At 64.1% G+C, this 55891-nt stretch carries 54 protein-coding genes and 1 tRNA gene (2 of these 55 cut by a window edge); 29 read left to right on the forward strand and 26 right to left on the reverse strand.

Going from position 1 to position 55891, the window contains the following annotated elements; all coding sequences use genetic code 11:
* A protein-coding gene (locus K5X80_RS03230) for a helicase HerA-like domain-containing protein (protein WP_222559420.1) crosses the window boundary here: on the forward strand, nt 1–34 show its end. It extends 1565 nt beyond the left edge of the window; the window shows 34 of its 1599 coding nt (coding positions 1566–1599); the start codon falls outside the window, past its left edge; it ends in the stop codon at nt 32–34.
* Between the two features lie 34 nt (nt 35–68).
* Here K5X80_RS03230 and K5X80_RS03235 read toward each other — a convergent pair whose 3' ends face one another.
* From K5X80_RS03235 to K5X80_RS03255, 5 genes are all read right to left on the reverse strand, one after another.
* Nucleotides 69–1472, reverse strand: a complete 1404-nt coding sequence (locus tag K5X80_RS03235) for a sensor histidine kinase (RefSeq protein WP_222559421.1) — start codon at nt 1470–1472, stop codon at nt 69–71.
* Complete coding sequence (locus K5X80_RS03240; protein ID WP_222559422.1) at nt 1469–2269, reverse strand: response regulator; 801 nt, start codon at nt 2267–2269, stop codon at nt 1469–1471. Before K5X80_RS03240 ends, K5X80_RS03235 begins: the two co-directional genes overlap by 4 nt.
* 3 nt (nt 2270–2272) lie before the next feature.
* On the reverse strand, nt 2273–2851 hold the full coding sequence (locus K5X80_RS03245; RefSeq protein WP_222559423.1) for an EF-hand domain-containing protein: 579 nt from the start codon (nt 2849–2851) through the stop codon (nt 2273–2275).
* A gap of 170 nt (nt 2852–3021) precedes the next feature.
* Nucleotides 3022–3432, reverse strand: a complete 411-nt coding sequence (locus tag K5X80_RS03250; RefSeq protein WP_283249271.1) for a cupin domain-containing protein — start codon at nt 3430–3432, stop codon at nt 3022–3024.
* Nucleotides 3429–5234 carry an aminopeptidase P family protein gene (locus K5X80_RS03255; RefSeq protein WP_283249272.1) on the reverse strand — a complete coding sequence of 602 codons (1806 nt, stop codon included), beginning with the start codon at nt 5232–5234 and terminating at the stop codon, nt 3429–3431. Before K5X80_RS03255 ends, K5X80_RS03250 begins: the two co-directional genes overlap by 4 nt.
* A 163-nt stretch (nt 5235–5397) precedes the next feature.
* Between K5X80_RS03255 and K5X80_RS03260 the strand changes: the two genes are divergently transcribed.
* Both K5X80_RS03260 and K5X80_RS03265 read left to right on the forward strand, forming a co-directional pair.
* Nucleotides 5398–7470 (forward strand): S9 family peptidase, encoded by a 2073-nt coding sequence (locus tag K5X80_RS03260; RefSeq protein WP_222560362.1) that lies wholly within the window; start codon nt 5398–5400, stop codon nt 7468–7470.
* On the forward strand, nt 7467–7862 hold the full coding sequence (locus K5X80_RS03265; RefSeq protein ID WP_222559426.1) for an acyl-CoA thioesterase: 396 nt from the start codon (nt 7467–7469) through the stop codon (nt 7860–7862). Before K5X80_RS03260 ends, K5X80_RS03265 begins: the two co-directional genes overlap by 4 nt.
* A 21-nt stretch (nt 7863–7883) precedes the next feature.
* Here the strand turns inward: K5X80_RS03265 and ald are convergent, their stop codons facing one another.
* The 3 genes from ald to K5X80_RS03280 form a co-directional block, all read right to left on the reverse strand.
* Nucleotides 7884–8999 carry an alanine dehydrogenase gene (gene ald, locus K5X80_RS03270; protein WP_222559427.1) on the reverse strand — a complete coding sequence of 372 codons (1116 nt, stop codon included), beginning with the start codon at nt 8997–8999 and terminating at the stop codon, nt 7884–7886.
* A 79-nt stretch (nt 9000–9078) separates the two neighbouring features.
* A complete protein-coding gene (locus K5X80_RS03275) occupies nt 9079–11430 on the reverse strand; it encodes an FtsK/SpoIIIE family DNA translocase (protein WP_222559428.1) in 2352 nt (783 codons plus the stop codon).
* Nucleotides 11431–11528: 98 nt separating this feature from the next.
* The gene (locus tag K5X80_RS03280; RefSeq protein ID WP_222559429.1) at nt 11529–12143 is read right to left on the reverse strand and encodes a thiamine phosphate synthase; all 615 of its coding nucleotides are present in this window, start codon (nt 12141–12143) and stop codon (nt 11529–11531) included.
* On the opposite strand from K5X80_RS03280, the gene K5X80_RS03285 reads away from it, so the two are divergent.
* Nucleotides 12127–12804, forward strand: a complete 678-nt coding sequence (locus K5X80_RS03285; RefSeq protein WP_222559430.1) for a YggS family pyridoxal phosphate-dependent enzyme — start codon at nt 12127–12129, stop codon at nt 12802–12804. The two genes, K5X80_RS03280 and K5X80_RS03285, sit on opposite strands and share 17 nt — an antisense overlap.
* A 10-nt stretch (nt 12805–12814) precedes the next feature.
* On the opposite strand, the gene K5X80_RS03290 is transcribed toward K5X80_RS03285, so the two are convergent.
* Entirely contained in the window at nt 12815–15595 is a 2781-nt protein-coding gene (locus K5X80_RS03290; RefSeq protein ID WP_222559431.1) for a [protein-PII] uridylyltransferase, read from the reverse strand.
* A gap of 207 nt (nt 15596–15802) precedes the next feature.
* On the opposite strand from K5X80_RS03290, the gene lgt reads away from it, so the two are divergent.
* Nucleotides 15803–16633, forward strand: a complete 831-nt coding sequence (gene lgt, locus K5X80_RS03295; RefSeq protein ID WP_222560363.1) for a prolipoprotein diacylglyceryl transferase — start codon at nt 15803–15805, stop codon at nt 16631–16633.
* Nucleotides 16630–17685, forward strand: coding sequence for a class I SAM-dependent methyltransferase (locus K5X80_RS03300; protein ID WP_222559432.1), 1056 nt, complete (start codon nt 16630–16632; stop codon nt 17683–17685). Before lgt ends, K5X80_RS03300 begins: the two co-directional genes overlap by 4 nt.
* Before the next feature lie 34 nt (nt 17686–17719).
* Here the strand turns inward: K5X80_RS03300 and K5X80_RS03305 are convergent, their stop codons facing one another.
* Nucleotides 17720–18166 (reverse strand): PaaI family thioesterase, encoded by a 447-nt coding sequence (locus K5X80_RS03305; RefSeq protein WP_222559433.1) that lies wholly within the window; start codon nt 18164–18166, stop codon nt 17720–17722.
* Nucleotides 18167–18358: 192 nt separating this feature from the next.
* Here K5X80_RS03305 and K5X80_RS03310 point away from each other — a divergent pair, with 192 nt between their 5' ends.
* Nucleotides 18359–18691 (forward strand): hypothetical protein, encoded by a 333-nt coding sequence (locus K5X80_RS03310; protein WP_222559434.1) that lies wholly within the window; start codon nt 18359–18361, stop codon nt 18689–18691.
* Between the two features lie 22 nt (nt 18692–18713).
* Here the strand turns inward: K5X80_RS03310 and gyrB are convergent, their stop codons facing one another.
* Nucleotides 18714–21242, reverse strand: coding sequence for a DNA topoisomerase (ATP-hydrolyzing) subunit B (gyrB, locus tag K5X80_RS03315; protein WP_222559435.1), 2529 nt, complete (start codon nt 21240–21242; stop codon nt 18714–18716).
* 703 nt (nt 21243–21945) lie between these two features.
* Between gyrB and K5X80_RS03320 the strand changes: the two genes are divergently transcribed.
* From K5X80_RS03320 to K5X80_RS03335, 4 genes are all read left to right on the forward strand, one after another.
* Nucleotides 21946–22386: a hypothetical protein gene (locus K5X80_RS03320; protein WP_222559436.1), complete on the forward strand. Its 441-nt coding sequence runs from the start codon at nt 21946–21948 to the stop codon at nt 22384–22386.
* A gap of 101 nt (nt 22387–22487) precedes the next feature.
* The gene (locus K5X80_RS03325; RefSeq protein ID WP_222559437.1) at nt 22488–22907 is read left to right on the forward strand and encodes a DUF4870 family protein; all 420 of its coding nucleotides are present in this window, start codon (nt 22488–22490) and stop codon (nt 22905–22907) included.
* A 184-nt stretch (nt 22908–23091) separates the two neighbouring features.
* The gene (locus tag K5X80_RS03330) at nt 23092–23319 is read left to right on the forward strand and encodes a hypothetical protein (RefSeq protein WP_222559438.1); all 228 of its coding nucleotides are present in this window, start codon (nt 23092–23094) and stop codon (nt 23317–23319) included.
* A gap of 227 nt (nt 23320–23546) precedes the next feature.
* Nucleotides 23547–24158, forward strand: coding sequence for a thermonuclease family protein (locus tag K5X80_RS03335; RefSeq protein ID WP_222559439.1), 612 nt, complete (start codon nt 23547–23549; stop codon nt 24156–24158).
* Between the two features lie 16 nt (nt 24159–24174).
* Here K5X80_RS03335 and K5X80_RS03340 read toward each other — a convergent pair whose 3' ends face one another.
* The 4 genes from K5X80_RS03340 to K5X80_RS03355 all read right to left on the reverse strand — a co-directional run bounded on the left by K5X80_RS03340 (nt 24175) and on the right by K5X80_RS03355 (nt 29122).
* Entirely contained in the window at nt 24175–24480 is a 306-nt protein-coding gene (locus K5X80_RS03340; RefSeq protein WP_222559440.1) for a DUF1294 domain-containing protein, read from the reverse strand.
* A 52-nt stretch (nt 24481–24532) separates the two neighbouring features.
* Nucleotides 24533–25597 (reverse strand): ribonucleotide-diphosphate reductase subunit beta, encoded by a 1065-nt coding sequence (locus K5X80_RS03345; RefSeq protein WP_222559441.1) that lies wholly within the window; start codon nt 25595–25597, stop codon nt 24533–24535.
* A gap of 435 nt (nt 25598–26032) precedes the next feature.
* The gene (locus K5X80_RS03350; protein WP_222559442.1) at nt 26033–26983 is read right to left on the reverse strand and encodes an alpha/beta hydrolase; all 951 of its coding nucleotides are present in this window, start codon (nt 26981–26983) and stop codon (nt 26033–26035) included.
* Between the two features lie 123 nt (nt 26984–27106).
* Nucleotides 27107–29122, reverse strand: a complete 2016-nt coding sequence (locus K5X80_RS03355) for a ribonucleoside-diphosphate reductase subunit alpha (RefSeq protein ID WP_261390615.1) — start codon at nt 29120–29122, stop codon at nt 27107–27109.
* Nucleotides 29123–29578: 456 nt separating this feature from the next.
* On the opposite strand from K5X80_RS03355, the gene K5X80_RS03360 reads away from it, so the two are divergent.
* Complete coding sequence (locus tag K5X80_RS03360) at nt 29579–29818, forward strand: GlsB/YeaQ/YmgE family stress response membrane protein (protein WP_222559443.1); 240 nt, start codon at nt 29579–29581, stop codon at nt 29816–29818.
* A 28-nt stretch (nt 29819–29846) separates the two neighbouring features.
* Here K5X80_RS03360 and nadB read toward each other — a convergent pair whose 3' ends face one another.
* Nucleotides 29847–31442, reverse strand: a complete 1596-nt coding sequence (gene nadB / locus K5X80_RS03365; protein WP_222559444.1) for an L-aspartate oxidase — start codon at nt 31440–31442, stop codon at nt 29847–29849.
* Between the two features lie 104 nt (nt 31443–31546).
* Nucleotides 31547–32503 (reverse strand): ABC transporter ATP-binding protein, encoded by a 957-nt coding sequence (locus K5X80_RS03370; protein WP_222559445.1) that lies wholly within the window; start codon nt 32501–32503, stop codon nt 31547–31549.
* 160 nt (nt 32504–32663) lie between these two features.
* On the opposite strand from K5X80_RS03370, the gene K5X80_RS03375 reads away from it, so the two are divergent.
* From K5X80_RS03375 to K5X80_RS03395, 5 genes are all read left to right on the forward strand, one after another.
* Complete coding sequence (locus tag K5X80_RS03375) at nt 32664–32918, forward strand: zinc-finger domain-containing protein (RefSeq protein WP_222559446.1); 255 nt, start codon at nt 32664–32666, stop codon at nt 32916–32918.
* A 78-nt stretch (nt 32919–32996) separates the two neighbouring features.
* On the forward strand, nt 32997–34421 hold the full coding sequence (gene tldD / locus K5X80_RS03380; RefSeq protein ID WP_222559447.1) for a metalloprotease TldD: 1425 nt from the start codon (nt 32997–32999) through the stop codon (nt 34419–34421).
* Between the two features lie 85 nt (nt 34422–34506).
* Nucleotides 34507–34917 (forward strand): hypothetical protein, encoded by a 411-nt coding sequence (locus tag K5X80_RS03385; protein ID WP_222559448.1) that lies wholly within the window; start codon nt 34507–34509, stop codon nt 34915–34917.
* A gap of 3 nt (nt 34918–34920) precedes the next feature.
* Nucleotides 34921–35475 carry a DUF924 family protein gene (locus tag K5X80_RS03390; protein WP_222559449.1) on the forward strand — a complete coding sequence of 185 codons (555 nt, stop codon included), beginning with the start codon at nt 34921–34923 and terminating at the stop codon, nt 35473–35475.
* A gap of 20 nt (nt 35476–35495) precedes the next feature.
* The gene (locus tag K5X80_RS03395) at nt 35496–36071 is read left to right on the forward strand and encodes a DNA-3-methyladenine glycosylase I (RefSeq protein WP_222559450.1); all 576 of its coding nucleotides are present in this window, start codon (nt 35496–35498) and stop codon (nt 36069–36071) included.
* 28 nt (nt 36072–36099) lie between these two features.
* Here the strand turns inward: K5X80_RS03395 and K5X80_RS03400 are convergent, their stop codons facing one another.
* From K5X80_RS03400 to guaA, 3 genes are read right to left on the reverse strand one after another with little or no spacing between them, the layout of a single operon-like run.
* Nucleotides 36100–36741, reverse strand: coding sequence for a glutathione S-transferase family protein (locus K5X80_RS03400; RefSeq protein ID WP_222559451.1), 642 nt, complete (start codon nt 36739–36741; stop codon nt 36100–36102).
* 21 nt (nt 36742–36762) lie between these two features.
* Complete coding sequence (locus K5X80_RS03405; protein ID WP_222559452.1) at nt 36763–37482, reverse strand: endonuclease III domain-containing protein; 720 nt, start codon at nt 37480–37482, stop codon at nt 36763–36765.
* Nucleotides 37483–37533: 51 nt separating this feature from the next.
* Nucleotides 37534–39096, reverse strand: coding sequence for a glutamine-hydrolyzing GMP synthase (gene guaA / locus K5X80_RS03410; protein WP_222559453.1), 1563 nt, complete (start codon nt 39094–39096; stop codon nt 37534–37536).
* Nucleotides 39097–39275: 179 nt separating this feature from the next.
* Here guaA and argB point away from each other — a divergent pair, with 179 nt between their 5' ends.
* The 5 genes from argB to K5X80_RS03435 all read left to right on the forward strand — a co-directional run bounded on the left by argB (nt 39276) and on the right by K5X80_RS03435 (nt 42849).
* The gene (gene argB, locus K5X80_RS03415; protein ID WP_222559454.1) at nt 39276–40187 is read left to right on the forward strand and encodes an acetylglutamate kinase; all 912 of its coding nucleotides are present in this window, start codon (nt 39276–39278) and stop codon (nt 40185–40187) included.
* A 58-nt stretch (nt 40188–40245) separates the two neighbouring features.
* Entirely contained in the window at nt 40246–40812 is a 567-nt protein-coding gene (locus K5X80_RS03420; RefSeq protein ID WP_222559455.1) for a hypothetical protein, read from the forward strand.
* Nucleotides 40813–40966: 154 nt separating this feature from the next.
* Nucleotides 40967–41257, forward strand: a complete 291-nt coding sequence (locus K5X80_RS03425; RefSeq protein ID WP_261390616.1) for a YggT family protein — start codon at nt 40967–40969, stop codon at nt 41255–41257.
* Nucleotides 41254–42150, forward strand: coding sequence for a bifunctional methylenetetrahydrofolate dehydrogenase/methenyltetrahydrofolate cyclohydrolase FolD (folD, locus tag K5X80_RS03430; protein WP_222559456.1), 897 nt, complete (start codon nt 41254–41256; stop codon nt 42148–42150). Before K5X80_RS03425 ends, folD begins: the two co-directional genes overlap by 4 nt.
* A 63-nt stretch (nt 42151–42213) precedes the next feature.
* Nucleotides 42214–42849, forward strand: coding sequence for a MarC family protein (locus tag K5X80_RS03435; RefSeq protein WP_222559457.1), 636 nt, complete (start codon nt 42214–42216; stop codon nt 42847–42849).
* A 39-nt stretch (nt 42850–42888) separates the two neighbouring features.
* Here K5X80_RS03435 and K5X80_RS03440 read toward each other — a convergent pair whose 3' ends face one another.
* Entirely contained in the window at nt 42889–43503 is a 615-nt protein-coding gene (locus K5X80_RS03440) for an LON peptidase substrate-binding domain-containing protein (protein ID WP_222559458.1), read from the reverse strand.
* Between the two features lie 4 nt (nt 43504–43507).
* Nucleotides 43508–44407, reverse strand: coding sequence for a tetratricopeptide repeat protein (locus K5X80_RS03445; RefSeq protein WP_261390682.1), 900 nt, complete (start codon nt 44405–44407; stop codon nt 43508–43510).
* Nucleotides 44408–44587: 180 nt separating this feature from the next.
* Here K5X80_RS03445 and K5X80_RS03450 point away from each other — a divergent pair.
* The 4 genes from K5X80_RS03450 to K5X80_RS03465 all read left to right on the forward strand — a co-directional run bounded on the left by K5X80_RS03450 (nt 44588) and on the right by K5X80_RS03465 (nt 46662).
* Nucleotides 44588–44662, forward strand: a tRNA-Gly gene (locus K5X80_RS03450).
* Nucleotides 44663–44949: 287 nt separating this feature from the next.
* On the forward strand, nt 44950–45516 hold the full coding sequence (locus K5X80_RS03455) for a TMEM165/GDT1 family protein (protein ID WP_222559460.1): 567 nt from the start codon (nt 44950–44952) through the stop codon (nt 45514–45516).
* 94 nt (nt 45517–45610) lie between these two features.
* On the forward strand, nt 45611–46072 hold the full coding sequence (locus K5X80_RS03460; protein WP_222559461.1) for a Dps family protein: 462 nt from the start codon (nt 45611–45613) through the stop codon (nt 46070–46072).
* Nucleotides 46073–46191: 119 nt separating this feature from the next.
* Entirely contained in the window at nt 46192–46662 is a 471-nt protein-coding gene (locus K5X80_RS03465; RefSeq protein ID WP_222559462.1) for an NUDIX domain-containing protein, read from the forward strand.
* A 23-nt stretch (nt 46663–46685) separates the two neighbouring features.
* On the opposite strand, the gene dinB is transcribed toward K5X80_RS03465, so the two are convergent.
* Nucleotides 46686–47828, reverse strand: coding sequence for a DNA polymerase IV (gene dinB / locus K5X80_RS03470; RefSeq protein ID WP_222559463.1), 1143 nt, complete (start codon nt 47826–47828; stop codon nt 46686–46688).
* 140 nt (nt 47829–47968) lie between these two features.
* On the opposite strand from dinB, the gene K5X80_RS03475 reads away from it, so the two are divergent.
* Nucleotides 47969–49216, forward strand: a complete 1248-nt coding sequence (locus K5X80_RS03475; protein ID WP_222559464.1) for a multidrug effflux MFS transporter — start codon at nt 47969–47971, stop codon at nt 49214–49216.
* Entirely contained in the window at nt 49213–50697 is a 1485-nt protein-coding gene (locus tag K5X80_RS03480; RefSeq protein WP_222559465.1) for a glycerol-3-phosphate dehydrogenase, read from the forward strand. Before K5X80_RS03475 ends, K5X80_RS03480 begins: the two co-directional genes overlap by 4 nt.
* Nucleotides 50698–50995: 298 nt before the next feature.
* On the opposite strand, the gene K5X80_RS03485 is transcribed toward K5X80_RS03480, so the two are convergent.
* A complete protein-coding gene (locus tag K5X80_RS03485) occupies nt 50996–52444 on the reverse strand; it encodes a glycosyltransferase (RefSeq protein ID WP_222559466.1) in 1449 nt (482 codons plus the stop codon).
* Nucleotides 52441–54300 (reverse strand): ATP-binding protein, encoded by a 1860-nt coding sequence (locus K5X80_RS03490; RefSeq protein WP_222559467.1) that lies wholly within the window; start codon nt 54298–54300, stop codon nt 52441–52443. Before K5X80_RS03490 ends, K5X80_RS03485 begins: the two co-directional genes overlap by 4 nt.
* Before the next feature lie 141 nt (nt 54301–54441).
* Here K5X80_RS03490 and K5X80_RS03495 point away from each other — a divergent pair, with 141 nt between their 5' ends.
* A complete protein-coding gene (locus K5X80_RS03495; protein ID WP_222559468.1) occupies nt 54442–55431 on the forward strand; it encodes a hypothetical protein in 990 nt (329 codons plus the stop codon).
* Nucleotides 55432–55567: 136 nt separating this feature from the next.
* Here K5X80_RS03495 and K5X80_RS03500 read toward each other — a convergent pair whose 3' ends face one another.
* On the reverse strand, nt 55568–55891 hold the 3' portion of the coding sequence (locus K5X80_RS03500; RefSeq protein WP_222559469.1) for an LOG family protein. The gene runs 270 nt beyond the window's last position; only the last 324 of its 594 coding nucleotides appear in the window; the start codon falls outside the window, past its right edge; the stop codon is at nt 55568–55570.

Genomic DNA, 55891 nt, shown 5'->3' on the forward strand with positions numbered 1-55891 from the left:
CGCCCGCAATCTGATCGGCGGGCTGATGCGCTGAGATCAGCGCCTCACGCCTGGCGCGAAGCCATACCCTAACCCAGCGGCAGGCGCAGTTCCGCCGCCAGCCCGCCTTCGGGCCGGTTGGCCAGCGTCAGCCGCCCGCCGTGCTGTTCGGCAATCGCGCGGGCCAGCGTCAGGCCGAGGCCGGCCCCACCGGTGGCGCGGTTGCGCGAGGGTTCGCCCCGGGCGAAGGGTTCGAACAGCCCGTCGATCTGGGCCGCGGGAATGCCCGCGCCGTTATCGGTGATGCGGATCACCGCCTCGTTGCCTTCGCGGTGCAGCGAAACCCAGGCATTGCCGCCATAGCGCAGCGCGTTGTCGATCAGATTGCGCACCGCGCGGCGCAGCCAGGTTTCGCGGATCGGCATCACGATCCGGTCTGTCTCGCCCAGTTCGGCGTTTTCGCCCAGATCCTCGTATCCTTCGACGATCGCGGCGATCAGCGCGGAAAGTTCCGTCTTCTGCAACGGATCGCTCGGCCGCCCGACACGCGCGAGCGAGAGGATATCGTCCAGCGTGCGGGTGATATCCTCCACCGTGGCGGCCATTTTGGCCCGTTCGGTTTCGCTTTCCACGCTTTCGATGCGGATGCGCAGGCCCGCCAGCGGGGTTTTCAGATCGTGCCCGATCGCGCCGAGCATGACATCCTTTTCCGCCAGCAGCGCGGCGATCCGGTCTTCCATCGCGTTGTGCGCGGCGATCAGTCGCCTGACGTCTTCCGGCCCGTGCGGCTGGAGCTGGCCAGCGGCTTCGCGGGTGCGGGCGAAATGTTCGACCCGGCCGGTCAACAGCGCCAGCGGGCGGGTGATCCGCCGCAGCAGGAAAGCGAGCAGGCCGACGAGGATGATATAGAGCAGCACCGTCTGCACCAGCAGCGACTGGAGCCCGCGCGGCGAACCTTCGGGCAGCGAAACGCGGGCAACGATCCAGTCCTTGCCCGGCGCTTCGCGCATTGCCGCCAGCAGCAGCTTGCGGTTGCGGATATCGCCGCCTTCGCGCGCGTTCTGCCACCGCCGGGCCCGTTCGAGCAGGAACGGGTCCTCCGCCAGCGGGCGTTCGACCACCACCAGATCGGACAGTTGTTCGCCCTGATCGGCCAGAATCGCGGCCAGCGCCTTTTCCCGCCCGGTCTGGCGGACTTCGTTCGCCCTGATCGGCAGAGTGGGGCTGCGTTCCAGTCGGATTCGCCGCGATCCGCCGCGATGGGCGCGCTCCGGCGGCTCGGCGCGGCGGGCATGGTCGTGTCCATGCGCGGTGTTCGCCCCGCTGCCGCCGATCACACGGAAAGCAATGGCATTGAGAATCGAGGTTTCGCGCCGCTGCTCCTCCGCGCGCCACAGCAGCACGGCGGAAATCCCCTGCGCGATCAGCAGCGCGCCGGCCACCGACAGCAGCATCTGCCCCAGCAGGCTACGCGGCCAGAGACGCACGGTCATGCCCTGTCCGGGCGGGAAGTGTCCGAACGGGAAGTGTCGGGGCGGGAACTGTCGGGCAGCACGCGGCGCACATCGGCGGCAAAGCGATAGCCGCCGCCCCACACCGTCTGGATCAGGCGCGGTTCGTCGCGCCCGGCTTCGATCTTGCGGCGCAGGCGGCTCACCTGGTTGTCCACCGCGCGGTCGAACAGATGGGCTTCGCGGCCCTGCACCATGTCGAGCAGCCGATCACGGTCGAGCACTTGGCGCGGATGATCGAGAAACGCTTTGAGCAACCGGAATTCCGCCGAGGAAATGGCGATGGCCGCACCTTCGGGATCGCTCAGCTGGTGCTTCAGCGGATCGAGCCGCCAGCCTTCGAATTCGTACCATGCGTCTTCTTCGGGCAGAGCGGCGGGCCGGGTGGCGCGGCGCAGCACGCTGCGGATGCGGGCGACCAGTTCGCGCGGTTCGAATGGCTTGGTCACGTAATCATCGGCGCCGATTTCCAGCCCGATGATGCGATCGGTCGCTTCGCCGCGCGCGGTCAGCAGAATCACCGGCAGGCTCTTGGTTTCGACCAGATGGCGGCACAGAGAAAGCCCGTCTTCCCCCGGCATCATGATGTCCAGCAGCACGATATCGGGCTTGTCCTGCAACAGCAGGCTGCGGGCATCGGCTGCGCTTTCGGCCTGCAGCACGGCAAACCCCTGGCCGGACAGATAGTCCGCCAGGGGTTCGCGCAGGCCCGGTTCGTCATCGACGATCAGGACGCGGGCGCCCGCATGTCCGGCATTGGCGGTAGGGGCGCCCGTCATCGTTTACTGGGCCTTCTGCTGCTGTTGGGTGGCGCGCTTGGCCTGCCATTCGGCGCGCATCTTTTCACGCTGCGCCTGGCGTTCCTGCGTTGTCAGCACGCCGTTCCTGTCGGTATCGGCGGCATCGAAGCGGGCGAGATGCGCCGCGACGAATTCGGCCCGGGTGACGGGGCCGGCGCCCTGCTTCATCATGCCCATGCCGCCGTGGCCGCCGCGATGCCAGCCGCCGTGATGGCGTCCGCCAAAGCGCCTGCCATCGGCCTTCTGGCCATCGGGCGCGGTGCGGGTGCGATCCCGGCGGGCGGCAAATTCCTCGCGGCTGATGCTGCCGTCCTTGTTGGTGTCGAGCCGGTCGAACCGGGCCTGCTGGCGCGCTTCGCGATCGGCCGCATCGAGCTTGCCATCCTTGTTGGCGTCCATGCGGTCGAACATCTTGCCGGCCCGTTCTTCGGCCTGCGCGCGGGTGATGTCGGGGCGGGCCTTGCCGGCACCGTCCTGGCCGGGGGCGGCATAGGCGATGCCTGCGGTGGCAACGCTGGCGGCCGCAGCCGTGCCCAGCAGAATTTTCGAGATCATACGCATTACCGTGGCTCCTTCGCAAATTCGGTTGAGTTGCGGAAGGCCGATCCAAGGGGAGGGGGATTGGGATGGCCCTCCGCAACTCTCGAAGCTGCTTTTACGTGCCGCTTGTCGCGCAACTTTGTCGCCAAACCGCAAAATTGTCGCAAATTGTCGCGGATCGGCGGGCCGGTTCATTCGGGCGCAAGACGCGGGCGATGTTCGGTGCCGAGCCCGGCGGTGATGAACAGCGCCTCCACCGGGCCCGTGGCATCGGCGGTGTGCCACACGCCGGGCGGATTGATCGCATATTCGCCGGGTTCCAGTCGGGTGGCGACATGGCCCTGTCCGGGAATGTCCTGAATCAGCGTGATTGAGCCCCGGGTGCAGACGACCACTTCGGCCCCGTGCGGGTGCATTTCCCATGAATCCCACGGGGCGGAAAAGGCGTGCAGGGCAACCAGCCGCCCCTCCGCCCCGTCGCCATCGGTCCGCGCGGCATAGTCGGCGTACCAGTCGATCCCGGTATAGGGCGGCTGCGCCTCAGCCGTCGCGCCGAGGCCGAGATGCACGAAGCGTTCGTGCAGATTCTTCGCCCCGGTCATGCGGGCAACGGCGCGCACGCCGCCTCCAGCCACCGGCGCGCTTCGCCATCGAGCTGCGGGCCGATCCGCTCCACGATTCCCGCGTGATAGGCATCGAGCCAGGCCCGTTCGCCCGCGTCGAGCAGCGCGGTGTCGATCAGCGCGCGGTCGATGGGGACATGCGTCAGCGTTTCGAAACCCAGCCATTCGCCTTCCGCGCCCGCGATCTCGCGGCGTTCCACCAGCACGAGATTTTCGATCCGGATGCCGTAAGCGCCGGTCTTGTAATAACCCGGCTCGTTCGAGACGATCATGCCGGGCAGCAGTTCCTGATTGCCGCCGGCCTTGCTGATCCGCTGTGGCCCTTCGTGGACGGAGAGGAAACTGCCCACGCCGTGCCCGGTGCCGTGGGCATAATCGAGCCCGGCCTGCCACAGGAACTGCCGCGCCAGCGTGTCGAGTTGCGAACCGTTGGTCCCTTTGGGAAAGACCGCCCGGGCAAGGGCGATATGCCCCTTGAGCACGCGGGTGAAGCGGTCTTTCACTTCGGCGGGCGCGGCATCGGGCCCGATCCACACGGTGCGGGTGATATCGGTGGTGCCGTCGGGATATTGCCCGCCCGAATCGACCAGATAGACGCTATTGGGCTCAAGCGGCCGGTTGGTTTCTGCGCTGACCCGATAATGGACGATGGCCCCGTTGGCCCCGCTGCCCGAAATCGTGTCGAACGACAGATCGCGCAGCGACCCCGTCTCCTCGCGGAAAGCCTGCAGGCGCGCGGCGGCGCTGAGTTCGTCCACCGCGCCTTGCGGCGCTGCGCGCGAAAGCCAGTGGAGGAAGCGGGAAACGGCCGCGCCGTCGCGCGCCTGCGCGGCGCGGTGCCCGGCCTGTTCGGCGGCATTCTTCACCGCCTTGGGCAGAATGCAGGGATCGGGCGCGGCGATCACGGCCGCGCCCGCGCTGTCCAGCGTGGTGAAAATCGCCGCCACCGCATGATCGGGATCGACCGCCACCCGCTTGCCCGTCAGCGCCTGCAAGGCGGGCACGAACTGGCTGACGGGGGCCGTGCGCACCGCATTGCCCAGATGTGCGGTCAGGTCCGCCGTCACTTTTTCAGGCGGGATGAACAGGTCCGCGGTGCCATCGGCATGGGCGATGACGAAACTCAGCGCCACCGGCGTGCGGTCCACGTCGGAACCCCGGATGTTGAGCAGCCAGGCGATGGAATCGAGCGCGGGGATCACCACCGCGTCGCAGTGTTCCTGCGCCAGCCATTGCGCCACCGCCGCCCGCTTTTCCGCGCTGGACTGGCCAGCCAGATCGTCCGCATGGGGCAGCGCGGGGGCGAGCGAGGGTGCGGGATGATCCTGCCACACCGCGTCCACCGGGTTGCTTTCCACCGCCACGGCCGCCGCGCCGCGTTTCGCCAGCGCGGTTTCCAGCGCATCGGCCCAGGCGCGCGAATGGAGCCAGGGATCGAACCCGATCCGCGCCCCTTCGGGCGCATGTTCGCCCAGCCATTTGACCGGGCTGGTTTCGGGGACGGAGGCATAGTCCCACTGTGCGCCATCCACCTGATCGCGCACTTGCAGTGTGTATCGGCCATCGACGAAAATCACCGCGCCTTTACCGGCGGTGCCGTTGGCCAGAACCACCGCGGTCCCCGCGGACCCGTTGAACCCGGTCAGCCATTGCAGCCGCTGGGCATAGGCGCCGACATATTCGCTCATATGCTCGTCGGAAATCGGGATGACGAAACCGTCCAGATCGCGCCGGGCGAGTTCCTTTCTCAGGGCATCCAACCGTGCTTCGTGACTGGACATCAGCATTGCGGCGTGCTCCTCCGGGTAATAGTGCTGCACCCCAACATAGGGCCGTGAACGTGTTTCGCCAGCCATGAGCCAGGATTTGCGAATGAGAAAAGCCATCGCCTTCGCAGCCCTTGCCCTTCTGGCAAGCGGCCAATCCCTATTCGCCAAGGACACTATGACCAAGACGCCCGCTTCCCCGCCCGTTACCGAACAGCGCCCGCACGAAGCCGCCTATCACGGAATAACGATCAGCGATCCTTATGCCTGGCTGCGCGATCCCGGCTATCCCGAAGTCAAGGACACAGCGATCCTGGCCCATCTGGAAGCGGAAAACGCCTGGTTCGAAACCCGCATGGCCGGGCAAAAGGCGCGGACCGATGCGCTGTTCAGGGAAATGCGCGCGCGGATCAAGGAAGCGGACAAGTCCGTGCCGCAGAAGGACGGCAATTTCCTCTACTGGATCGAATACGAAGAAGGCGCGGAATACAAGAAATGGTTCCGCCGCCCGGTGGGGGCCCCCACCGATGGCAGCGCGGATGAATTGATTCTCGACGAAGTGGCGCTGGCCAAGGGCAAGGAATACTTCCGCCTCGGCGCGCTGTCGGTCAGCAACGATGGCCGGCTGCTCGCCTATTCGGTGGACGACAACGGCTCGGAACGCTTCACCGCGCGGATCAAAAATCTCGCCACCGGCGAAGTGCTGCCCGATGAAATCCCCGGCACGCTGTCCAGCCTCGTCTGGGCGGCGGGGGACACGGCGCTGGTCTATTCGCTGGCGAATGAGAACTGGCGCACCGACAACGCCCGGCTGCACTGGCTGGGCAAGCCGCTCAGCGAGGATGTCGAGCTGTATCACGAGGATGACGAAGGTTTCCGCGTCGGCAGCGGGCTGTCTTCCAACGAAAAGTGGATCGTGATTTCATCCGGTGACCATGAAACCAGCGAAACGCGCCTGATCCCGGCGGACGATCCGCTGGCCACCCCCTTGCTGGTCAAGGCGCGGCGCAAGGGCGTGGAGTACGACGTGGATGAGCGTGACGGCATCCTCTACATCCACACCAATGACGAGCATGAGAATTTCCGCCTCGCCACCGCGCCGCTGGCCACGCCGGGCGAATGGACCACGCTGATCGCGGGATCGGACGATTTCTATCTGACGGGCGTCAGCCTGTTCCGCGATTTCTACGTCACCGAGGGGCGTCTGCGCGGCCTCGATCACATCGATGTCCGTTCCTATACCGATCCGGCCAGGGTGGAACCGATCGTGTTCCCCGAAGCAAGCTATACCGCGGGGCTGGATGACAATCCCGAATGGGCGGTCGATAGGCTGCGTTTGTCCTATGCCAGCATGATCAGCCCGAACACGGTGTACGATTACCATCTGGCGGACAAGCGGCTGGAAGTGCTGAAAGTTCAGGAGATCCCTTCGGGCTACGATGCGTCGCTCTATGCCACCGAACGGCTGGAAATCCCCGCGCGCGATGGCACAAAAGTGCCTGTCAGCGTGATGTACCGCAAGGACCGCCAGCCTGGCGGGCCGCTCTATCTCTATGGCTACGGCGCGTATGGCATCGCCATCGATCCGGGCTTTTCGACCACGCGCCTGTCGCTGGTGGACCGGGGCTTCGCTTTCGCCATCGCGCATATCCGGGGCGGGGACGATCTGGGCCGCGCCTGGTACAAGGCGGGCAAGCTGGAGCGGCGGACCAACACGTTCAACGATTTCGTCGATGTGGCGAAAGGACTGGTGGAGCGCGGCTATACCCAGGCCGGCAGAATTGCCATTTCGGGCGGTTCGGCGGGCGGCGAACTGATGGGCGCGGTGATCAATTCCGATCCGGAGCTGTGGGGCGCGGTGGTAGCGCATGTGCCGTTCGTCGATGTGCTCAACACCATGCTCGATGCCTCGCTGCCGCTGACTCCGGGCGAATGGCCCGAATGGGGCAACCCGATCGAGGACAAGGCGGCGTTCAAACTGATCCGCTCCTACAGCCCGTATGACAACGTGCGGGCGCAGGCCTATCCGCCGCTGCTGGTCACGGCGGGCCTCAACGATCCGCGCGTGACCTATTGGGAACCGGCCAAATGGGTCGCCCGGCTGCGCGAAATGAAGACCGACGGGAACGAACTGCTGCTCAAGACCAATATGGGGGCGGGCCATGGCGGCAAGTCGGGCCGGTTCGAAAGCCTGAAGGAAACGGCGGAGGAATTCGCGTTCATCCTCTGGCAGATGGGCATCGCGGAGTGAGCGAAATCTACACCCGCCTGTTCACGGCGGGGCCGGAGCATATCGACAGCAACGGCCACGTGAACAACGCGGTGTGGGTGCAATGGGTGCAGGACACCGGCACCGCCCACTGGGAAGCGCGCGCCCGGCCGGAGGACAAGGCTGCTTATCTGTGGTTCGTCACCCGCCATGAAATCGATTATCGCGGCAATATCGGCGCGGGCGAAACCGTCACCGCGCGGACCTGGCTTCCCGGCCCGCCGCAGGGCGCGCGCTTCGTGCGCGAAGTGGAATTCGTCACCTCGGCGGGCAAGGCGATCGTCGCCGCCCGCTCCGTCTGGGCGATGATTGACAAGGCCAGCGGCCGCCCGACGCGGATTCCGCCTGAAGTGGCGGGGCCGTTTCTGGCCTGAACGGGTGGGGGTGGCTTTCCGCTACCCGGCCAGCGCCTGTTCCACGGGCAGCAGGTCATAACCCAGTTCTTCCGCCACCGCGGGATAGGTCACCCGGCCTTCGCACACGTTGAGCCCGGCGGCGAGATGCGGATCGCGGCGCAGGGCCTCTTTCCACCCCAGATCGGCGATACGCAGGGCATGGGGCAGCGTGACGTTGTTCAGCGCATAGGTGGAAGTGCGCGCCACCGCGCCGGGCATATTGGCCACGCAGTAATGGACGATGCCATCGACCACGAAAGTCGGGTCCTGATGCGTGGTCGGATGGCTGGTTTCAAAGCAGCCGCCCTGATCGATGGCGACATCGACCAGCACCGCCCCGCGCTGCATGCAGGACAGCATGGCGCGGGTGACGAGCTTGGGCGCGGCCGCGCCCGGCACCAGCACCGCGCCGATCACCAGATCCGCCTCGCACACGCTGTCGGTCAGATTGGCCTGATTGGAAAACCGGGTCTTGGCGCGGCTTTCGAAATGGATGCCCAGCCGTTCCAGCACTTCGGGATCGCGGTCGAGAATGGTGACGTCCGCCCCCAGGCCCACTGCCATCTGCGCCGCGTTGAAGCCCACCGTGCCGCCGCCGATCACGGTGACTTTGCCGGGCATCACCCCCGGCACCCCACCGAGGAGAACCCCGCGCCCGCCGTGGACTTTTTCCAGCGCCGTCGCCCCGGCCTGGATCGCCATGCGCCCGGCCACCTGGCTCATCGGTTTGAGCAGCGGCAGCGAATGGCCCGGCCCGGTGACGGTTTCATAGGCGATGGCAACGACGCCCGACTGGACGAGATCGGCGGTCTGCTGCGGATCGGGGGCGAGGTGGAGATAGGTGTAGAGGATCTGCCCGGGGCGCAGCAGCGCCCGTTCGGCGGGCTGCGGTTCCTTGACTTTCACGATCATTTCGCATGCGGCGAAGATATCGGGCGCGGTGTGGATGGTGCAGCCCGCGGCGCTATAGGCATCGTCGCTGGCGCCGATGCCGAGGCCTGCCCCGCTTTCGATCCACACTTCATGCCCGCGCGCGGTCAGTTCCCGGGCGCTTTCGGGGGTCAGCCCGACGCGGTATTCGTGATTCTTGATTTCCCTGGGGCAACCGACGCGCATGCACTGTCTCCTGGCGGGGCTGGCCCGCCGCAGGCAGGCTCGCCAGCAGCCTGCCTGTCTGTTTGTCTGTCGCCCGGTCCTAGAGCGGGTTGCCGTCCTTGTCGCGATAGATATCGCGCCGCCCGACATGGTTGGCCGGGCCGACGAAGCCATCGGCTTCCATCCGTTCCACCCATTTGGCGGCGGTGTTGTAGCCCACGCCCAATTGCCGTTGCAGCCAGCTTGCCGAAGCCTTCTGGCTTTCGAACACGATCTGGCAGGCCTGGCGGTACTTGCGTTCGGCCGGATCGTCGCTCGCGGTCAGTTCGTCGTCGAAGCCGAAGCCGCCGTCGTCCGGTTCCTCGGTGACGGAATCGATATAGACCGGGCTGCCCTGCGCGCGCCAGTGATCGGCCACGCGTTCCACTTCCTCGTCCGCCACGAACGGGCCGTGCACGCGCACCAGCGCCCCGGTGTTGGGCTTGTAGAGCATATCGCCCTTGCCCAGGAGTTGTTCCGCGCCCTGTTCGCCCAGAATGGTGCGGCTGTCGATGCGGCTGGTGACTTTGAAACTGATACGGGTGGGCAGGTTGGCCTTGATGACGCCGGTGATGACATCGACCGAGGGGCGCTGCGTCGCCATGATGAGGTGGATGCCCGCCGCGCGGCTTTTCTGCGAGAGACGCTGGATCAGGACTTCGATTTCCTTGCCCACCGTCACCATCAGGTCCGCCAGTTCGTCCACGATGAGGACGATCTGGGGCAGCGCTTCATAATCGAGCTGTTCTTCCTCGAACAGTTCCTCGCCCGTTTCTGGGTCGAACCCGATCTGCACCCGGCGGCCCAGCGGCTTGCCCTTGGCGGCGGCGGCGCGGACGCGTTCGTTGAAGCCCGACAGATTGCGCGCGCCGACGCTGGACATCATGCGATAGCGCCGTTCCATCTCTTCCACCGCCCATTTCAGCGCGCGGATCGCCTTGGCGGGCTCCGTCACCACGGGGGACAGGAGGTGCGGGATATCGTCGTAGCTCTTGAGTTCCAGCACTTTGGGATCGATCAGGATCATGCGGCATTCGGCTGGCGTCAGGCGATAGAGCAGCGACAGCAGAATGGCGTTGAGCCCGACCGATTTGCCCGAGCCGGTGGTGCCCGCGACGAGCAGGTGCGGCATCGCGGCCAGATCGGCCACCACCGGTTCGCCCGCGATATCCTTGCCCAGGATGATCGGCAGCATGCCCTTGTGATGGGCGAAGGCTTCGCAGGCGGCCAGTTCCTTGAGCGAGACGGTCTGCCGGTCGGCATTGGGCAATTCGATGCCCATCACCGTCTTGCCGGGGATGGAGGATACGCGCGCGGAAATCGCGCTCATGTTCCGGGCGATGTCTTCGGCCAAGCCGATCACGCGGCTGGCCTTGATGCCGGGGGCCGGTTCCAGTTCGTACATGGTGACGACGGGGCCGGTGCGCACCGCCGTGATCTCGCCCTTGACGTTGAAATCGTCGAGCACGGTTTCGAGCAGGCGCGCGTTGCGTTCCAGCGCCATCTTGTCGATCTTGGGCGCGGCGGTGGGTGGCGGATCGTCCAGCAGGTCGAGGCTGGGCAGGGCGTGGCTGTCGAACAGGTCCTTCTGCCGGGCGTTGCCGCTGCTGATCCTGGCCGGTTTGGGCGGCGTGCTGGGGTCCGAAATCTCCGGCGCCGGGCGTGGCGTGGTGTCGGCCTCCACCGGCGGCGGGCGCCGTTCGGCGCGGGGCTTCTCCTCCCGCCGGGGGGTGGTGAAAGGCTCTTCGTGCGTATCGCCGGCAGGCGCGGCGGCGCGGCTGCGGCGCAGGATATGCGGCAAAGTCAGCAGTTGCGCCCAGTCGAACGCAAAAACGCGCCCGGCCAGCAGCAGGCCGCCCCCAAGGCAGGCCAGCGCCAGCGCCAGGATCGTCCAACCGTGCGCCGCTTCGGGCAGGCGTTCGGCGACCGCGCGGATCGCCGCCGCGCCGAGCAGGCCGGTGATGCCCCCGGTGGAGGCGGGCAGCGAACCGCCCGGCCCACCAAACGCCAGCGCCATGACCGTGGCCAGCAGCACCATCGCCAGCAAAAGCATCGCCACCGTGCGCCACCAGCGTATGCCGTGCGGGGTTTCCTCCTCGTCCGCGTCGCGCCACAGCTTGCGGGCAAAAGCGTAAAGCAGGGGCAGGATCAGGACGGACACCAGCCCGAACAGGAACAGCACCCGTTCCGCGGCCCATGCCCCGGTGCGGCCCATCCAGTTGGCCACCTGATCGCCCGCCGCGGTGGAGGCGGAAGGATCGGTCTGGTGATAGCTGGCCAGCGCCAGAGCGAGGAAAATCATGGCCCCGATCAGCAGGATCGCCCCGCCCATCTGACAGGCGCGGCGCAGCGAACGGCGAAAGGCCGCGCGCCAATCCAGCGCGGGCACAGTGCTCAATGCGCGTGAAGCCATGGTCGTCCCCTATGTCCTTGGGGGCGCATAATGCGCCGGGCGGCGAGTCCCCGTCAAGAATCCTTGGGATTCCCGCCTGCAGATTGGTTTACGTCGGTTTACGAAAGCCCGTCTATAGCCGCCCAGCGCGGCCAGGCCAGACGCTTTGCGGCGATCCGGTTCATCCCGCCGAGCGCGATCACCGGCAGACGCCCCTGCGCCGCCAGCAGGCGGAAGCGCAGCGGCCCCAGCACCGCCCGGCCGGGATGGGAGCGGGTGGCGAAAACCGGGGAAAGCATCGCCGCATCGGCCCCGGCGCGCCGCGCCGCGCCCAGTTCCGCCAGATCGTGCGCGGTGGCCACGCGCATCAGCCCGGGCGCGCGGCCCAGCCGGGCGGGCGGGCCGTAAATACCGTCTGCCCCGGCCCGGCGCGCTTCGGCGGCTGCGCCCGCCCACAGCAGGCGATGGCCATGGCGGCGGGCGATCCGGGCCAGATGGCGCCAGCGGGCACGGCGTTCGGCGGGCGGCAGGTGATAGTGGCGGAAAACGAAGCCGGACCCGCGCGGCAGGCGGGCCAGCGCGCGTTCGACCATGGGGTCGTTGCGCGCATCGCTGATCAGCCACAGGCACGGCAAGGGCGCGCGCTTCCGCGCCGGACACCGGGTTTGCCGTTTCAGGGTCTGGCGCTTGTGCATCCCGGCGCTATAGCGGCCTGCGATGGAAAACGCAGCCACTCCGCTCGCCGATATTCGCGACCGCATTGCCCGCACCGCGCAGATTGCGGGGCGCAAGGCGCAGGACATCACACTGATCGCGATCAGCAAGACTCATCCGGCCGCGGCCATCGCGCCGCTGATCGCTCAGGGACAGCGGGTGTTCGGTGAAAACCGGGTGCAGGAAGCGCAGGAGAAATGGCCCGCCCTGCTGGCGCGGGCGCGCGCGGAACACGGCGAGATCGCGCTGCATCTGGTCGGCCAGTTGCAATCCAACAAGGCGGACGATGCGGTGGCGTTGTTCGACTGCATCCATTCGCTCGATCGGCCTTCGCTCGTCACCGCGCTGGCCCGGGCGATGGACAAGGCCGGGCGGCAGGTGCCGTGCTTCGTGCAGGTCAATATCGGCGCGGAAGAGCAGAAGGGCGGCTGTGCGATTGCCGATCTGCCCGCTCTGCTGGCCGCAGCGCGCGCGGCGGATATCCCGCTGGCCGGCCTGATGTGCGTGCCGCCCGCCGCCATCGAACCGGCCCCGTTTTTCGCCTTCCTCGACAAGCTGGCGGCGGACAACGGATTGGCCGGACGCAGCATGGGGATGAGCGGCGATTTCGAAACCGCGATCATGCTGGGGGCCACGCATGTGCGGGTGGGCAGCGCGCTGTTCGGCGCGCGCGGGGCCTGACGGATCGCGCTCAGATCGCGATTTCGACCACCCCGGCGTTCGCGCCATCCGCCGGTTGCTCCACCGCGTTGGCGGCGGCCAGCAGCTTTTCCTCCACTGTCCGCAGGCGGTCTGCGCGGTCGACTTTGTGGCCGAACAGGTCGGTGACGTAGAACGTGTCGGCGGCGCGCTCGCCATAAGTGGCGATATGGGCGGAATGCACCACCAGTTGCGCTTCGAACAGGGCCCGGGCCAGGCGGTTGAGCAGGGCGGGCCGGTCGCGCGCGTTGACTTCGACCACGGTGAAGCGGTTCGAAGCCTTGTTGTCGAACAGCACCCGCGGCCGCACGCTGAACGCTTCGGAACGGATGCGCGGTGAAGGGCGCTTGGCCAGTTGCGGCACCAGTTCCACCCGGTTGGCCAGCGCATCGGCGATCGATCTGGTCAGCCGGGCAAGCTGGTCTTCTTCCATGAACGGGCGGCCGAGCGGGTCCTGCACCAGAAAATTGTCCACCGCCTTGCCGTTGCGGGCGGTGTGGATGCGGGCGTCGATGATATTGCCCCCGGCCAGGTGGATGCCCCCGGCGATGCGGTAGAACAGCCCGGCATGGTCGGGCGAAATGACGGTGACGAGCGTGGCCCCGCGCGCCGGGTAGTATTCGCAATGGATCGAAAGCGTATCGTCCGCTTCCTGCGCCGCGTGGAACTGCCGCAGGTTCAGCGCGATGATATCTTCCGGTTCCGCGATCCAGTAAGCATCGCCCAGCAGCGGGCCGACGCTTGCGGCCAGTTCCGCCCCGTCTTCCACCAGCGCGCCGACAGCGGCTTTCTTCGCTTCAACCCGTTCGCGGCGGCCGAACTGCTTGTGGCCCAGCCGTAGCTGTTCCTGGGCCAGCTGGTAGAGATCGCCGATCAACTGGCGTTTCCAGCTGTTCCAGGTGCCGGGGCCGACCGCGCGGATATCGACCACCGTCAGCAGCATCAACTGGCGCAACCGGTCGAGCCCCTGAATCTGTCCGACGAAATCGGTGATCGTCTTGGGATCGGCAAGATCGCGCTTGAACGCGGTGGCGCTCATCAGCAGGTGATGGCGCACCAGCCAGCTTGCCAGCTCGGTTTCGTCCTCGCTCAGGCCGAAGCGGGGGCACAGGCGGTCGGCGACTTCGGCGCCCAGCACCGAATGGTCCCCGCCGCGGCCCTTGGCGATATCGTGCAGCAGCACGGCGACATAGGTCACCCGGCGCGACACAACCTTGTGAATCATGTCGCAGGCCAGCGGGTGGTCCTCGCGCAGTTCGCCCCGCTCGATCCGTGAAAGCAGCCCGATCGCGCGGATGGTGTGCTCGTCCACGGTGTAATGGTGGTACATGTCGAACTGCATCTGCGCGTTGACGCGGCCGAAATCGGGAATGAAACGGCCGAGCACCTCGGCTTCGTTCATCCACCGCAGCACCGTTTCAGGGTCGTTGCGCCCGGTCAGCACGTCGAGGAAGAAGGCGTTGGCGCGCGGATCGCGCCGCACCCGGGCGTCGATCAACTTCACGTCGCGCGTGGCCATGCGCATGGTTTCGGCGTGGATTCCCAGCCCTTCCGTCTCGGCGATGGCGAAGATTTCGATCAGGCGCACCGGATCGGCTGTGAACCAGTCGTCCGAGGGCGCGCGCAGCTTGCCGCCGAAAACGGTGTAGCCTTTTAGCTTGCGGGCGCGGGCGCGGAAGCCCGCCAGAATGCCGCGCGGGGTCTTGGCGGTGAACTGTTCGTCCAACTGGGCGAGGAACATGGCGGTGAGATTGCCGACGCGCTTGGCCTGAAGGAAGAAGAACTGCATGAACCGTTCGACCGCGCTTTTGCCTGGCCGGTCGGCGAAATTCATCCGCCGGGCGACTTCGCGCTGGAGATCGAAAGTCAGCCGGTCTTCCTCGCGCCCGGTGATCGTGTGCAGGTGGCAGCGCACCGCCCAGAAGAAGTTTTCCGCCCGGCGGAAAGCGCGGTATTCATGCCGCGTCAGCAGCCCTACATCGACCAGTTCGGCGGGCGTGCGGACCTTGTGGATATATTTGCCGATCCAGTAGAGCGTGTGCAGATCGCGCAGGCCCCCCTTGCCTTCCTTGACATTGGGTTCGACGACATAGCGGCTGTCGCCCAGCCGCTTGTGCCGCGCGTCGCGCTCGGCCAGCTTTTCGACGACGAACTGCCGTTCGGTGCCCGGCACCACTTCGGCGAAGAAGCGCTTGCTCGCTTCCTCGTAGAGCGGCAGATCGCCCCAGACATAGCGCCCTTCGAGCATGGCCGTGCGGATCGTGAGATCGGCTTTGGCCAGCCGCACCATATCGTCGAGCGAGCGGCTGGAATGGCCCACTGTCAGCCCCAGATCCCACAGGAAATAGAGGATCGCCTCGATCACCTGTTCGCACCATGCGGTCTGCTTGCCCGGTGTGAGGAAAGCGATGTCGACATCTGAATGCGGCGCCATTTCGCCGCGCCCGTATCCGCCCACGGCCATGAGCGCCAGCCGTTCACCGGTGGAGCGGTTGGCGGTGGGATAGACATCGCGCACCACGTGATCGTGAATCACCCGCACCAGTTGATCGATCAGGAAAGCCTGCGCTTCGGCGCAATCGTGGCCGTTGGTGGGCTTGGCCGCCAGCCGCCGGGAAACTTCCTCCCGCCCCCGGGCCAGCGTTTCGCGCAGCACGGCCAGCACGCGAGGGCGCACCGGGCCATCGTCGGCAGCCACGATTTCGGCGATGGCTTCGCTCAGAGTGCGGCGGTCGATCACCGCGCGCTGATTGGGAATCCGCAGGATGCTCACGCCGGTTCCTTGCCAAAGACCCGATGCGAATGAAGGCGCCGGGCCATATTCACCAAGATAGGATCGTCCGTTAGTCGTCGCAACGCACTGGGAATGGGCTTTCTCCCGCTGCCAGCCTATGCCAATAGCTGTCGCACAGGATTCACGCTCTAGGGGGTTCCCCGCTTGCTGTCACTATTGGCCGACGCCGCGCACCATGCACCGCTGATGTGGGAAGATCTCGGGCTGCGCCCCGGGATCGATCTCGGTTTCTTCACTTTGCGGTTCTACTCGCTGGCTTATCTCGCGGGTATCCTGCTGGGCTACTGGCATCTCAGCCGGATGATCAAGGCCCCCGGCGCGCCGATGGCGCAGCGCCATGTCGATGATCTGTTCTTCTACTGCACGCTGGGCATCATCGCCGGCGGACGGCTGGGCTACGCCACGTTCTACCAGCCCGAACTGTGGGCCAATCCGATGAACCTGCTCAAGCTGTGGGAAGGCGGGATGAGCTTCCACGGCGGACTGATCGGCGTCCTGCTGGCGATGGTCTGGGTTAGTTGGCGCGGCGGGCTCAATTTCCTGCGCGTGGCCGATTACATTGCGGTCAACGTGCCGTTCGGCATGCTGTTCGGGCGGATCGCCAATTTCATCAACGGCGAACTCTGGGGCCGTCCGAGCGATGTGCCCTGGGCGATGGTGTTCCCTGGCGCGGGGCCGCTGCCGCGCCACCCGTCGCAACTTTACGAAGCGGCGCTGGAAGGCGCATTGCTGATGGTGATCCTGCTGCTGCTGTTCTGGAAGACGCGCGCGCGCTGGCGGCCCGGTTTCCTCGTCGGCGTGTTCACTGCCGGGATCGGCATCGGCCGCTTCACCGTGGAATTCTTCCGCGAACCCGATGCGCAACTGTCCGAATTCGCGCTGCGCACCGGGCTGTCGATGGGGCAGTGGCTGAGCCTGCCGCTAGTCGTCCTTGGCCTGATCGTGCTTGCCCGGGCGCTGACGCGCCCGGCGCTGGGCGCCACGGCCAGCTACAAGGACAGCGCTGAACCGGCATGACCGATGCGCAAGGCGGCTCGCTCGCGGCAGCTTTCCGGCGGTTGATCGCCAACACCGGCCCGATCAGCGTGATGCATTACATGGGCGAAGCGAACGCCCGCTATTATGCCTCGCGCGATCCGCTGGGGGCGGCGGGCGATTTCGTCACCGCACCCGAAATCAGCCAGATGTTCGGCGAACTGATCGGGCTGTGGATGGCGGATATCTGGCTGCGCGCGGGCCAGCCCGATGCGGTGCATTATGTCGAACTGGGTCCCGGGCGCGGCACGCTGGCACGCGATGCGTTGCGCGCGGCGAAGCGTTTCGGTTTCGCGCCGCAGGTGCATCTGGTCGAAGGCTCGCCCGTCCTGCGCGCGGTGCAGGCCGGGGCGGTGCCCGGCGCGATCTGGCATGACGATCTTTCCACGGTGCCCGCCAACGGCGCGATGCTGCTGATCGCCAACGAATTCCTCGATGCCTTGCCTGTGCGCCAGTCGGTGCTGACGGCCCAGGGCTGGCGCGAACGGATGGTCGGGCTGGACGAGGACCGTTTCGTGCCCATCGCCGGGGGGCGGCCGATGGATGCGGCGATCCCGGCGGAACGGCGCACCGCACCCGAAGGGGCGATTATCGAAAGCTGCCCCGGCGCGGCGGCCACATTGCACGAAGTGGCCGGACGGCTCACCGTGCAGGGCGGGGCGGCGCTGTTCATCGATTATGGCTATGACCGGGTGCAGTACGGATCGACTTTGCAGGCCGTGCAGGCGCATCGCAAAGTCGATCCGTTCACCGATCCGGGTACGGCCGATCTCACCGCGCTGGTCGATTTCGAAACTCTGGCGCAAGTGGCCGCATCACACGGCGCGCGCTGGCTGGGCACGGTGGAGCAGGGGGCATGGTTGCAGGCGATGGGGATCGATGCCCGCGCGCAGGCGCTATGCCGTTCCGCGCCCGAACACGCCGATCTGATCCGCTCGGCCCGGGACAGGCTGGTGGAACCGGCCCAGATGGGGCGCCTGTTCAAAGTCATGGGTCTGGCCAGCCCGACATGGCCTGATGGGGCGGGCTTCTGACAGGAGCCTGTTGAAAAAGGGACCGGGTAGGCGTTTATGCGGCGCCGGTGTTCCTGGGCCGGAGCTTCTTGAGAATGCCGGAAAAGGCCATGACAGGCGCATCCCCGCGCGTGATCGTGCCGCGCAGGAAAATCATCGATCGGGTCTGGCGCACGATATCCCCCCGGCATTCCAGCCGATCCCCCAGTGCGGCCGGGCCGACATAATCGCAGGTCAGGGAAATGGTCACCGCGGCGGCATCGCCGGTCAGCCCGGCAAAGACGAACAGGCTGAAATCGGCGAATGTCGCCAATGCCCCGCCGTGCAGCCCGCCGCCGCCGTTGAGATGCTGCGGGGCGACCCGCATCCCGCAGACCGGAGCCCCATGCGCATCGGTGCGATGATAGAACGGCCCGGCATGATCGTTGAACGGATCGCCTTCGGACACGGACCAGCCCGCCCATTCGCTGGCGGGGTTCGGGGTATCTGCGAAATCAGCCACTGGTGCGATCCTTGGTTAAATCCGGGCGCGCGCGCGCATTGCGGGCGCCCGATGACCGCTCAAGAGGCTTTCCTTCGCCATGGCAAGAGGCATTGGCTGTAAAGCGGCGGTGCACGATGATGGTTTCCGCCTGTCGGCCCCGGCGGCACTGGTGTAGGGCCGCCCGGAACAACGAAGGAAAGGCTGCGCCGCATGAGCTCGGACGAACTGGCACGGATCATCGCGGGAAGCATCGCACGGCATCAGACCCGGGGGCTGGTCGATGGGGCCACGGGTATGGAGGATGTGGTGATTCACGGGCGGGTCGATCTGCGCGCTGTGGCCGAGGATGTGTTCACCGCCGCGCTTCGGCAAGCCAGGCCCGCCCGGCGATCGTGGGCGCCGTGGTTCATTTGCGCCGCCGATGCGAAACGGCAGGCGCGGCGGCAGGATCGCATACGCGAAAGGCTGCTCGAACAGGCCGAAAACGGGCCGACGCCAGCCGATGTCGCCATCGCCCGGATGCGCATGCGGGGCCGCGACTGACAGGCGGCCCGCGCAGCGGCTCTCAAACGTCGAGATTGGCGACGTTGAGCGCGTTTTCCTGAATGAAATCGCGGCGCGGTTCGACCACGTCGCCCATCAGGCGGGTGAAGATTTCGTCGGTCACGTCGGCGTCTTCGACTTTGACCTGCAGGAGCACGCGATTTTCGGGATCAAGCGTGGTTTCCCACAATTGCTCCGCGTTCATTTCGCCAAGGCCCTTGTAGCGGGAAATCGACAGCCCCTTGCGGCCGTTGGCAAGCACCGCATCCAGCAGCGCGCTCGGCCGGGTGATCGCGCCGTCGTTGGCCACCGGCCGGGCGATGGGGACCGCGCTTTCGCCGTCATCCTCGGCCGTGGCGTCCGGTTCGGGCGCTTCTTCGGCGCCGCCGCCGCGCACCAGATAGGCGGGCGTGGCATAGACATCGGCCTGTTCCCCGGCGAGCCGGGCCAGCTTGCGGGCTTCCGCGCTGGTGATGAAGCTGGCTTCGATCGCATGGTGATCGACCACGCCGCGCCACAGACGTTCGATGCGGATCGTGCCGTCTTCGCCCAGCATCGCCGTCCATTTCGCTTCGCGGTCGCTCATTTCGAGATGCTGCGCCGTACGGATCAGCGCGGCCTGCCGCGCTTCGGGCGTGAGATCCGGATCGAGCCCGCCGGCAAGCGCCAGCACTTCGATGATTTCGGGATTGTAGCGGCGCGGGATGAAGCCCATCAGGCTGCGCACGCGCATTGCATGGTCCACCAGCCCGTTCAGTTCGGCGCCTGCCCGGGCGCCGCTGGCGCTTTCCAGCACACGGCCGTTGAGGCCCGCTTCCACGAGATAGCGGTCGAGCGCGGCGTTGTCTTTCAGATAGACTTCGCTGCGGCCTTTGGCGACCTTGTAAAGCGGCGGCTGAGCGATGAACAGGTGCCCGGCCTTGATGATATCCGGCATCTGCCGGTGGAAGAACGTCAGCAGCAGCGTGCGGATATGCGCGCCGTCCACGTCGGCGTCGGTCATGATGACGATCTTGTGGTAGCGCAACTTTTCGAGATTGAACTCGTCGCGGATGCCGGTGCCCATTGCCTGGATCAGCGTGCCGACCTCCTTGGAGCCGATGATCCGGTCGAACCGGGCGCGCTCGACATTGAGAATCTTGCCCTTGAGCGGCAGGATCGCCTGGAAATGCCGGTCGCGCCCCTGCTTGGCGGAGCCGCCGGCGGAATCGCCTTCGACCAGGAACAGTTCGGACTTGGCCGGATCGCGTTCCTGGCAATCGGCCAGCTTGCCGGGGAGCGAGGCGATATCCATCACCCCCTTGCGGCGGGTCAGTTCGCGGGCGCGGCGGGCCGCTTCGCGCGCGGCGGCGGCATCGATGATCTTGCCGACCACCGCCTTGGCATTGGCGGGATTTTCTTCCAGCCAGTCGCTCAGCCGGTCGGCCATCAGGCTTTCCAGCGGCTGGCGCACTTCGGAAGAAACCAGCTTATCTTTCGTCTGGCTGGAAAATTTGGGATCGGGCAGTTTGACCGAAACGATCGCGGTCAACCCTTCGCGCATGTCATCGCCGGTGAGATTGACCTTCTCTTTCTTGAGCAGGCCGGACTTCTCGGCATAGCCGTTCAGCGTGCGGGTCAGCGCGGCACGGAACGCGGCCAGATGCGTGCCGCCATCGCGCTGCGGGATGTTGTTGGTGAAGCACAGCACGTTTTCGTAGTAGGAATCGTTCCATTCCAGCGCCACTTCGATGCCGATCCCGTCCCGTTCAGAACTGATCGCGATAGGTTCGGGTAGCAACGGCTGCTTGTTGCGGTCGAGGTACTGGACGAAAGCGGCGATCCCGCCTTCGTAGAACAGGTCGTGTTCCTTCACTTCCTCCCCGCGCTTGTCACGCAGGAGGATGCGTACGCCCGAGTTGAGGAACGCCAGTTCGCGGTAGCGATGTTCCAGCTTCTCGAAATCGAATTCGGTGACGTTCTTGAACGTGTCGGTGCTGGCAAGGAAGGTGACGCGGGTGCCCTTCTTGCCCGCCGGGCCATTGCCCACGACTTTGAGCGGGGCTTCGGCGTCGCCATGGCGGAAGCGCATCCAGTGTTCTTCCCCATCGCGCCAGATGGTCAGTTCCAGCCATTCGGACAGCGCGTTCACCACCGAGACGCCCACGCCGTGCAGGCCGCCCGAGACCTTGTAGGCGTTGTCGTCGGACGTGTTCTCGAACTTCCCGCCCGCGTGGAGCTGGGTCATGATCACTTCGGCCGCGGAAACGCCTTCTTCCGGGTGGATGCCGGTGGGAATGCCGCGCCCGTTATCCTCGACCGAGACGGACCCATCGGGATTGAGTTCGATCAGAACGAGATCGCAATGCCCGGCCAGCGCTTCGTCAATCGCGTTGTCGGACACTTCGAACACCATGTGGTGCAGGCCCGAACCATCGTCGGTGTCGCCGATGTACATGCCGGGGCGCTTGCGCACGGCATCGAGGCCTTTGAGGACCTTGATCGATTCCGCGCCATAGCCGTTGGTGTTGATGCCGGGGTTTTCGCCGGCGTTCTCGGATGTCTCTGCCATATCGATGATATAGGGAGTCCGGCGCTGTTTAGAAAGCTTTGTCACCTGCCATCCACAGCCAAAATGCGCGTGGACGGGCCGAAAATGCGATCGGTGCGGGCGGAAAACCGCGGCCCGGTCCCCGGATAGCGAAACGGCCGTTCTTTCCAGATGGAAGAACGGCCGTCAGCCGTTGGGTTTGGGCATGGTTCCTGCCTGGATTAAGTTGCAATCCTGCTCAGATGAGCGTGGCAGTGAAGAGCACGCCGCTGGTCGAAGCCGCCACGAGGATGGGCAGGACGAACGAAGCGAGATGGCGCATGATATTCTCCGTCAGACCTTCGGTGCGGGGTGCCCCGAAGTGCTGGACGCCAATTGGGCGGACGGAGGTTATTTCGCAATCGCAAAAAAGTCGTCTTGTGTTGCGGGTTTTGCAACTAACCATTCAAGTATATGTAAGAAATATATAAATTGCATAATTCTTGAAGAGGCCAGGGCGAGATTGCGTGTGGTGCGATGCAATATATTCCGCGTTGCGGCATTGTCTGCGCGATTGCGACGGGCCGCCCTTCGCGCGGGGCGCCTGAAACGGATGCCTGTATCATGGAGATGGCATGGCAGTTTGCCATCCGAAACGGCATGGCCAGCTGGGCAAGCCTGGGATAGAATCGTGGCCGGGGTAAACGCGGCCTGTGCCGGGCGGCCCCATGCAAGGAGGTTGCCGATGCCGATGCGCCTGTTCGCCCGCATGACGCCCACCCGCATTCTGGCGCTGGCCGCCGCCGGGGCAATGGTGCCGCTGGCCGCGTGCGCGCCGATGCCCGCCCCGATCGAGGAGGAGCCCGTGCCCGCTTGTCCGCAAACCCGCAACTGGGTCGCCTGGGTCGATGCGATGCCAGGGCCCGGCAACGGGCCGCGACTGATCGTCGAAGGCGAAGTTGCTCTGCCGCCGGGCCGCCGGGCTGCGCTGCAGGCCGGGCCGACCGATCGTATGATGCCGCCGGGCCAGCGGTTCGCACTGGTGGTGGAGCCGGGTGCCGGGCCGGGCGGCTGGCAGAAGGTGCGCGGCGAGATCGCGCCTGCCCAGACGCAGTATCGCGCGGTCATCGTCGGGTGCGAAGGCCGGACCATCGCCGAAATCGGCAGCGTTACCACCGCTTACTGACCGGCGCGTGCCATGGGTGGGTGCGTCCTGCGCGAAAGGCTTTCACCCTGCCCGTCCATGGGTTAGGCTGCGTTTCTCTTGGGTGTAGAAAGGCATATCGCATGGCAGAGTTTGACGATCAGGGCCGCCCGATCCCGCCGCAGGGCGAACCCGTCCGCCAGAACACGCCGCCCCCGGCCGCGACAGGGGCCAGTTTCGATTTCAACCGGCCGACCATTATCAGCCTGCTCTATCTCGCCGCCTGTGTGCTCGGCGTCACCGGGTTGATCGGGCTGGTGCTGGCCTATGTCTGGAAAGGGGAGCCGCACGAGGACTGGGAAGATAGCCACTACACCTATCTGATTCGGACCTTCTGGATCGGCCTGCTGGGGATCGTGGTCAGCATGGTGCTGATGCTGGTCCTGATCGGTTTCCTGCTCGCCGTAGCTGTTGGCGTCTGGGTGCTGGTGCGCAGCGTGATGAGCCTCGTCAACGCGCAGAAGCGCCAGCCGATGCCCGATCCGGGCACCTGGCTGATCTGATTTCCGGCCCGCACCGGGGCGCTGCGGGACAGTCGCCCGGGTGCTTGTCATCGGTTCATCGCTCCTCTGCCACGCCGGCCGTGGCTTGCCCCGCCGCGTGCCCACCCGGTCGCAGCAGGGGGCGCATCCGTGCCTTTTGGCCGTTAGGGAGGCCTTCCCCCCAACGACTTCAAGAGGATGACCGATGCGAAAATTTGCAATCCCGGCCATGGGTGCCGCGGCCATGCTGGCGCTGAGTGCAGGCACGCTTGCCGCACAGGATACGGCAGGGGCCCCGCCGCCGCCCGCCGATACGGCAACCGGCACCGCCGGAACCCAGGCCCCGGGCACTGCCGACAACACCGCCGCCGATACAGCGGCGGAGCCGAGCGCAGACACCTCCGCATCCGGCGCGGGCGCCAAGCAGCCCTAAGCCTTAGGGGCGCGGCGCCGAAGCTCCTCCGGCGCCGCCCTCTTACCTCCTGTTCGGGGAGTATCCCTTGCTCCTTGATCCGCACTTCAGGCCGGGCTCGCCCCGGCCTTTTTTCGGAAGATGACAGCAGGGGCACTTCTTAGCCTCATTCCCCGCGGATGTGGACGAACCGCCCCCGCCGCCCCGCGCGGTATGTCGGGCGGTACATTCGTTTGATAGTGGGGGGCATGAGCAAACGGATAGATTTCGATCCGCGACGGCGGCAGCGCAGCGGGGGGTGGGCATCGCGCTACCCTTCGCGCGCGCCCTCACGCGTGATGCGCCGATCCTATCCGCGCAAGCGGACATGGCGGCAGACTTTGGCCGATGCGCGACCGATCGTTCTGCTGATCGTGATGCTGACGCTGGGCACCGTCCTTGGCGATGGCGCCGCGTTCGAACCGCCCGCGTTCCTCCAGACCGAGCCGGAGCCGGTCGCCGGGGCGTTCACCCGTTGCGGGCCGGGGCGCGGGACCTATTGCGTGATCGACGGCGACACGTTCAAGCTGGGCGAACGCAAAGTGCGCGTGGTCGGGATCGACACCGCCGAAATCAAGGCACGTTGCCCGGCCGAAGCGGCGCAGGCCGAACGCTCCACCGCCGCGCTGCAAGCCTGGCTCAATCGCGGCCCGTTCCAGATGACGGCCCGCCTCGACGAGCCGACCGACCGCTACGGTCGCGACTTGCGCATCGTGAAGCGCGTGGCGGCGGACGGTAGCGAGGACCGCCTGGCTGCTTTCATGCAGGCCGAAGGCGGCGCGCGTAGCTATCTCGGCGGCTATCGCGGCGGGTGGTGCTGACGGCTGCCGGGCGGCTTCAGGATTTGAACCCGAACCACCAGATCACTGCACCAAAGGCGAGCGCCTGCAGCGCCGCAATGGTGTGCAGATTGCGGCAAAACGGTTGCTTGCGCGTTTTGTGACGAAACAGATGGCGCGCGGCATAAGCTCCGGGCGTTCCCCCGATCAAAGCCCATGTCAGCAGAGTGGATTCGGCAATGCGCTTCCGCTGCGCTTCGGCCAGCCGCTTGTCGATCCCGAACGCGATGAAGGCCGCCAGATTGATGGCGAGAAGACAGCAACAGATGGTGAACGGTGCCGCCAACGCCGGAAAGTCATCCATCGGATGCGTTTCGGGCGTTGGAGATCGGGCAGGCAAGTGCGCGGCCGGAGAGTTACTCCGCCGCCACGCCTTTGCTGACATCGCCGAACATATCCGGTTCGCCGCCTTCTTCTGGCACGCCGGGTTCGTTGGCGGCGCGGGCGTTGCGGCGCTGGTCGAAATTGGCCCAGACATCGTTCCAGTTGCCGCGCGTCGCGGCTTTGGAATATTCGGTGGCGCGGGTTTCGAAGAAGTTGGCGTGCTCCACCCCGTTGAGCAGGGGAGCGAGCCAGGGCAGGGGGTGTTCCTCGATCATGTAGATCGGCTGGAACCCGAGCTGGCCGAGACGCCAGTCCGCGATGAAGCGGATGTACTTCTTGATTTCCTTCGCCGTCATCCCCGGCACCGGGCCCGCTTCGAAGGCGAGGTCGATGAAGGCGTCTTCCAGCCGCACCGTCTTCTGGCAGCAGTCGATGATGTCTTCCTTCACCGCCTTGGTCAGGCAGTCGCGTTCTTTCGTGAACGCGTGGAACAGGCGGGTGATTCCTTCGCAATGCAGCGATTCGTCACGCACCGACCAGCTCACGATCTGGCCCATGCCCTTCATCTTGTTGAAGCGCGGGAAGTTCATCAGCATGGCGAAGCTGGCGAAAAGCTGCAGCCCTTCGGTGAAGCCGCCAAACATGGCGAGCGTGCGGGCGATATCCTCGTCGCTATCGACGCCGAACTGCTGGAGGTAATCGTGCTTGTCGCGCATTTCCTGATATTCCAGGAACATGCCGTATTCGCTTTCGGGCATGCCGATGGTGTCGAGCAGATGCGAATAGGCCGCGATGTGAATCGTCTCCATGTTGGAGAACGCGGCCAGCATCATTTTGACTTCGGTCGGCTTGAACACGCGGCCGTATTTGTCGTGGTAGCAATCCTGCACTTCCACGTCCGCCTGCGTGAAGAAGCGGAAGATCTGCGTCAGCAGATTGCGTTCGTGATCGGAAAGCTTCTGCGCCCAGTCGCGGCAGTCTTCGCCCAGCGGCACTTCTTCCGGCATCCAGTGCACTTGCTGCTGCCGCTTCCAAAACTCGTAAGCCCACGGATATTCAAAGGGCTTGTAGGTCTTGCGGGCTTCAAGCAACGACATGTTGTGTCTCCGTGGAGGTGGCCGAACCGCCAGTATAGCCGCAAACGGCCTGTGATGTGAATCCACAAATGGTCTTCGCCGGGGAAAAATATAGGTGCGCAAAACGCCTGTGCCAGACCTGGCGCGCGGCGGCGGGGCGGGCCCGCGGCAATCCCTGGCGCACTTCGCAAAAAGGGGCAGAAAAGCGCTTGCTCCCCTACCCCTTCCTCGCTGGAATTGGTTCGTCCGTGATGGCCTTAACCGCCCCCCGATGCAAGCATCCATTTCATGGTTGGCCCAGAGAATTTTGATGGAACCATGAGACTGGCCCGGCGAGGGGGCAAAGCGATGGCCGGCAGTGCGTATCCGGGCTTCGGAAGGCCCGGTGCATAAGGAAAAGGCCCCGATCCTCTGGCAAGGAGCGGGGCCTTTTCCTTGGCTGCTATCGGTGCGGGATCAGTCCGCAACGCCCAGGCCGCGTTTCAACGCGGCGGTGCGGGCGGCGCTGAAACGCTGGCCCGCGCCGCTGGCGGCGGCGAATCCGTCGAACCCGTGATAGGCGCCGGGCACCACATGGACTTCGGTCGGCACGCCGGCGGCGATCAGGCGGCTGGCGTAAGCGAGGTTTTCCTCGATGAAGAGGTCGAGCCCGCCGCAGCCGATCCATGCCGGGGGCAGGCCGGTCAGATCTTCCACCCGGGCCGGAACCACCGCGCCTTGCGGCAGGCTGTCGCCGCCCGGTTCCGCGCCCAGCAGCGCCGACCAGCCGAACTTGTTGTGATCCGCTTTCCAGACGAATTCGCCCAGATGCGCGGCGACGGCGCGGCTCGATCCGGTGCGGTCGTCGATCATCGGGTAAGTCAGCAGTTGGAACGCAATGGCCGGGCCACCGCGATCGCGCGCGGTGATCGCCAGCATCGCGCTGTGCCCGCCGCCCGCGCTTTCACCCGCTACGGCGATGCGCGCCGGATCGACGCCCAGTTCCTTGCCGCCTTCACCGGCCAGCCACACCAGCGCGGCATAGTTGTCGGCCACACTGCCCGCGAACGTGGTTTCCGGGGCCAGGCGGTATTCGACCGAAACGAACACGATGCCCGCTGCCATCGCCGCGGCCTGCACGCCCGCGATCATCCCTTCGGCCGAACCGAAGACATAGCCGCCGCCGTGAATATGCAGCACGGCGGGGCGATTGGTCGCGCCGGGGGTGGGATCGACGATGAACACTTTCACATCGGGATTGCCATCGATGCCGGGAATCGTCCGTTCCACCGGTTGCGGGAACGGTGCTTCGAGCGGCGGCATCATCGGTTGCGAGCGGACCAGATCAAGCGGAATCTGGGTGAAATCGATATCGGGGAACTGGGCCAGCGCGTCGCGCAGTTCGGGATCGACCATTTCGATGGGCATCGGCATTCCTCTGTTGCTGTGAATGGCTGTTGTGAATTTCCGGAGGGCATAAACGAAAAAGGGCCGGTTCGTCACCGGCCCTTTTCAAGAAATGTATATGGACGGGCGGGCCACGCCGTGCGCTTATTGGCAGGAAAGACATTCCTCGTAATCGGTCTGTTCGCCCGCGCTCAGTTCGAACCTTGCGGCTTCGGCCGTGTTGTCGGCTTCCACCCCACCGGCGAACCCGGCCCGCTGCACCGATTTGCTGCGCAGGTAATAGAGCGATTTGATGCCCCGCTCCCACGCCTGGAAGTGCAGCATCATCAGGTCCCACTTGTCGACATCGGCCGGGATGAAGAGGTTGAGGCTCTGCGCCTGATCGATGAACGGGGCACGGTCGGCCGCGAATTCGAGCAGCCAGCGCTGATCGATCTCGAAGCTGGTCTTGTACACTGCCTTTTCCTCGGGGCTGAGGAAATCGAGATGCTGGACCGAGCCGCCGCGTTCGAGAATCGAATTCCACACATTGGTGGAATCCTTCGATTTTTCGGCCAGCAGCTTTTCCAGATAGGGGTTCTTCACCACGAAGCTGCCCGAGAGCGTCTTGTGCGTGTAGATGTTCGCCGGAATCGGTTCGATGCAGGCGCTGGTGCCGCCGCAGATGATGCTGATCGACGCGGTCGGCGCGATCGCCATCTTGCACGAGAAGCGTTCCATCACGCCCATTTCCTCGGCATCGGGGCAGGGGCCGCGCTCGTTGGCGAGCAGCATGGACGCTTCACCGACTTTGGCATGGATGTGCTTGAACATCTTCATGTTCCACGCCTTGGCCATTGCGCTTTCGAGAGCGATGCCCTTGAGCTGGAGGAACGAGTGGAAGCCCATCACGCCGAGCCCGACGGAGCGTTCGCGGCTGGCGGAATACTTGGCGCGGGCCATTTCATCGGGCGCGCGGTCGATATAATCCTGCAGCACGTTGTCGAGGAAGCGCATGACATCCTCGATGAACTGCTTGTCGCCCTGCCACTGGTCCCAGTTTTCGAGATTGAGCGAGGACAGGCAGCACACCGCCGTGCGATCGTTGCCGAGGTGGTCGCGGCCGGTGGGCAGCGTGATTTCCGAACAGAGGTTGGACGTGGAAACCTTCAGCCCCAGATCGCGGTGATGCTTGGGCATCGTGCGATTCACGGTGTCGGAGAAGACGATATAGGGCTCGCCCGTGGCGAGGCGGGTTTCCACCAGCTTCTGGAACAGCGAACGGGCATCGACCTTGCCGCGCACCGAACCGTCCTTGGGGCTCTTCAATTCGAATTCGGCACCGTTGCGCACGGCTTCCATGAATTCGTCGGTCAGCAGCACGCCATGATGGAGATTGAGCGCCTTGCGGTTGAAATCGCCCGAAGGTTTGCGGATTTCGAGGAACTCCTCGATTTCCGGGTGCGACACGTCGAGATAGCAGGCGGCCGAACCCCGCCGCAGCGAACCCTGCGAAATGGCGAGCGTGAGGCTGTCCATCACCCGCACGAAGGGGATGATGCCGCTGGTCTTGCCGTTGAGGCCGACCGGTTCGCCGATGCCGCGCACCTGGCCCCAATAGGTGCCGATGCCGCCGCCGCGCGATGCGAGCCAGACATTTTCGTTCCAGGTGTTGACGATGCCTTCGAGGCTGTCGTCGACCGAGTTCAGATAGCATGAAATCGGCAACCCGCGCCCGGTGCCGCCGTTCGACAGCACGGGGGTGGCAGGCATGAACCACAGGCGCGAAATGTAATCGTAAAGGCGCTGGGCATGATCCTGATCGTCGGCATAGGCATCGGCCACGCGGGCGAAAAGATCCTGATAGCTTTCACCGGGCAGGAGATAGCGGTCGGTCAGCGTTTCCTTGCCGAACGCGGTCAGCAGCGCATCGCGCGCCGGATCGGTTTCGATCGCGAAGCGGCGCGGATTGATGCCCTTGCTGTCCACCGGTTCGCTGGCGGCCTTCGCGGCTTCGGCCAATGCGCCCGCCATGGCGGCGCCGGCCTGCGCGGCAAGCTGATCGGCCTGCGCATCCGCCGGGGCCGGGTTGGCCGGGCTGTCCTTGGCCATGCTGAGCAGATCGTTTCCCATATCCGTGTCCAGGCTCATCGCCACACTGTCCCCAGTCCTGAAATCCATCAAAACCCCCGTCCGCAACGCACAAAAACCAACGACGGCGCACCATCGTCGTTCCGCATTCGTTCGAATCAGCGGGCAAGTGCCCAGCCTAACCGTTTCCGGCCCGCACGAGGGAAAAACTTATCCCCCGATTGTCCTGCCTCTCCGCTTGCCCAAGGGGGCCACCATGTCCCGAATCCGCACGTTCGCGTGGCTTTCGCACACTTCCGGTTGAATCTAGGTCTTGTGGGTCCCCCGGGCATTCGAACCACAATCCATAGTGCCTTAAAGCGAATCTGGCGCAAGAGGATAAATGGGGAGCCGATCTTGGAATACCAGCCGTGCCATGCCATGCGGAGTCCGCGACGCGTGGACAAAGCTCCACTCACGCGGCACGCAAGAGTCGAAATTATTTTTTTGTCCACGGCCGTTTCGTCCACAGGCGCAGGGCCGGATCAGGTGTGAAAGGGGGCCGGTGTGCTCAATATACTGGGGGCTGTCGTCTCGGGACTGATCGTCGGCGCACTGGCGCGCTGGTTCTATCCAGGCACGGTCGATCTGGGTTGGGTGCAGACGATCCTGCTGGGCATCGGCGGCTCGTTGCTGGCCGATCTCGTGATCACGCGCGGGCGCGGCGGCTTCAACCGCGCGGGATGCCTGTCGTCCCTGCTCGGCGCGCTGGCGCTGATTTTTCTCGGCCGCTGGCTTCTGGGGTAGCGGCGAAAAGGGGCGGCTAAGAATCCGCTTAAGGCACCAGCACCGTATCCACCGGCAGCGGATCGGTGCCCGGATAGTCCAGCGTGTAGTGCAAGCCGCGGCTTTCGTGGCGCTTCAGCGCGCTGCGCACGATCAGTTCGGCGCATTGCAGCAGATTGCGCAGTTCGATCAGATCGGTGCTGACGCGGAAATGGCCGTAATAGTCGCCCACTTCCTCCTGCAGCATCTTGATCCGGTGCGCCGCGCGTTCCAGCCGCTTGGTGGTGCGCACGATGCCGACATAGTTCCACATGAACCGGCGGATTTCGGTCCAGTTCTGCTTGATGATCACTTCCTCGTCGGAATCGGTGACGCGGCTTTCGTCCCACGGGCGCACCGGCGGCGGCGCTTCGAAACTGTCCCACCGGGCGATGATGTCGCGCGCGGCGGCTTCGCCGAAGACGAAGCATTCGAGCAGAGAATTGGATGCCAGGCGATTGGCCCCGTGCAGCCCGCTTTCGGTGCATTCGCCCGCGGCATAAAGGCCGGGCAGATCGGTGCGGCCGTTGAGATCGATCAGAATGCCGCCGCAGGTGTAATGCTGCGCAGGCACCACCGGGATCGGCTGCGTGGTCATGTCGATGCCCAGGCCCAGCAGCTTTTCGTGGATGTTGGGGAAATGCGCCCGCACGAAATCGGCGGGCATGTGGCTGATATCGAGATGGACGTAATCGAGCCCGAAGCGCTTGATCTCCGCATCGATGGCGCGGGCAACCACGTCGCGCGGGGCCAGCTCCAGCCGTTCCGCATCGTAGAATTCCATGAACCGTTTGCCGGTGCGCGGATTGATCAGCCGTCCGCCTTCGCCCCGCACCGCTTCGGTGATGAGGAAATTCTTGACCTCCAGATTGTAGAGGCAGGTCGGGTGGAACTGCATCATTTCCATGTTGGAAACCCGTGCGCCCGCGCGCCATGCCATGGCGATCCCGTCACCCGTTGCGCCGCGCGGGGCGGTGGAGAAGAGATAGCAGCGCCCGGCTCCGCCGCTGGCCATCACCGTGGCGCGGGCGGTGTGCGCCTCCACATGCCCGGTTTCGGCATTGAGCGCATAGACCCCCCACACCCGGCCCGAACCGGAATAGCGTTCCTCGTGCCGCCCGGTGATCAGGTCCACACAGCTGCGCCCCGGCAGCAGCGTGATATTGGGGTGTTCTTCAGCCGCCTTGAGCAGGGCGGCCTGCACCGCCCAGCCGGTGGCATCGTTCACATGCACGATCCGGCGGTGCGAATGGCCGCCTTCGCGGGTGAGATGGAGATGGGCGCCATCGTTGTTGAAGGGCACGCCGAGATCGACCAGCCGTGCGATCGCGTGCGGCGCGCGTTCGATCACGAATTCCACAGTTTCGCGCCGGTTGAGCCCCGCGCCCGCCACCATGGTATCGCGGATATGTTCGTCGAACGTGTCGCCCGCATCGAGCACGGCGGCGATCCCGCCCTGCGCCCATGCGGTGGAGCCCGATGTCAGTTCGCCCTTGGCCAGCACCAGGACGCTGGCATGTTCCGCCAGTGTCAATGCCGCCGTCAGCCCGGCCGCGCCGGACCCGATTACCAGAACATCATGCACCGTTTGCGGGGTATGGCCCATCGTGTTTTTGCCTCTTGTTCAGCCCGCTATGCCGGTCGTGGCCCACGCCCGCAAGCAGCCAAACGATCAGCCCACGGTTCGGCTTCGCCTGTCAGGCCTCCGGTTCAGGCCAGCCCCACACCGTCCGCTGCCTCGCTGGTCAGCTTGACGAAGACATCTTCCAGATCGGCCTCCCGGGTGGTGACATCCTGGATCGTGCAGCCCTGTTGCTGAACGAGAGCGAGCACCTGGCCCGCGGTCGTCCGGTCGCGGTCGAACGTGATTTCCAGCGTGTGTTCGTCACGCAGCACGGATTTGAGGAACGCCGGATCGTGAGGCGCCCGGTCAATTGCGCGATCCAGCGTCAGCACCATCACTTTCTCGCGCATCATCCCCACCAGTTCGCGCGTGGGCTTGTTGGTGATAAGCTGGCCATGATTGATGATGGCGATCCGGTCGCACAATTCCTCCGCTTCTTCGAGGTAATGCGTGGTCAGCACCACGGTCACCCCTTCGCGGTTGAGTTCGCCCACCAGTTCCCACAATTGCCGCCGCAGTTCCACGTCGACCCCAGCGGTCGGTTCGTCGAGCACCAGAATCGGCGGTGAATGGACCATCGCCTTGGCGATCAGCAGGCGGCGTTTCATCCCGCCCGACAGGCTGCGGGCATAGGCATCGCGCTTGTCGGCCAGATGGACGGCGCGCAGCAGTTCGTCCGACCGGCGCAGGGCCTTGGCGATGCCGTACATCCCGCCCTGGATTTCCAGCACTTCGAACGGGGTGAAGAACGGGTCGAAGACGATTTCCTGCGGCACGATGCCGATGCTCGCCTTGGCGTTGCGGCGATCGCGGTCGATATTGTGGCCCCAGATGTCCACCGTGCCCGAAGTCTTGGTGACCAGCCCGGCGAGAATGTTGATCAGCGTGGATTTGCCTGCGCCATTGGGGCCCAGCAGGCCGAACACTTCGCCCTGCGGCACGTCGAAGCTGACCCCGCGCAGCGCCTGCTTGGGCGGGGCATTGCCTGCCCCGGCGTAAGTCTTGGTGAGATCGCGGATGGTGATGGCGGCCGGTGTGCTCATGATCCGCCGGTCCATGGGCTACTCGCGGGGCAAGGTAAAGAGGGAGGCTTTCCCGCGCCCGCGCGATGGAGCCCGCGCGATGGCCCCGCGCGATGGGGGGTGTCCGCCAGTCCGCTCCAGACCGTTGCGAATCCCCGGCGGGCGCGATAGGGGAACGCGCATGATCGAACCGCCCGAAACCATCCTGGTCGAAACCACCCGCGTGAGCTGCGACGGCGCGTCCGGCATCCGCGGTGGCGAAGGCTATCGCCCGGCCGCGCTCGGCCATCCCCGCGTCTGGCTTGAAATCGACGAGCATGGCTATGTCGATTGCGGCTATTGCGACCGGCGCTTCGTGCTCAAGGGCGGCCCGGCCGATGGCGCCGATCAGGCAGCTTTGCCCGATATTTCGGCAGGCGCTTCGCCCGCAGTGTGATCGCGGGCGGGCTGCGCGATTTTCGCGCTGGCCCGCTCCCGCCTTTCGCCCGGGCGCCGATGCCCCTATATCGGGGGCATGAGCACACACGATCCGCGCCGGTTCCTCTATGCAGAGGGCAAGCTGACCCCCGAAGAAGCGCAGGCCATCGCCGCGCAAACGCTGGCCAAATGCGATGATGGGGAACTCTATCTCCAGTTCATCGCCAGCGAAAGTTTCACGTTCGACGACGGGCGGCTGAAAGCGGCCGACTATTCGCGCGATTCCGGTTTCGGCCTGCGCGGTATCTCGGGCGAGATGACCGGGTTCGCCCATGCCAACGACATCAGCGCCAAGGCGATCCTGCGCGCGGGCGAAACGCTGCAACTGCTCGATCCGGCGAAAGGCCAGCCTGCCCCGCCGCCGCGCCGCAACAACCGCCATCTCTACACCGATGCCAGCCCGCTGGACGCGATCCCCTTCGCCGAAAAGGTCAGGCTGCTGGAAACGATCGACGCCGCCGCGCGCGCCCGCGATCCGCGCGTGGCGCAAGTCACCGCTTCGCTTTCGGGCAGCTGGAGCGTGGTGGAAATCGTTCGCGCCGATGGCTTCGTTGCGCAGGATATCCGGCCGCTGGTGCGGCTCAATGTCGGGATTGTGGCGGAACGCGACGGCCGCCGCGAAACCGGCAGCTTCGGCATGGGCGGGCGCTGGCTCTATGACGATCTGTTCCAGCCGGAAAACTGGAACCGGGCGATCGACACCGCGCTGGCCCAGGCGCTGACCAATCTCGACAGCGTGCCCGCGCCCGCAGGCGAAATGACCGTGCTGCTCGGCCCCGGCTGGCCGGGCGTGCTGCTGCACGAAGCGGTTGGACATGGCCTGGAAGGCGATTTCAACCGCAAAGGCACCAGCGCCTTTTCCGGCCGCATCGGCGAACGCGTCGGCGCGCCGGGCGTGACGGTGGTGGACGACGGTTCGATCGGCGAGCGGCGCGGTTCGCTGTCCATCGACGATGAAGGCACGCCCACAGGCGAAACCGTGCTGATTGAGGACGGCATTCTCAAAGGCTATATGCAGGACCGGCTGAATGCCCGGCTGATGGGGGTGGACCCCACCGGCAACGGCCGCCGTCAGGACTATGCCCACGCGCCGATGCCGCGCATGACCAACACCTTCATGCGCGCCGGGAACGACGATCCGGCCGAATTGCTGGCCCGTGTCAAGAACGGCATTTTCGCCAAGAGCTTCGGCGGCGGGCAGGTCGATATCGTGTCGGGCAAGTTCGTCTTCTCCTGCACCGAAGCGTACAAGGTCGAGAACGGCAAGCTCGGCGCGCCGATCAAGGGCGCGACGCTGATCGGCGATGGGCCCAGCGTCCTCACCCGCGTGACCGGTATCGGCAACGATATGGCGCTGGACGAAGGTGTGGGCGTGTGCGGCAAGGGCGGGCAGAGCGTGCCCGCCGGTGTCGGCCAGCCGACGCTGCTGGTCGAAGGGCTGACTGTGGGTGGGACGGGTTGATTCCGTCATTGATGGGGAACGGTGTCTTTCAGCGCCCATTCAGGCGGAAAGGCGCAGTTTCCGATCACAATCGGGAGTATGCTCCATGCGTAAGATACTGATTGCTCTCGTCCTCTCCTCGCTTGCCCTGTCGGGCGGCGCGCTCAGCGCCAGGCAGAGCGTGCAGGAACGGGGCGAAGCCAAGCTCGCCAAGATGCTCGAAGGGCGCGAACCGGGGCAGCCCGTGTCGTGCATCTCGAACATGCGCAATCTCGACCTGACCGTGATCGACCGCACCGCGCTGGTCTATGGTTCGGGCAGCACGATCTATGTCAACCGGACGAAAGACCCGCGCTGGATCGACCGGGACGATATCCTCGTGACCAAGCCGACCAATGCCAGCCAGCTTTGCCGGTTGGACAGTGTCCACACGATGGACCGGTCCACGCATATGCGTGGCGGCGCGATCATGCTGGATGATTTCGTGCCTTACACCAGAGTCCGGAACAAGGGCTAGGCAATGGCCGCTGCCCCGCGCCGCTGGGCGGCGGAATTGCTTCACTTCTGGTTTCACAAGCTCAAGCCGCGGGACTGGTTCGGCGGCGGTGAGGCGGTGGACAGGCAGTTGCAGGCCCGTTTCGGGCGCGATCTGGCCATGCTGTCCGCCTGCGATGCGCAAGCCTTCCTCAGCGATCCGCTGACCGCACGGGCGGCGATCCTGCTGTTCGATCAGGTGCCGCGCAATATCCATCGCGGCACGCCCGAAGCGTTCGCCTACGATCCGCTGGCGCGGCAGATCGCCTACGGCATGCTGTGGCGTGAATGGGATTTGCGTTTCCCCCCGGCGGCGCGGCAATTTATCGCCATGCCGCTGATGCACAGCGAAACGATTGCCGACCAACGCCATTCGCTCGCTTACTTCAGTATGCTGGGGCCGCGTTACGGCTGGCCCTATGCGCGCGATCACTATCGCATGATCGCCCGCTTCGGCCGTTTCCCGCATCGCAATCCGGTGCTGGGGCGAGCCAGCACGCCAGCGGAAATCCGCGCGATGGAAGCGGGCCATAGCTGGTAGAGCCAGACAGGGGGATAGAGATGACGAATGGAGCCGACGACCGGCCACGCTGTAGCTGGTCCACCAAAACGGCGCAGGAATGCGCTTACCACGATGCGGAATGGGGCGTGCCCGTGCGCGATTCCCGGATGCTGTGGGAAACGCTGATGCTGGAAGGCTTTCAGGCCGGGCTGGCGTGGTCAGTGATTCTCGCCAAGCGGGAGAATTTCCGCGCCGCTTTCGCCGGGTTCGATCCGCGCGCGGTGGCCACATTCGACGAGCGGGATATCGAACGGCTGCTCGGCGATGCCGGGATCGTGCGTTCGCGCGCCAAGATCGAGGCGACCATTCGCGGCGCGCAGATCTACAATGCGATGGCCGATGCGGGGGAGGATTTCGCGGCGTTTTGCTGGTCCTTCACCGAGGGCAGGCCGTTGCAGGGCGAAGGTGTCCACGCGCAGACGCCCCTTTCCCAGGCGATTTCGAAGGAACTGAAGCGGCGCGGTTTCAAATTCACCGGCCCGACGATCGTTTATGCCTGGATGCAGGCGGTGGGTATGGTCAACGACCACGCCCCCGAATGCTTCCGCCGCGCCGAAGTGGCTGCATTGGGCTAGAAACTGCCGCGCGGGCGCACGGTCCGCTCTAACGGTCTGCCGCCGCGAAATGGGCCATCTGATCGGCATGGGCTTTCATGAAGGCCGGACGTTCAGTGGCGCGTGTGATATAGGCGCGGCAGGCGGGATGCTCCGTCAGCCGGTCGAACCGTTCGAGAAGGCGCAGCACGTCCGCCATCAGGATATCGGCGATGGAAAACGCCCCCGCCAGCCACTCACGCGCCGCCAATACCGGTTCGAGATGGCGTAACCGGATGGAAACGAAGTCATCCAGCACTTTCCATTCCGGCGTTCCGCCCTTCAATCCGGAAAAGGCGAGGAGCGACCATGGCAGGCTTGCCATTTCGACGGAGTTGAGCGCGGCGAAGACCCATTCCACGACTTCGGCCCGGCCGCGCGGATCGCGGGGCATCAGCGCATCGCTGCGTTCGCCCAGATGGAGGAGAATTGCCCCGCTTTCGAACAGCGAAATGTCGCCATCGGTCAGCCATGGCACCTGGCCGAACGGCTGGTGGGTGAAATGCGCGCTGTCCCGGCCGCGGAACGGCACGCTTTCGACGCGATAGGGCAGGCCTGCCTCCTCCAGCGCCCAGCGCACCCGCAAATCGCGGACATAGCCGCGCGGCATGTCCGGCACCCAATCGAACGTGGTGAGAATCAGGTCGGCCATCTCATATCTCCGTGCGCCGGATCATGGCCGTTTCCCGGCTGTTCCGGCCTGCCCTGTGCGGCAATGCGGCTGCAAGGGGCAGCGGGCGCAATCGTGGTGCGATGGGCGGCAGAACGTCTGGCCGACGCGTTTCATCAGCAGGTGATGTTCGTCGAAATCGCCCGCCGTCCATTCGGGCGGCCATGCCGGATCGAGCGCTTCGTAAGCGCGGGCGGTGTCCGCTTTGGCCGGGACGAGCCCCATGCGCTGAAGCACACGGCGGTGGTTGGTGTCGATCACCATCGCCTTGCGGTCGAGCGTGCTGGTGTTGACCACCCCAGCCGAAACCTTGCGCGCCACGCCGGGCAGCGTTTCCAGCCAGGCCATCGCCTGCGCGGTGTCCATCGCGGCGAGATGCGACAGATCGACTCTCCCGCACTGCTGCCGGATGGTGAGGAGACAGGCTTTCAATCGCTGCGCCATCAATTCGGGGAATGTCGCGGTGGCGAGCTGTGCGGTCAGCGCATCGAGCGGCGCATCGGCCACCGCGTCCCACGATCCGTAATGCGCCAGCATGCGGTCGGTCGAAGCGTTGGAAACGGCGGTCTTGGTCCGCGCGCCGATCACCCCCTGCACCAGCGCCCACACGGGATCGCGGCGCTTTTCCGGCGGGCGCATGATGCGCCCGAAACCGGCGATCAGCCGCCGCTGAATATCGCGGAGCTGCTCCGTGCGCGGATCGTCGCCAAGGGCCAGTTGCATGGCGATACTATGGGATGCGCATCAGCCCCGAACAAGGCCTCCGGGTGGGGATCACTCCCACTCGATCGTGCCGGGCGGCTTCGAGGTGTAGTCGTAAACCACGCGGTTGATGCCCTTCACCTCGTTGATGATCCGGGTGGCGACGCGGCTGAGGAACGCGGCATCGAAGGGATAGATATCCGCGGTCATCCCGTCGGTGCTGGTGACGGCGCGCAGCGCGCAGACGCTGTCGTACGTGCGCCCGTCGCCCATCACGCCCACGGTCTTGACCGGCAGCAGCACGGCGAACGCCTGCCAGATCGCATCGTAAAGGCCCGCGTTGCGGATTTCCTCCAGATAGATCGCGTCCGCCTTGCGCAGGATGTCACAGCGTTCCTTGGTCACTTCGCCGGGGATGCGGATGGCAAGGCCTGGTCCGGGGAAAGGATGCCGGCCGACGAAAATTTCCGGTAGGCCCAGTTCGCGGCCCAATGCGCGCACTTCGTCCTTGAACAGTTCGCGCAGCGGTTCGACCAGCTTCATGTTCATGCGTTCGGGCAGGCCGCCGACATTGTGATGGCTCTTGATCGTAACCGAAGGGCCGCCGGTGAAGCTGACGCTTTCGATCACATCGGGGTAAAGCGTGCCCTGGGCGAGGAAATCGGCCCCGCCGATCTTTTTCGCTTCTTCCTCGAACACGTCGATGAACGTCTTGCCGATGAATTTGCGCTTGGCTTCCGGATCGGTGACGCCCGCCAGGCCGTTGAGGAACAGCGTCGAGGCATCGACGTGCACCAGCGGGATATTGTAATGGCCGCGAAACAGGCTGACGACCTGTTCGGCCTCGCCCATGCGCAGGATGCCGCCATCCACGAACACGCAGGTGAGCTGATCGCCGATTGCCTCGTGAATCAGCAGCGCGGCGACGGCGGAATCGACCCCGCCGGAAAGGCCGCAGATCACTTTTCCGTCACCCACCTGGGCGCGGATTTCCTCGATCTTGGTCTTACGGAATTCGGCCATCGTCCAGTCGCCGGCAAGGCCGCAGACGTGGCGCACGAAATTCTTCAGCAGCTTGCCGCCATCGGGTGTGTGGACCACTTCGGGGTGGAACTGCATCGCGTAGATGCGGCGCTCGTCGTCTGCCACCACCGCAAAAGGCGCGCCGGGGCTGGAGGCCACGGGGCGGAAGCCGGGGGCGAGGCGGGTCACCTTGTCGCCGTGGCTCATCCACACCTGATGGCTTTCTTCCTTGTGCCACAGTCCGTCGAACAGCACGCAAGTGTCTTCGATGGCGATGAAAGCGCGGCCGAATTCGCCCGCATCGCCCTGCAGCACTTCGCCGCCGAGCTGCTGCATCAGTGCCTGCTGGCCATAACAGATGCCAAGCATCGGCAAACCGCTGTCGAGAATCGCCTGCGGGATGCGCGGGCCGTTCTCGTCGGTGACCGAGGCCGGCCCGCCCGAAAGGATCACGCCCTTGGGCTTCATCCGCTGGAAAGCCGCTTCGGCGCTGCCGAACGGGGCGATTTCGGAATAGACCCCTGCTTCGCGCACGCGGCGGGCGATGAGCTGGGTCACCTGGCTGCCGAAATCGACAATCAGAACGGAATCGGGAAGATGGGAAGCGTCCATGGCGGCTTCCGTTAGGTGCCTGCCGCGCGCAAGTCCAGCCGCTCCATCGCGCGGACCGTGCGCTTTGCATCGCTTTTTGCGCAAAAGCGGTTCCCACTTTTCGCCGCGATGTTCTAGGGCGCATTTCGATTCTCTCGCGACCGGGGGAAGCTGTCGGGCTGCGAAGGAAGGATGGCGGCATGAGTGCGGTGGAAAACGCGTTGGATAACAAGGCAATGCTGGCGAAGGCCGAAGTGCTGATCGATGCTCTGCCGTATATGCAGCGCTATGCCGGGCGCACGTTCGTGGTCAAATACGGCGGCCATGCCATGGGCGATCCCGAAGCCGCGCGCGATTTCGCGGAAGACATCGTGTTGCTCAAGGCCGTGGGGATCAACCCCGTGGTGGTCCATGGCGGTGGCCCGCAGATCGGCGCGATGCTGAAAAAGCTGGGTGTCGAATCGACTTTCATCGATGGCCTGCGCGTGACGGACAAGGCGACGGCGGAAGTCGCCGAAATGGTCCTTTCGGGCGCGATCAACAAGGAGCTGGTGAGCTGGATCGCCAATGCCGGGGGCAAGGCGCTGGGCATTTCGGGCAAGGACGCCGGGCTTGTCACCGCGACCAAAGTCACCCGCACGACCAAGGATCCGGGCAGCAATATCGAACAGGCGATCGATCTCGGCTTCGTCGGCGAACCCTCGCAGGTGGACACCACGATTCTCGAAACGGCGGGCAGCGCGGGGATGATTCCGGTGGTTGCCCCGATTGGCGCGGGCGAAGATGGGCACACCTACAACATCAACGCCGATACGATGGCGGGCGCGATTGCCGCGGCGCTGGGCGCGGCGCGGCTGTTCCTGCTGACCGACGTGCCGGGCGTGCTGGACAAGGAGAAGAATCTCCTCACCGATCTGCGCCCCGGCGATGTCGAACGGCTCAAGGCGGATGGTACGATCACCGGCGGGATGATCCCCAAGCTCGAAACCTGCGTCCATGCGGTGGAGGCCGGGTGCGAAGCGGCGGTCATTCTCGATGGCCGGGTGCCGCATGCGATGCTGCTGGAAATCTTCACTTCCAAGGGCGCGGGCACGCTGATCCGCAACGCCTGAGGGCAGGCCGATCCCTGACGCGCCGGAACCGCGCCGCCGGCTCGCGCGTTGGCCGGATATGATGCTCCTTCGCCCCATTACCGCAGGGGCCGCGCTGGCTCTCATGCTCGGCCTTGCCGCATGCGACGGCAATCCGTTCGTGCCCAAGGTGGAGCAGGACACCAGCACTCAAGGCGTAAGCGTGTCTGCCGCGTCCGGCGGGGCGCCCGCGGTGCAGGGCGATCCCACCGCCGCCCCGGCGGAAAATGCGGCGCGGCCGCCCCGCGAGCCGGATTACGATGCTCTGGAACAGGTGGAGGACCCGGCGCGGGTGCAGGCTTTCCTGGCCGATGCCTTGCGGCAGGGGCGGTGGCGCGATGCCGCGCGCGCCTGGGGTGAAAAGGGTGATGCCGACGCCTTGCGGCAGCGTTTCGGCAGGCCGGGCGGTACGCTCGATCTGACATTCGGGCCGGGCAGCAGCGATGCCGGGGCCGGTTCGCAATACTATTCCGCACCCTATACCCTGCGGTTGCCCGACGGGTCTTCCGAGAAAGGCACGCTCGTGCTGCGCCGGGTCAACGACGTGCCGGGCGCTTCAGCGGCCTCGCTGCGCTGGCATGTGGAACGCATGGATACGGCGCTCTGACCGGCAGGAGACAGGCCGCATGGGAAAGCGATGCGGTGCTTGCATGTGAGAAACGCGCGGACCGGGTCGATGCAAGGCTTGCTCCGTTGGGGCGCGCTCGGCTAACAGGCCTCTACGGGCGGGCGCGGCCTGCCGCCGAAAGAAAGACCTGCGCGTGATACTCCTCACCATTGCCCAGATTCTCGACCTGCTGATTTCGGTCGTCGTGACGCTGGTGATCGTCCAGTTCGTTCTGGGCCTGCTGATCGCTTTCAATGTCGTGAATATGAGCAACCAGTTCGTCTCCGCTATCTGGACGGCGCTCAACGCCCTGCTTCAGCCCTTGCTGGCGCCCATTCGCCGGATCATGCCCAACACCGGCGCCATCGACTTTTCGCCGCTGGTGCTGATTATCGGGTTGCAGATCCTCCAGATCATTGTCGGAAACCTTGCGAGGGCCATGTGAGCGCGCAGTTGATTGACGGGAAGGCCTTTGCCGAAGGTCTGCGGGAAAAGGTCGGCACGCTGGCCGCCGCGTTCGAAGCCAGCGCGGGCCGCAAGGCGGGCCTCGCCGTGGTGCTGGTGGGGGAAGACCCGGCCAGCCAAGTCTATGTGAAATCCAAGGGCAAGCAGACGGTTGCCTGCGGGATGGAAAGTTTCGAGCACAAGCTGCCCGCCACCGCCAGCGAAGCGGAATTGCTGGGCCTGATCGAACGGCTCAACGCCGATCGCGCGGTCGACGGTATTTTGGTGCAATTGCCGCTGCCCGCCCATCTCGACGAGCAGAAAGTGATCGCCACCATCGCGCCGGGCAAGGATGTGGACGGTTTCCATATCATCAACGCCGGGCGCCTGGCCGTGGGGCAGGACGGTTTCGTGCCCTGCACGCCGCTGGGCTGCCTGATGCTGCTGAAAGACAGGCTGGGCGATCTTTCGGGCCTCGATGCCGTGGTCATCGGCCGGTCGAACATCGTCGGCAAGCCGATGGCGCAACTGCTGCTGCAGGAAAGCTGCACGGTGACCGTGGCTCATAGCCGGACGAAGGACCTGCCCGGCGTGGTGCGCCGCGCCGATATCGTGGTGGCGGCGGTGGGCCGCCCCGAAATGGTCAAGGCCGACTGGATCAAGCCGGGGGCGACCGTGATCGATGTCGGGATCAACCGCCTGCCGCCCGAACCGGGGCAGGGCAAGGGGCGTCTCGTCGGCGATGTCGATTTCACCGGCGCGCGCGAAGTGGCCGGCGCGATCACACCGGTTCCGGGCGGGGTCGGGCCGATGACGATTGCCGTGCTGCTGCGCAATGCGCTGGTTGCGGCCTATCGCCATGAAAGCCTCGATCTGGCGCAAGACGCGCTGTGATGCCGCGGCGCCCTATCCGGCCATGCGGCCTGCCGCCGCCACGATGCGGGGTTGCAAGCTGACATGTTCGAAGTGTTCGCCTCGGCTTTCGTCACGCTGTTCGTCGTGATCGATCCGCCGGGGTGTGCACCGATCTTTGCCGGGCTTTCCAGCGGGGCCAGCCCGCACCGGCAGCACCGCATGGCTCTCCGCGCCGCCGGGGTCGCTTTCGTTATTCTCGTGCTGTTCGCGTTGTTCGGCGAATCCCTGCTGGGCGCGCTGCACATCGAACTGGATGCCTTCCGCATCGCGGGCGGGATCATGCTGTTCATGATCGCGCTGGAAATGGTGTTCGAACGCCGCACCCGCCGCCGGGAAGAACGGGCGGAAAAAGTGCGCGCCGCGCACGAGGTGGATCATGCGGTGGAAGATATCGCGATCTTCCCCATGGCGATGCCGATGCTGGCCGGCCCCGGGGGGATTGCATCGGTGATGCTGCTGATGGCGCAGGCACCGGGCATGGCCGCCTCACTCGCGGTGCTGGCGGCGCTGACTCTGGTCATGGCGGTGACGCTGGTCATGTTGCTGATGGCCACGCCGCTCATGCGGATTTTCGGCAGTCAGGTCGAATCGGTGGTCACCCGCCTGCTGGGCGTGGTTCTGGCGGCGCTGGCGGTGCAGTTCGTGATCGACGGGGTGCGCGGCAGTCTTGCCGGGTGAACCGGGTGGGCAGACAGGTCGCGGCCTCGCGCACGAGGCCTATTGCAGGGTCACCCGGTCATCGTCGCCCGAACGGCGGCCGAAGAACTGCATCAACTGTACCAGCAATTCGCACCGGCTGGCCAGATCGGGCGCTTCCAGCAGCGCTTGCTTGGATGCGGCATCGAACGGGACGATTTGCGACACGCCGTTGATCAGTGCGGTATCGTCCAGCCGGGTGACCGCATCCCAATCCACGCTGTAACCCTGATGATCGGCATAATCGCGCGCCGTGCGTTCGAAATCGGCGCGTTCGACCGCGCTCAACGCTTCATGCTCGGGATCGTCGATCAGCTCGGCCTCAATCTGGCGGAACGGCGTGGCCACGTCCAGTTCGCGCAGGATGCGGAACCGGTGTTCCCCATCCAGCACGATGTTGAACCGGCCGTCTTCCAAGGCTTCGACATCCTCGATCTTGCCGATGCAGCCGATGGAGAACAGCGGGGCGCCTTCTTCCCCGTTCTGCGGCTGAATCATGGCAATGCGGCGGTCGCGCACCAGCGCGTCGCTCACCATCGCGCGGTAACGCGGTTCGAAGATATGCAGCGGCAGGCGCAGGCCCGGATAGAGAATCGCGCCCGAAAGGGGAAAGATCGAAAGGCGTTTGACAGTCACCGGCTTATCCGAACAGGATCAGCGACAGTTTGCGGCGGGTCGTGGCGACCCACGGGTCTTCCAGTCCGACCGCTTCGAAAATCTGCAGCAGCTTGGCCTTGGCCGCGCCTTCCTGCCATTCGGGTGCGCTGCGGATCATCGCCAGCAACGTATCGGCCGCCTCGTCCCGGTGGCCTGCGGCAAAGGCCGCGTTGGCAAGGGCGAACTGGGCATCCATATCTGCGGGATTGGCCTTGGCGGCCTCGCGCAGGCTGGTCAGTTCGCTATCGTCCGGTGCGTTTTCCGCCAGCGCGAGAGCGGAGCGCGCCTGCGCCAGCGCGGGATCGCCCGCCACATCCATGGGCAGCGTGGCCAGCACCTCCTGCGCTTCGGCAATCCGCCCTGCCGCGATCAGCGCGCGGATCAGCCCGGCATGCGCCGGGGCGCTGTCGGGCGCCATTTCGACGACCTGTCCGAAAATGCTCGCCGCACGTTCGCCGTCGCCTTCGGCCAGCACCTCTTCGCCCATGGCGATAAACTGCGCCACATCGGGGGCCTGCGCGTCGCCGCCATCGATCGGCAGCTTGGCTAGCAACTGATCCAGCACCTGGCGCAATTGCGATTCGCTGCGTGCATTGGTGAGATCGGCCACCGGCTGCCCCTGGAACATGGCATAGACGGTGGGGATCGAACGGACCTGGAACTGCGCCGCTATGAACTGTTCCTCATCGACATTGACCTTGGCCAGCACCACGCCCTTGTCGGCATATTCGGCGCAGACCTTTTCCAGCATGGGGGCAAGCGCCTTGCACGGCCCGCACCATTCGGCCCAGAAATCCAGGATGACGAGTTTCGTCATCGACGGCTCCGCCACGTCCTTGCGGAACCGGTCCACCGCTTTCTGTTCTTCGAGATTGAGACCCATACTGGCCAAGATGCATGCTCCCATGAGGCGTTTCGACGTGGCGCCTAATGTGGGCTTTTCGGCGGAATTGTGAAGGGCAGATATTTTTCGCGTTTTTCCTCTTGTCGGACCAAAAACTCACTGCTAGTTGCCCGCCCACCCCAGCAGTGCTGCCCCAGGGCAGCAAGCTGAAGCGCCAGAGCGGGCGTAGCTCAGGGGTAGAGCACAACCTTGCCAAGGTTGGGGTCGAGGGTTCGAATCCCTTCGCCCGCTCCAGTTCTGCGACACGGCTGTAACAGTCTGCGCCGATAAGGTCGGCGCTCCTCCCGAAATGTGCGGTGTGCATTGCTTCGGCGTGTGGCTTCTATCCGGCCGGTTATCCCGTTCAATATGCCAATCTTGCACGGCCACAGGCGTTAAGCGTGCACGAGCCGAGGTTTCGTCAGCCCGAGAGCGGATATGCGTCTGGGGGGCGGGAGGATCGGTCGGCTTTTTGACGGATGAAAACAACGCATTATGATGGTCTGCATTCCGTAGTCCGGAAATGCGGGGATCGTGACGCCATGCCAGCCTTCTTTCTCGCGCTGATCCTTGCCGCGCTGGCTTCGTTCGGGCGGCGGGATCAGTTGCTGGTGGCGCATCTGGCGGGGCGTCTGGGCCAGGGTTGGGGCTTGCTGGTGGTTGCCTGGCTGGCCGCTTGCATCACGGCGGGGCTGGCTGCGCTGACGGGCAGCGTGCTGGCGACGATCATGCCGCCTGCGGCCAAGCATATGCTGGTGGCCTTCGCGCTATTGCTGGGCGCGCTGGAACTGCTCTGGCCATGGCGGGTACGCCGGGGGCCGGAGGAGCCGACGCGCTCGCACTTCGCGATATTTGCCGTGCTGGCCGCGCAGCAGGTGGGCGACGGCGCCCGTTTCCTGATTCTGGCACTGGCCGTGGCAGCGGGCAATCCGGTTCTGGCGGGCATCGGCGGCGCGCTGGGGAGCGGCGCAATGCTCACGCTGGGTTGGGCGCTGGGCGCCGACATGCCTCGGGCGCTGCCCTTGCGGCCGATCCGTTATGCGCTGGCGGCGGCCATGGGACTGGCGGCGATCGTCATCGGTTTGTCCGCGCGTGGAATCATTGCGTGATCGGGCATGACGATTACACTGGTGAGGGAAATCGGTGAAACCGGGTGCCGTCTCAAGTGTATAGGTTGCATCTGTAAGCAAAGGGGAATGGAAAATGGCCCAAGCGGGTGACAATGCGAAAACGGCTCTGGTCGACGAACTGAACGCGGCGGTGGCGGATCACTTCGCGCTCTATCTCAAGACCAAGAACTTCCACTGGCACGTGGCAGGACCGCGCTTTCATGACCTGCACCTGTTGTTCGACGAACAGGCGACCGCCGTGTTTGGCCTGATCGACGTAATGGCCGAACGGGTGCGCAAGCTGGATGCCGATACGGTCACTTCGATCGGGTCGATTGCCAAGCGCACGGCGGTGAAGGATCAGGATAACGCCGCGCTTTCGGCCGATGAAATGGTCGAGGAATTGCGCCATGACAACGCCGCACTGGTGACCCGTTTCAAGACGATCAAGCAACTGGCGGGTGACGCCGGCGACAATGCGACCGAAGGGCTGGTGGACGACTGGACCGATCAGGCCGAACGCCGCGTGTGGTTCCTCGCCCAGACTCTGAAGTAGGCATTTGCCAAGTCTATCCCCAAAGCCGCCGGGACAAATCGTTCCGGCGGCCGTATGGCCGTGGGGCGGCGCATGGATAACATGCCACTACGCACTGCCTTGAGGCGCCGGGGATCGCTATGAGCCATTGGCTTCCCGCACCGCTGCACCGGGCGGCGCTGCGTTGTGCCCATGCGCTGCGCAAGCACTGGTGGCGGATCGCGCGCCCGCATGTGGCCGGATGCAGCGTGATCGGGCTGGACGAGCGTGGCCGGGTGCTGCTGGTGCGGCACAGTTATGGCCTTGGATGCTGGACGCTGCCCGGCGGCGGGCTGGGGCGGAAGGAGGCCCCGGCAGTGGCCGCCGCGCGCGAATGGCGTGAAGAAATCGGATGCGATCTCAGCGGGATGCGTGCGTTGGGCGTGCTCGATCACCGGCTGCATGGCGCGCGCAACACAGTGCATCTCTTCGCGGGGACGATTGCCGGGCAGCCCCGCGCCGATGGGCGGGAGATTGTCGAAATCGGCCTGTTCGCCCGTGATGCCCTGCCCGAAGCCCGCAGCCGCGCGGTGGATGAAAGACTGGCGCTGCTGGCGCGCGATGCCCGGTAAGTGGGCCGGTCGGAGGAGACCGGTCACAGCAGCGAAAGCTGCGCGGTGTCCTTTTCCCGCTCCTCGCTTTCGCTTTCGAGCGAGGACAGCGTGAGGCCCATCAGCCGGATGGGTTGCGGCAGCGGAAGCATCTCGTCGAGCAAAGCGTGACCCAGCGCGGCGAATTCGGCCTTTCCGGCCACCCAATGGTCCACCGAGCGCGCGCGGGTGACCAGCGCAAAATCGGCATAGCGCATTTTCAACGTCACCGTGCGTCCGCGCGCCTGGGCCCGCTCGATCCGTTCCCAGACGATATCGGCAATCGTATCCAGCGTTTCGCGCAGGGCCGGCCCGGTGGCGATATCCTGCGCGAACGTGCGTTCCGCCCCCACCGATTTGCGCGGGCGGTCGGGCCGGACCGGGCGCAGATCGATCCCGCGCGCCGCGCGATAAAGGTAATCGGCCAGACTGCCGAAATGGGTCTTGAGGAAGGCGATGTCCTGCGCCGCGAGATCGGCACCGGTGGCAATGCCGAGTTTCGCCATCTTTTCCGCCCCGCGCGGCCCCACGCCATGAAACCGCCGCACCGGCAGCGCCGCGACGAACGCCGCCCCTTCGCCGGGGCGGATGAGGCACAGCCCATCGGGCTTGTTCTGGTCGCTGGCGATCTTGGCGAGGAACTTGTTGTAGGAGACCCCGGCGCTGGCGGTAAGCTGGAGATCGTCGCGGATGCGCTGGCGGATCAGTTCGGCGATGCGGGTGGCCGAGCCGATGCCGCGCAGATCCGCCGTGACATCGAGATAGGCCTCATCGAGGCTGAGCGGTTCGATCAGGCTGGTGTAATCGCGGAAGATCGCGTGAATCTGCCGCGACACCGCGCGATAGGCGTCGAACCGCGGGCGGACGAACACCAGATCGGGGCACAGCCGCCTGGCGCGGGCCGAAGGCATGGCCGAGCGAACCCCGAATCTGCGCGCTTCGTAGCTGGCTGCGGCGACCACCCCGCGCGAGGCGCTGCCGCCCACCGCCACCGGCTTGCCTTTGAGCGAAGGGTCATCCCGCTGTTCGACGCTGGCATAGAAGGCATCCATATCGATATGGATAATCTTGCGTAGGCCGACGGCGTCCACCCCGCTGTTGTGGTCCGGGCCATGGTCAAAGCCATCGTCGGGGGCGGTGGGGCGCATCGCGGCAGGATAGCAGCCTCCGCACGGCCTGTCGCGGCATCGCGGCGCAAATCGGCCGCCAGCGCGGGCGGCCGCACCCGCCGCCCCTTTTTCGACGAGCCGCACTGGCCATTCGGTTCTCTATCGGCCAAGAGCGGGGCATGAGTACTTCCGTTTCCGCCGCGCCCCGCCATTTTCCGATGGGCGGGCGCGAATTCGTGGTCATGATGGCATTGCTGCAGGCGCTTCAGGCCCTGGCGATCGACGCCATGCTGCCGGCCCTGGGCGTGATGTCGCAGGATCTCGGCGTGCATGATTCGAACCAGCGCCAGCTGGTGGTGGGGGTGTTCCTCATCTGCTCGGGCCTCGGTTCGCTGTTTCCCGGGGCGCTGGCCGACCGGTTCGGGCGCCGCCCGGTGCTGTTCGTCTGCCTTGGCGGCTATGTGGTGTTCAGCCTGGCCGCCGCGCTGATGCAGGATTTCACCGCGCTGCTGGTCATGCGCGGGCTGGCCGGGCTGATGTCGGCCGGGATGATCGTCATGAGCATGACCATCATCCGCGACCGGTTCCAGGGCGATAAGATGGCGCGCACCCAATCGCTGGTGGCGATGGTGTTCATGATCGTGCCGATGATCGCGCCGACGCTGGGGCAGGCGGTGCTGCTGGTGGCCGACTGGCGCTGGATCTTCGGGATCATGGCCGGGCTGGGCGCGCTGCTGGCCCTGTGGGCGGCGCTGCGCCTGCCTGAAACGCTGCATCCCGAATACCGCCAGCATATCGAAGTGCAGGTCATCGCCCGCAACATGGGCACTGCGCTGATGAACCGGTCGGCGTTCGGTTATGTCTTCGGCATGGCGCTCGTCCAGGGGGCTCTGTTCGGCTATATCAATTCGTCGCAGCAACTCGTGGCTGAACAGTTCGGCGCGGGCGACAGTTTTCCGCTGATTTTCGGCGGGATGGCGCTGGCGATGGCCTGCGCCAATCTCACCAATTCGCGGATCGTGGAGCGGTTCGGGGCGCGGCGCGTCTCGCACACGGCTCTGCTGGGGTTCATCATGCTGGGCGCCGTGCAATTGTGGCTGGCGGAGCGCGGCAACGAAACACTGTGGGAATTCGCTCCGGTGATGACGCTCAATCTCTGCCTGATGGGGTTCCTCGGGGCCAATTTCGCTTCGATCGCCTTGCAGCCCTTCGCCCGTATCGCTGGGGCGGCGGCATCGTTGCAGACTTTCATGCGGCTGGTGATCGGCTCCGCGTTGGGGGCGTTCATCGGCCAACTTTACGATGGGTCCGCCCGCCCGCTGGCCTTTTCGCTGATGGCGGCGGGGGTCGTGGCCCTGCTGCTCGTCCTCTATAGCGAGCGGGGGAAACTGTTCCAGCGGCGGCACGGGGTGGTGCCGCAAGCGTGAGCGCGCTGTTCGACCTCATCGTGATCGGCGGCGGGGTCAACGGCGCGGGGATCGCACGCGATGCTGCCGGGCGCGGCGCGCGGGTGCTGCTCCTCGAAGCGCGCGATCTGGCCAACGGCACGTCGAGCGCGTCGACCAAGCTGGTCCATGGCGGCCTGCGCTATCTGGAATACCGCGAGTTCGCGCTGGTGCGCGAAGCGTTACACGAACGGGAAACGCTCTGGCGGATCGCGCCGCATATCGTGCGGCCGATGCGGTTTGTGCTGCCCCATGCGCCGGGGCTGCGCCCGCGCTGGATGCTGCGTGCGGGGCTGTTGCTTTACGATTTGCTGGCCGGGCGCAGCGCCTGGCCGCGCGCGCGGGCGATCCGCCTGCCGGTGCACCCGGCCGGGGCCGCACTCGACCCGGCTTTGACGCATGGGTTCGAATATTCCGATGGCTGGGTGGACGATGCCCGGCTGGTGGTGCTGAACGCGCTGGATGCGGCCGAACGCGGGGCGGAAATCCGCACCCGCACCCCGGCCACAGCCGCGCGGCGGGCACGCGACGGGGATGGCGATCACTGGGTGGTGGACACCCCGGCGGGCGCGTTTCGCGGGCGGGCGCTGGTCAACGCGGGCGGGCCGGGCGCGGACGATGTGGCGTGGCTGGCCGGGATCGACCCGCCGTTCAGTCTGCGCCGCGTGCGCGGATCGCATATCGTCGTCCCGCGGCTGTTCGATCATCCCTATGCCTATATCTTCCAGCAGCCCGATACGCGGATCGTGTTCGCCATTCCCTATGAGCGCGATTTCACGCTGATCGGGACGACTGACCGCGACCACACCGGATCGCTTGCCGATGTCCATGCCGATGCCGGGGAAGTGGCCTATCTGTGCGCGGCGGCCAGCCGCTATTTCCGGCAGGCTATCGCCCCCGGCGATGTGGTGTGGAGCTATTCCGGGGTCAGGGCGCTGGTCGATGACGGATCGGGCCGCCCGGAAGCGGCGACGCGCGGCTATCGCCTGCCGCTGTCGCCGCCGGGCGAAGGGGCCCCGCTGCTCGATGTCTATGGCGGCAAGATCACTTCCTATCGCCATCTGTCGGAAAGCGCGGCCGATCTGCTGGCCACCCGCCTGCCGGAACTGGCGGGCGGGGCGTGGACGGCGCATGCGCCGCTGCCCGGCGGCGATTTTCCGGCGGGCACGCTGGACGCATTGAGCGGCAGCCTGCAGGCCGAATACGGCTTTCTCGATCAGACGCAGGCCACGCGCATCGCCCGCGCCTATGGCACGCGGGCCGGGCGCTGGCTGGGGCAAGCGCGCAGCCGGGGCGATCTGGGCCGCGATTTCGGCGCGGGGTTGAGCGAGGCGGAAGTGGCCTATCTGCGCGATACCGAATGGGCCCGCACGGCGGATGATGTGCTCTGGCGGCGCAGCAAGCTCGGCCTGCACATGACCCCGGCCGAGCGGCAGGGCGTGGCGGCCTACCTCGGCGAATAGTGAAAGGTTGGAACGGTTCTGATTTCCGGGCCAGCAGGTGTTTCCATCTGCTGCGAAAGCACTCCGGGCCGCATGGATAAATTCAGCCCCGAATGCTTGTCTGCTTTCCGCAGGCCCATCCGATGCCTTGAAGGGGGAAAGTTGTGGGAAACGGACATTTGAATGAACCGTAAGATCGCGTGGTCGTTCTAGAATTAAATGGCGCCAACCTTTATGAAATTACGTGTTTGGCGGGCAACGAATAAAGATGCTGCCTTCTGTTGCATGCGGCTTCCGAAACCATTGTTTGTCTGTTAGATTAAGGATAATCCTTTAAGATCCTTTTGTTTTTCCCCTCAGTTGAGTCAGCCACAATCCAAAATTCAGGATAGAATCCGACAATGTGGCAGAGTTCGATATCGATGCCGCCGATATTGGTAAAATCGCCTGCGGTAATTGAGCTTTTTGCCAGATAACGTTGGGTCCGTTCCGGATAGCGCGAAAGTTTCAGCAAATCGAGCGAACGCTGTCCGTGCTCACGGCTGTGCCTCGATTGCAGCGCAATGAACCATGAGACGCATTCGCCAATCAGCTCCATCGATCGTTGACGCTCGAGAGGGGCAGGTAAATCAACCACCAGCCTATCCAGCAGCGGTGCTCGTCTATCTACGACCTCTTCATGCATCGTCTGAGGAACCTCGATGAGAAGCTTCATGAAGTCAGCGGGGTGCTCTTTGTAACGATCATAACAATCGGATGAGCGCAGACTGTGAGCGGTTACCGCTGCGGCCATGTTTGCAACTGAAACACTACCCATGTTGTGATCCTGATGAGCACTAAATATTCGTCGGGTATCGTATTGGACCGGACACAACCCCGTTGGGGTCACCAATTCGGCTGCAGCGGCGTGATCCCCGCTAACAACTGGTATGCGGGCATAGCTTGCCTCAACTAGAACTCGGCCCAGTGTTTCGAGATTTGACGTACTGGGAAACAATAGAATATCAACGTTGGACAAAAAAGACCATATTTCGTTATTTCTACGCGGCGGATAGTATTTAAAACAGTCATCGCGTCCGAGCGCGTCTTGTAACTGAGCGCGTACACAATCTGGATCACAGTTGGGTGAGTGTACTTCGCCACATGCAATCAGACGATAGCGATTTTCCGAATTACGATTCAGGTGGATCAGCAGTTCAATGATGTCCGGAAAATTCTTATCGTCGGAAAGGCGGCCAAGATATCCAAGTGTTATAGGAACACCTTCTGGCCTTTGCTTATGATAGCTCCTCTTGGGCCTCGTTTTGGGAAAACAAACGGTTAGCGGATAGCAAATCGCGCCAGGATAATTAGGGAGGTGCGGGAACATTTGGGAATAAATGTCCCACGTATACTGGCTGGCAAACAGCAGCGTATCATCGCGTCTCAGAAGTGGTTGGCAAAGATGTTCCTGAAGTAGGTAACTGCTCCAGATTGCCGTTCGAACATCACGGACTATTCGAAAGGAAAGCCCAAGTCGTTCACGCAACCAAAAATAATAATGCGCATGTGGTCCAACATTGCTTACAACACAATCTAGATCGCTAAGGGTTTGATAAGCATACCGTTCATCTCTGAGAAGACGCATAAAATCGTGGAATCGAACTTCAATTTCGGGCGTAGAATAAAGTTTGAGTAATCGTGCAATATTCTCATGAGCGAGATTGGCTCCATCTTTCTGCGTCAGCAACGGGTCCGTAACATAGTCATGAAGTCCAACTCGTGTCATTCGGCAGCGGTCGCTCCAGTTTGTTCTTGCGATGCTGCATTCGTGGTGGCGGTCACCGAAATTGCCTCATTCGTATGCTCATGGATCATCTTCATGATCGTATTTACAGTATCTGGGGGACAGCCTGTCGGCAGCACAACACGAATAGAAGTGAACCAACTTGCAGGCAATCCATGACTGATTATGTCATCCAAACACATGAAGAGAATGGCACCAGTGGTTCTGCGGTCGGACAATATCGCTTTGGCGGCATAAAAACTATTTTGGAAAGGACCGATTACACCACCTTCCACGGTTGTCGCTGCATTTCCGTGAACTATCGCATTGTAGCCCTTAGCGGTCATTTCTTCGATGAACGCTGAAGACGGCGGCTTATGCGTATCCGATATGATCAAATGCACATTCAATTCTCCATGATTTTTCAGTAGTCTTGAGAGTATAAGATCGTATATTTCTGGAGTATCGCGGTGCCCGATTTGAGGTTTTCCGTTTACTTCACAAATGGCTCCGCCTACCTCGCGCCATGACTTTGTAATGTCGGTAATAATAAGATCTACGCCGGCGATATCGAGTCCGATCACGGATGCAGCACTCACTGCCAGCCTTAGATTGTCGAGATGAATGTGCGTCACTGGTATGATGGTATAGGTGCCTCCCGTCGATATATTGCTTTTCCTGCGGAGGACCACGAACCGTCCGCGCTCGGGAACACTGTCTTGCGTGAGCCCGTTTTCTTGCAACAGCTCCATCGCTTCTGCATCCAGGCTAATCCGCATATGGCCGGTGCGCCTTAGGGCGGCTTGATGATCGGGCTTGCGCTGCTCCTCTTTCATCAACTCCGCAATTGTCCGGCTGCCATCGCCGGTCACGCCTCCAGGGCGCCGTTTCATAACCTTGATGACTTCTCCATGCAGCACTGTCAGCCTGAAATCGGACCCAACAATATGCTTTTCTACAAGCAGGTTGCTGGATTCTGCCGAGGCGCATGCGTACGCCTCGCGAACAGCTTCGTCGTGAGGCAGCCCTGCATACACCCCTCTGCCACCATCCAGATCATATGGCTTGACGACGACCGGATAACCAATCTGCTCAGCAATAGAAACTGCCTGATCAGCGTTTGCAGGTATTCCATGAATGGGCGTTGGCAATCCATGGAGGTCAAGAATGCGTGCGCAAGCAAATTTGTTCCGGGCATTTTTGATAGCCATCGACGGGGTCGAATCTGTAATCGTACTATCCAGCCATCTGCTGTTGCAGCCCACTCCGAAGCTGATCACATCGCTCGCAATGTGATTTATCTCAAGTTTCCGGGTGTGAGCGGCTTCGAGAAAATGAAAGACGTTGGTGCCGGGTAAGGCATGCTTTCTGAGCTCTGCTCTTAGCTCGGCGTAAAGACGGCGAACGTCTTCTAGCGAGTGTGTCTGCTTGGAGGGCGGGAAAACGAAAAACCTGATAGCTGCGAGTATCCATGCCATGACTGTCTGCGACGCGGGTGTACAGAAGTACGGCATTATCAGCAGCCGTTCCGTGCTATTCAGGTTGAACGAGTGTCCAAGGCCAAAAACGGGAAGGTTGGCATTGCGCTGAATAGCTGCCTGCCAAGCGAGAATACGAAATAGGATGAGAGATGCATGGTCATTTGCCTGTGGCAAATGAATTGGCTGATCAGGAAGAAATTCCTCCATAGCGTTATCAAGCGCAGTGCCATCGATCTGGTATGGCAGGTGAAGCTGTATCCGTACTGACGCGACCGATTGACGAATCCCAAAACCCTTTCCCGGCAGAAAGACAAAGGGACCCCGTAGCTGCAGCACGGGATCATCGGTTTCCTGAGTTATGAAATTCTCACCAATCATCGTATCAAGGGATACGCGAAGCTCGTCAAATACTCCAGGCCTATGCGAAGCTGTTCGCCCTGATCCGGTTGCAGAGATGATGGAAATAATGTTACTTTTTACGGAAATTTATTCTCTTATGAGGAGCGAGGGGCGGGAAGTATGAAGGGAGGAGATCTGCAAAGAGCGGCTATACTGATGCAGCATGTTGCAAAATTCGAACGGGTTGAATTGCCTAAATTAACACGTCACCAAGTATGCAATCCTTCAATTCTAATAGATAGTGGCCGAATTCTGGTGGCTTATAGAGGGGTTAACTATGATTTGAGAAATGGAAACTACAGGGCGTACTATTGTGGTGAGCGAGTAAAATACTCAGACACCCAGAATTACCTCGCAGAATTGGATATGGGGTTAAACCTCACGCAAGCTTCTTTTTTGGAAGATCGCCATATCCGGGCTCATGACCTTGCACTGATGGGCTTGCAGGATTTGCGATTGTTCAAATGGCAAGGTCATGTTTTTGCAGTGGCGGCGGCAGCAGGATTGATTGCAAATGCTAACGGTCGTGATGCCCTCAAGATTTTTACGATGGTCTTGCTTGAGGTGCGAGGGGGAATCCTCCGGCTCCATAGGTATCTGCCTCGCCGCCAGTTCCACGAGAAAAACTGGATGCCATGGGTAAAGAATGGTGAGCTGAATTTTGTGTATGCCGGAAACCCTTGCGAGATTGTGCAGCTTTCGGAAGAAGGAGAGATACATACCGTAAAAATTAACCCGGCGATGGACCTCGATTTGTCGGGGGGGTCCTGTGTCATGCGCATATTGGGGCGGTATGTAGGAATATTACATCGCAAACAGGCCTTGTACGTTCCCAACCCACACACCGGCAGCACCAGCGTCAAGTTTGTTTACACACATGTTGTCGCTATTTTTGATGACGACTTTTCTCTCATTTCTATGGGAGGTGAGTTTTCGTTCGAGGGTCAGAACGTTGAATTTTGTAGCGGCGTTGCGTTTCACGACAATATGATCGTCTTGTCCTACGGAGTATGTGACAGTGCAGCTGTCATTCTGCGCCTGGATGCCCTTGAATTCTTCAAATTTGCTGGTGTCGATCTGTGCATTTTTAATCTTAGGGTCGGGGTTTGATGGCCGGAACGTATCTTTGCCCAGAGCCGATACGCTCGAACAGTTCAATATTTTGTAACACCCATACCACTGCTTGGTTCTGAGGTTTCAGCCCGTTAACGGCAGCTTTGAGCGGGAACCAATTTGTCCAAGCCCCCTAGAGGTCGGAGGCTTTCATGCGGAAGATCGGCTGGTGCGGTTCGTAGGCTTCCATCCGTTCCAGCAGCAGATCCAGTTCGTGTTCCGCGATCAGGATGCGGGCATGGGCCGGGCGGACGAAACCGGTATCGGTTATGTGCCGGACAAAGCCGAGCAGTCCGTCGTAGAAACCGAAAGCGTTGAGCAGGCCGACCGGCTTGCTGTGATAGCCGAGTTGCGCCCAACTGATCGCCTCCCACAATTCGTCCATCGTGCCGACCCCGCCGGGCAGAGTGAGGAAAGCATCGGCAAGTTCGGTGAACAGCGCCTTGCGTTCGTGCAT

The sequence above is a fragment of the Caenibius sp. WL genome (assembly GCF_019803445.1).
GTDB lineage: Bacteria > Pseudomonadota > Alphaproteobacteria > Sphingomonadales > Sphingomonadaceae > Caenibius.

Coding starts and splice junctions, on each gene's coding strand:
- K5X80_RS03235 (WP_222559421.1), bottom strand. CDS start 1,472: ATGACCGTGCGTCTCTGGCCGCGTAGCCTGCTGGGGCAGATGCTGCTG.
- K5X80_RS03240 (WP_222559422.1), bottom strand. CDS start 2,269: ATGACGGGCGCCCCTACCGCCAATGCCGGACATGCGGGCGCCCGCGTC.
- K5X80_RS03245 (WP_222559423.1), bottom strand. CDS start 2,851: ATGCGTATGATCTCGAAAATTCTGCTGGGCACGGCTGCGGCCGCCAGC.
- K5X80_RS03250 (WP_283249271.1), bottom strand. CDS start 3,432: ATGACCGGGGCGAAGAATCTGCACGAACGCTTCGTGCATCTCGGCCTC.
- K5X80_RS03255 (WP_283249272.1), bottom strand. CDS start 5,234: ATGTCCAGTCACGAAGCACGGTTGGATGCCCTGAGAAAGGAACTCGCC.
- K5X80_RS03260 (WP_222560362.1), top strand. CDS start 5,398: ATGACCAAGACGCCCGCTTCCCCGCCCGTTACCGAACAGCGCCCGCAC.
- ald (WP_222559427.1), bottom strand. CDS start 8,999: ATGCGCGTCGGTTGCCCCAGGGAAATCAAGAATCACGAATACCGCGTC.
- K5X80_RS03275 (WP_222559428.1), bottom strand. CDS start 11,430: ATGGCTTCACGCGCATTGAGCACTGTGCCCGCGCTGGATTGGCGCGCG.
- K5X80_RS03285 (WP_222559430.1), top strand. CDS start 12,127: ATGGAAAACGCAGCCACTCCGCTCGCCGATATTCGCGACCGCATTGCC.
- lgt (WP_222560363.1), top strand. CDS start 15,803: ATGTGGGAAGATCTCGGGCTGCGCCCCGGGATCGATCTCGGTTTCTTC.
- K5X80_RS03300 (WP_222559432.1), top strand. CDS start 16,630: ATGACCGATGCGCAAGGCGGCTCGCTCGCGGCAGCTTTCCGGCGGTTG.
- K5X80_RS03310 (WP_222559434.1), top strand. CDS start 18,359: ATGAGCTCGGACGAACTGGCACGGATCATCGCGGGAAGCATCGCACGG.
- gyrB (WP_222559435.1), bottom strand. CDS start 21,242: ATGGCAGAGACATCCGAGAACGCCGGCGAAAACCCCGGCATCAACACC.
- K5X80_RS03320 (WP_222559436.1), top strand. CDS start 21,946: ATGCCGATGCGCCTGTTCGCCCGCATGACGCCCACCCGCATTCTGGCG.
- K5X80_RS03325 (WP_222559437.1), top strand. CDS start 22,488: ATGGCAGAGTTTGACGATCAGGGCCGCCCGATCCCGCCGCAGGGCGAA.
- K5X80_RS03330 (WP_222559438.1), top strand. CDS start 23,092: ATGCGAAAATTTGCAATCCCGGCCATGGGTGCCGCGGCCATGCTGGCG.
- K5X80_RS03335 (WP_222559439.1), top strand. CDS start 23,547: ATGAGCAAACGGATAGATTTCGATCCGCGACGGCGGCAGCGCAGCGGG.
- K5X80_RS03340 (WP_222559440.1), bottom strand. CDS start 24,480: ATGGATGACTTTCCGGCGTTGGCGGCACCGTTCACCATCTGTTGCTGT.
- K5X80_RS03345 (WP_222559441.1), bottom strand. CDS start 25,597: ATGTCGTTGCTTGAAGCCCGCAAGACCTACAAGCCCTTTGAATATCCG.
- K5X80_RS03350 (WP_222559442.1), bottom strand. CDS start 26,983: ATGCCCATCGAAATGGTCGATCCCGAACTGCGCGACGCGCTGGCCCAG.
- K5X80_RS03355 (WP_261390615.1), bottom strand. CDS start 29,122: ATGGATTTCAGGACTGGGGACAGTGTGGCGATGAGCCTGGACACGGAT.
- nadB (WP_222559444.1), bottom strand. CDS start 31,442: ATGGGCCATACCCCGCAAACGGTGCATGATGTTCTGGTAATCGGGTCC.
- K5X80_RS03370 (WP_222559445.1), bottom strand. CDS start 32,503: ATGAGCACACCGGCCGCCATCACCATCCGCGATCTCACCAAGACTTAC.
- K5X80_RS03375 (WP_222559446.1), top strand. CDS start 32,664: ATGATCGAACCGCCCGAAACCATCCTGGTCGAAACCACCCGCGTGAGC.
- tldD (WP_222559447.1), top strand. CDS start 32,997: ATGAGCACACACGATCCGCGCCGGTTCCTCTATGCAGAGGGCAAGCTG.
- K5X80_RS03385 (WP_222559448.1), top strand. CDS start 34,507: ATGCGTAAGATACTGATTGCTCTCGTCCTCTCCTCGCTTGCCCTGTCG.
- K5X80_RS03390 (WP_222559449.1), top strand. CDS start 34,921: ATGGCCGCTGCCCCGCGCCGCTGGGCGGCGGAATTGCTTCACTTCTGG.
- K5X80_RS03395 (WP_222559450.1), top strand. CDS start 35,496: ATGACGAATGGAGCCGACGACCGGCCACGCTGTAGCTGGTCCACCAAA.
- K5X80_RS03400 (WP_222559451.1), bottom strand. CDS start 36,741: ATGGCCGACCTGATTCTCACCACGTTCGATTGGGTGCCGGACATGCCG.
- K5X80_RS03405 (WP_222559452.1), bottom strand. CDS start 37,482: ATGCAACTGGCCCTTGGCGACGATCCGCGCACGGAGCAGCTCCGCGAT.
- guaA (WP_222559453.1), bottom strand. CDS start 39,096: ATGGACGCTTCCCATCTTCCCGATTCCGTTCTGATTGTCGATTTCGGC.
- argB (WP_222559454.1), top strand. CDS start 39,276: ATGAGTGCGGTGGAAAACGCGTTGGATAACAAGGCAATGCTGGCGAAG.
- K5X80_RS03420 (WP_222559455.1), top strand. CDS start 40,246: ATGATGCTCCTTCGCCCCATTACCGCAGGGGCCGCGCTGGCTCTCATG.
- K5X80_RS03435 (WP_222559457.1), top strand. CDS start 42,214: ATGTTCGAAGTGTTCGCCTCGGCTTTCGTCACGCTGTTCGTCGTGATC.
- K5X80_RS03445 (WP_261390682.1), bottom strand. CDS start 44,407: ATGGGTCTCAATCTCGAAGAACAGAAAGCGGTGGACCGGTTCCGCAAG.
- K5X80_RS03455 (WP_222559460.1), top strand. CDS start 44,950: ATGCCAGCCTTCTTTCTCGCGCTGATCCTTGCCGCGCTGGCTTCGTTC.
- K5X80_RS03460 (WP_222559461.1), top strand. CDS start 45,611: ATGGCCCAAGCGGGTGACAATGCGAAAACGGCTCTGGTCGACGAACTG.
- K5X80_RS03465 (WP_222559462.1), top strand. CDS start 46,192: ATGAGCCATTGGCTTCCCGCACCGCTGCACCGGGCGGCGCTGCGTTGT.
- dinB (WP_222559463.1), bottom strand. CDS start 47,828: ATGCGCCCCACCGCCCCCGACGATGGCTTTGACCATGGCCCGGACCAC.
- K5X80_RS03475 (WP_222559464.1), top strand. CDS start 47,969: ATGAGTACTTCCGTTTCCGCCGCGCCCCGCCATTTTCCGATGGGCGGG.
- K5X80_RS03485 (WP_222559466.1), bottom strand. CDS start 52,444: ATGACACGAGTTGGACTTCATGACTATGTTACGGACCCGTTGCTGACG.
- K5X80_RS03490 (WP_222559467.1), bottom strand. CDS start 54,300: ATGATTGGTGAGAATTTCATAACTCAGGAAACCGATGATCCCGTGCTG.
- K5X80_RS03495 (WP_222559468.1), top strand. CDS start 54,442: ATGAAGGGAGGAGATCTGCAAAGAGCGGCTATACTGATGCAGCATGTT.